The organism is Streptomyces nitrosporeus (assembly GCF_008704555.1).
GTDB classification, from domain to species: Bacteria; Actinomycetota; Actinomycetes; order Streptomycetales; family Streptomycetaceae; genus Streptomyces; species Streptomyces nitrosporeus.
The window spans coordinates 398,782-454,811 of sequence record NZ_CP023702.1; the positions used below are offsets into that span (position 1 = coordinate 398,782).

Annotated in this window: 49 protein-coding genes, 1 tRNA gene and 1 pseudogene (2 of these 51 only partly in view); 30 read left to right on the forward strand and 21 right to left on the reverse strand. The window is 72.8% G+C overall.

The genetic code is table 11. The features are described 5' to 3' along the window. Positions 1-537 carry the 3' portion of a response regulator transcription factor gene (locus tag CP967_RS01795; RefSeq protein ID WP_150486218.1) on the forward strand. The gene continues 153 nt to the left of window position 1, outside the view, so the window shows 537 of its 690 coding nt (coding positions 154-690); the start codon falls outside the window, past its left edge; its stop codon occupies positions 535-537. Between the two features lie 187 nt (positions 538-724). Here the strand turns inward: CP967_RS01795 and CP967_RS01800 are convergent, their stop codons facing one another. Continuing rightward, positions 725-1,483, reverse strand: coding sequence for a maleate cis-trans isomerase family protein (locus CP967_RS01800; RefSeq protein WP_150486219.1), 759 nt, complete (start codon positions 1,481-1,483; stop codon positions 725-727). A gap of 243 nt (positions 1,484-1,726) precedes the next feature. Between CP967_RS01800 and CP967_RS01805 the strand changes: the two genes are divergently transcribed. The 12 genes from CP967_RS01805 (at position 1,727) to CP967_RS01860 (ending at position 14,670) form a co-directional block, all read left to right on the forward strand. Next, entirely contained in the window at positions 1,727-2,881 is a 1,155-nt protein-coding gene (locus tag CP967_RS01805; protein ID WP_150486220.1) for a LeuA family protein, read from the forward strand. A 28-nt stretch (positions 2,882-2,909) separates the two neighbouring features. Beyond that, on the forward strand, positions 2,910-3,095 hold the full coding sequence (locus CP967_RS01810) for a lysine biosynthesis protein LysW (protein ID WP_150486221.1): 186 nt from the start codon (positions 2,910-2,912) through the stop codon (positions 3,093-3,095). 1 nt (position 3,096) lies between these two features. Further along, positions 3,097-3,951, forward strand: coding sequence for an ATP-grasp domain-containing protein (locus CP967_RS01815; RefSeq protein ID WP_150486222.1), 855 nt, complete (start codon positions 3,097-3,099; stop codon positions 3,949-3,951). Beyond that, positions 3,948-5,003: an N-acetyl-gamma-glutamyl-phosphate reductase gene (argC, locus tag CP967_RS01820; protein WP_150486223.1), complete on the forward strand. Its 1,056-nt coding sequence runs from the start codon at positions 3,948-3,950 to the stop codon at positions 5,001-5,003. Before CP967_RS01815 ends, argC begins: the two co-directional genes overlap by 4 nt. Further along, complete coding sequence (locus CP967_RS01825) at positions 5,000-5,830, forward strand: amino acid kinase family protein (protein WP_150486224.1); 831 nt, start codon at positions 5,000-5,002, stop codon at positions 5,828-5,830. The genes argC and CP967_RS01825 overlap by 4 nt, the downstream gene beginning before the upstream one ends. Beyond that, entirely contained in the window at positions 5,827-6,390 is a 564-nt protein-coding gene (locus CP967_RS01830) for a type 1 glutamine amidotransferase (RefSeq protein ID WP_150486225.1), read from the forward strand. Before CP967_RS01825 ends, CP967_RS01830 begins: the two co-directional genes overlap by 4 nt. 43 nt (positions 6,391-6,433) lie before the next feature. After that, on the forward strand, positions 6,434-7,567 hold the full coding sequence (locus CP967_RS01835) for a Glu/Leu/Phe/Val dehydrogenase dimerization domain-containing protein (RefSeq protein ID WP_150486226.1): 1,134 nt from the start codon (positions 6,434-6,436) through the stop codon (positions 7,565-7,567). Beyond that, the gene (locus CP967_RS01840) at positions 7,567-9,279 is read left to right on the forward strand and encodes an AMP-binding protein (RefSeq protein ID WP_150486227.1); all 1,713 of its coding nucleotides are present in this window, start codon (positions 7,567-7,569) and stop codon (positions 9,277-9,279) included. Before CP967_RS01835 ends, CP967_RS01840 begins: the two co-directional genes overlap by 1 nt. Before the next feature lie 39 nt (positions 9,280-9,318). Continuing rightward, positions 9,319-10,641, forward strand: coding sequence for a pyridoxal phosphate-dependent aminotransferase (locus CP967_RS01845; RefSeq protein ID WP_150486228.1), 1,323 nt, complete (start codon positions 9,319-9,321; stop codon positions 10,639-10,641). Positions 10,642-10,677: 36 nt separating this feature from the next. Further along, on the forward strand, positions 10,678-11,628 hold the full coding sequence (locus tag CP967_RS01850) for a fumarylacetoacetate (FAA) hydrolase (RefSeq protein WP_150486229.1): 951 nt from the start codon (positions 10,678-10,680) through the stop codon (positions 11,626-11,628). A gap of 170 nt (positions 11,629-11,798) precedes the next feature. After that, positions 11,799-13,211 (forward strand): NtaA/DmoA family FMN-dependent monooxygenase, encoded by a 1,413-nt coding sequence (locus CP967_RS01855; RefSeq protein WP_150486230.1) that lies wholly within the window; start codon positions 11,799-11,801, stop codon positions 13,209-13,211. A 91-nt stretch (positions 13,212-13,302) separates the two neighbouring features. After that, on the forward strand, positions 13,303-14,670 hold the full coding sequence (locus tag CP967_RS01860) for an LLM class flavin-dependent oxidoreductase (RefSeq protein WP_150486231.1): 1,368 nt from the start codon (positions 13,303-13,305) through the stop codon (positions 14,668-14,670). 204 nt (positions 14,671-14,874) lie between these two features. Here the strand turns inward: CP967_RS01860 and CP967_RS01865 are convergent, their stop codons facing one another. Further along, a complete protein-coding gene (locus CP967_RS01865) occupies positions 14,875-16,074 on the reverse strand; it encodes an acyl-CoA dehydrogenase family protein (protein WP_150486232.1) in 1,200 nt (399 codons plus the stop codon). A gap of 399 nt (positions 16,075-16,473) precedes the next feature. Then, complete coding sequence (locus tag CP967_RS01870) at positions 16,474-16,845, reverse strand: winged helix-turn-helix transcriptional regulator (RefSeq protein WP_150486233.1); 372 nt, start codon at positions 16,843-16,845, stop codon at positions 16,474-16,476. A gap of 84 nt (positions 16,846-16,929) precedes the next feature. Between CP967_RS01870 and CP967_RS01875 the strand changes: the two genes are divergently transcribed. After that, complete coding sequence (locus CP967_RS01875) at positions 16,930-17,838, forward strand: NAD(P)-dependent oxidoreductase (protein WP_150486234.1); 909 nt, start codon at positions 16,930-16,932, stop codon at positions 17,836-17,838. 206 nt (positions 17,839-18,044) lie between these two features. Here CP967_RS01875 and CP967_RS01880 read toward each other — a convergent pair whose 3' ends face one another. Further along, positions 18,045-18,503, reverse strand: coding sequence for an RrF2 family transcriptional regulator (locus tag CP967_RS01880; RefSeq protein WP_150486235.1), 459 nt, complete (start codon positions 18,501-18,503; stop codon positions 18,045-18,047). Positions 18,504-18,960: 457 nt separating this feature from the next. Between CP967_RS01880 and CP967_RS01885 the strand changes: the two genes are divergently transcribed. From CP967_RS01885 to CP967_RS01895, 3 genes and pseudogenes are all read left to right on the forward strand, one after another. Next, the gene (locus tag CP967_RS01885; RefSeq protein WP_150486236.1) at positions 18,961-19,320 is read left to right on the forward strand and encodes a hypothetical protein; all 360 of its coding nucleotides are present in this window, start codon (positions 18,961-18,963) and stop codon (positions 19,318-19,320) included. Positions 19,321-19,515: 195 nt separating this feature from the next. Next, a pseudogene (locus tag CP967_RS35050) lies at positions 19,516-19,746 on the forward strand (mycothiol transferase); the annotation flags it as partial. 44 nt (positions 19,747-19,790) lie between these two features. Then, the gene (locus CP967_RS01895) at positions 19,791-22,556 is read left to right on the forward strand and encodes a helix-turn-helix transcriptional regulator (protein ID WP_150486238.1); all 2,766 of its coding nucleotides are present in this window, start codon (positions 19,791-19,793) and stop codon (positions 22,554-22,556) included. A gap of 195 nt (positions 22,557-22,751) precedes the next feature. Here CP967_RS01895 and CP967_RS01900 read toward each other — a convergent pair whose 3' ends face one another. Continuing rightward, positions 22,752-26,522, reverse strand: a complete 3,771-nt coding sequence (locus tag CP967_RS01900; RefSeq protein WP_150486239.1) for an RICIN domain-containing protein — start codon at positions 26,520-26,522, stop codon at positions 22,752-22,754. Positions 26,523-26,745: 223 nt separating this feature from the next. Continuing rightward, positions 26,746-27,195: a peptidase inhibitor family I36 protein gene (locus CP967_RS01905; protein WP_150486240.1), complete on the reverse strand. Its 450-nt coding sequence runs from the start codon at positions 27,193-27,195 to the stop codon at positions 26,746-26,748. Between the two features lie 246 nt (positions 27,196-27,441). Here CP967_RS01905 and CP967_RS01910 point away from each other — a divergent pair, with 246 nt between their 5' ends. Next, on the forward strand, positions 27,442-27,765 hold the full coding sequence (locus tag CP967_RS01910) for a chalcone isomerase family protein (protein WP_229888587.1): 324 nt from the start codon (positions 27,442-27,444) through the stop codon (positions 27,763-27,765). Positions 27,766-27,895: 130 nt separating this feature from the next. Here the strand turns inward: CP967_RS01910 and CP967_RS35345 are convergent, their stop codons facing one another. The 4 genes from CP967_RS35345 to CP967_RS01925 all read right to left on the reverse strand — a co-directional run bounded on the left by CP967_RS35345 (position 27,896) and on the right by CP967_RS01925 (position 33,333). Further along, positions 27,896-28,438, reverse strand: coding sequence for a DUF7507 domain-containing protein (locus CP967_RS35345; protein WP_425281761.1), 543 nt, complete (start codon positions 28,436-28,438; stop codon positions 27,896-27,898). Further along, positions 28,333-29,916 (reverse strand): DUF7507 domain-containing protein, encoded by a 1,584-nt coding sequence (locus CP967_RS01915; protein ID WP_150486241.1) that lies wholly within the window; start codon positions 29,914-29,916, stop codon positions 28,333-28,335. Before CP967_RS01915 ends, CP967_RS35345 begins: the two co-directional genes overlap by 106 nt. 641 nt (positions 29,917-30,557) lie before the next feature. Beyond that, positions 30,558-30,631 (reverse strand) — tRNA-Pro (locus tag CP967_RS01920). Positions 30,632-30,678: 47 nt separating this feature from the next. Next, positions 30,679-33,333, reverse strand: coding sequence for an ATP-binding protein (locus CP967_RS01925; protein WP_150486242.1), 2,655 nt, complete (start codon positions 33,331-33,333; stop codon positions 30,679-30,681). A gap of 107 nt (positions 33,334-33,440) precedes the next feature. On the opposite strand from CP967_RS01925, the gene CP967_RS01930 reads away from it, so the two are divergent. The 3 genes from CP967_RS01930 to CP967_RS01940 all read left to right on the forward strand — a co-directional run bounded on the left by CP967_RS01930 (position 33,441) and on the right by CP967_RS01940 (position 35,071). Next, positions 33,441-34,010, forward strand: a complete 570-nt coding sequence (locus tag CP967_RS01930) for a DUF309 domain-containing protein (protein WP_150486243.1) — start codon at positions 33,441-33,443, stop codon at positions 34,008-34,010. Between the two features lie 117 nt (positions 34,011-34,127). After that, positions 34,128-34,550 (forward strand): DUF350 domain-containing protein, encoded by a 423-nt coding sequence (locus CP967_RS01935; protein ID WP_150486244.1) that lies wholly within the window; start codon positions 34,128-34,130, stop codon positions 34,548-34,550. An 89-nt stretch (positions 34,551-34,639) separates the two neighbouring features. Then, complete coding sequence (locus CP967_RS01940; RefSeq protein WP_150486245.1) at positions 34,640-35,071, forward strand: cytochrome d ubiquinol oxidase subunit II; 432 nt, start codon at positions 34,640-34,642, stop codon at positions 35,069-35,071. A gap of 33 nt (positions 35,072-35,104) precedes the next feature. On the opposite strand, the gene CP967_RS01945 is transcribed toward CP967_RS01940, so the two are convergent. The 4 genes from CP967_RS01945 to CP967_RS01960 all read right to left on the reverse strand — a co-directional run bounded on the left by CP967_RS01945 (position 35,105) and on the right by CP967_RS01960 (position 39,022). Further along, complete coding sequence (locus tag CP967_RS01945) at positions 35,105-35,926, reverse strand: sulfite exporter TauE/SafE family protein (protein ID WP_150486246.1); 822 nt, start codon at positions 35,924-35,926, stop codon at positions 35,105-35,107. A 149-nt stretch (positions 35,927-36,075) separates the two neighbouring features. Continuing rightward, positions 36,076-36,711 carry a LutC/YkgG family protein gene (locus CP967_RS01950; protein WP_150486247.1) on the reverse strand — a complete coding sequence of 212 codons (636 nt, stop codon included), beginning with the start codon at positions 36,709-36,711 and terminating at the stop codon, positions 36,076-36,078. Further along, entirely contained in the window at positions 36,708-38,258 is a 1,551-nt protein-coding gene (locus tag CP967_RS01955) for a lactate utilization protein B (protein ID WP_150486248.1), read from the reverse strand. The genes CP967_RS01950 and CP967_RS01955 overlap by 4 nt, the downstream gene beginning before the upstream one ends. After that, positions 38,255-39,022, reverse strand: coding sequence for a (Fe-S)-binding protein (locus CP967_RS01960; RefSeq protein WP_150486249.1), 768 nt, complete (start codon positions 39,020-39,022; stop codon positions 38,255-38,257). The genes CP967_RS01955 and CP967_RS01960 overlap by 4 nt, the downstream gene beginning before the upstream one ends. A gap of 329 nt (positions 39,023-39,351) precedes the next feature. On the opposite strand from CP967_RS01960, the gene CP967_RS01965 reads away from it, so the two are divergent. Then, the gene (locus CP967_RS01965; RefSeq protein WP_150486250.1) at positions 39,352-41,028 is read left to right on the forward strand and encodes an L-lactate permease; all 1,677 of its coding nucleotides are present in this window, start codon (positions 39,352-39,354) and stop codon (positions 41,026-41,028) included. Positions 41,029-41,113: 85 nt separating this feature from the next. On the opposite strand, the gene CP967_RS01970 is transcribed toward CP967_RS01965, so the two are convergent. After that, positions 41,114-41,887, reverse strand: a complete 774-nt coding sequence (locus CP967_RS01970; protein WP_150486251.1) for a FadR/GntR family transcriptional regulator — start codon at positions 41,885-41,887, stop codon at positions 41,114-41,116. A gap of 105 nt (positions 41,888-41,992) precedes the next feature. Next, complete coding sequence (locus tag CP967_RS01975) at positions 41,993-42,400, reverse strand: pyridoxamine 5'-phosphate oxidase family protein (protein WP_150486252.1); 408 nt, start codon at positions 42,398-42,400, stop codon at positions 41,993-41,995. Between the two features lie 130 nt (positions 42,401-42,530). On the opposite strand from CP967_RS01975, the gene CP967_RS01980 reads away from it, so the two are divergent. Next, positions 42,531-42,989 (forward strand): hypothetical protein, encoded by a 459-nt coding sequence (locus CP967_RS01980; protein WP_150486253.1) that lies wholly within the window; start codon positions 42,531-42,533, stop codon positions 42,987-42,989. Between the two features lie 317 nt (positions 42,990-43,306). Here the strand turns inward: CP967_RS01980 and CP967_RS01990 are convergent, their stop codons facing one another. Together CP967_RS01990 and CP967_RS34475 are read right to left on the reverse strand one after the other, a co-directional pair. Continuing rightward, entirely contained in the window at positions 43,307-43,927 is a 621-nt protein-coding gene (locus tag CP967_RS01990) for a hypothetical protein (protein ID WP_150491648.1), read from the reverse strand. Positions 43,928-44,161: 234 nt separating this feature from the next. Further along, the gene (locus CP967_RS34475) at positions 44,162-44,458 is read right to left on the reverse strand and encodes a hypothetical protein (RefSeq protein WP_229888581.1); all 297 of its coding nucleotides are present in this window, start codon (positions 44,456-44,458) and stop codon (positions 44,162-44,164) included. Positions 44,459-44,685: 227 nt separating this feature from the next. Here CP967_RS34475 and CP967_RS02000 point away from each other — a divergent pair, with 227 nt between their 5' ends. From CP967_RS02000 to CP967_RS02015, 4 genes are all read left to right on the forward strand, one after another. Then, positions 44,686-45,639 carry a HAMP domain-containing sensor histidine kinase gene (locus CP967_RS02000; RefSeq protein WP_150486255.1) on the forward strand — a complete coding sequence of 318 codons (954 nt, stop codon included), beginning with the start codon at positions 44,686-44,688 and terminating at the stop codon, positions 45,637-45,639. Next, a complete protein-coding gene (locus tag CP967_RS02005) occupies positions 45,639-46,313 on the forward strand; it encodes a response regulator (protein ID WP_150486256.1) in 675 nt (224 codons plus the stop codon). The genes CP967_RS02000 and CP967_RS02005 overlap by 1 nt, the downstream gene beginning before the upstream one ends. A gap of 115 nt (positions 46,314-46,428) precedes the next feature. Continuing rightward, entirely contained in the window at positions 46,429-47,322 is an 894-nt protein-coding gene (locus tag CP967_RS02010) for a DUF2510 domain-containing protein (RefSeq protein ID WP_150491649.1), read from the forward strand. Between the two features lie 143 nt (positions 47,323-47,465). After that, positions 47,466-48,191 (forward strand): class I SAM-dependent methyltransferase, encoded by a 726-nt coding sequence (locus CP967_RS02015; RefSeq protein WP_150486257.1) that lies wholly within the window; start codon positions 47,466-47,468, stop codon positions 48,189-48,191. A gap of 13 nt (positions 48,192-48,204) precedes the next feature. Here the strand turns inward: CP967_RS02015 and CP967_RS02020 are convergent, their stop codons facing one another. Together CP967_RS02020 and CP967_RS02025 are read right to left on the reverse strand one after the other, a co-directional pair. After that, positions 48,205-49,650, reverse strand: a complete 1,446-nt coding sequence (locus CP967_RS02020; RefSeq protein WP_150486258.1) for a glyceraldehyde-3-phosphate dehydrogenase — start codon at positions 49,648-49,650, stop codon at positions 48,205-48,207. Between the two features lie 192 nt (positions 49,651-49,842). Further along, entirely contained in the window at positions 49,843-50,751 is a 909-nt protein-coding gene (locus tag CP967_RS02025; protein ID WP_150486259.1) for an alpha/beta fold hydrolase, read from the reverse strand. Between the two features lie 186 nt (positions 50,752-50,937). Between CP967_RS02025 and CP967_RS02030 the strand changes: the two genes are divergently transcribed. The 3 genes from CP967_RS02030 to CP967_RS02040 are packed head-to-tail and all read left to right on the forward strand — an operon-like array spanning position 50,938 to position 55,090. Further along, the gene (locus tag CP967_RS02030) at positions 50,938-52,968 is read left to right on the forward strand and encodes an AfsR/SARP family transcriptional regulator (protein WP_190175358.1); all 2,031 of its coding nucleotides are present in this window, start codon (positions 50,938-50,940) and stop codon (positions 52,966-52,968) included. A gap of 50 nt (positions 52,969-53,018) precedes the next feature. Beyond that, on the forward strand, positions 53,019-53,879 hold the full coding sequence (locus tag CP967_RS02035) for a MerR family transcriptional regulator (protein WP_150486260.1): 861 nt from the start codon (positions 53,019-53,021) through the stop codon (positions 53,877-53,879). Next, complete coding sequence (locus tag CP967_RS02040; RefSeq protein WP_150486261.1) at positions 53,876-55,090, forward strand: glycosyltransferase; 1,215 nt, start codon at positions 53,876-53,878, stop codon at positions 55,088-55,090. The genes CP967_RS02035 and CP967_RS02040 overlap by 4 nt, the downstream gene beginning before the upstream one ends. A 109-nt stretch (positions 55,091-55,199) precedes the next feature. On the opposite strand, the gene CP967_RS02045 is transcribed toward CP967_RS02040, so the two are convergent. Next, positions 55,200-56,030 carry the 3' portion of an MFS transporter gene (locus CP967_RS02045; RefSeq protein WP_150486262.1) on the reverse strand. It continues 498 nt past the right edge of the window, so only the last 831 of its 1,329 coding nucleotides appear in the window; the start codon falls outside the window, past its right edge — the gene reads right to left on this strand; it ends in the stop codon at positions 55,200-55,202.

Here is a 56,030-nt window from a genome sequence, read left to right on the forward strand (position 1 = left end):
GAACTGCCCGATATCGACGGACTGGAATTATGCCGTTCCCTGCGCAGCGGCGGGGACACGGCCCTGATAGCGGTCACCGACGCCGACGTCGAACTGGAACGCGTCCTCGTACTGCACGCGGGTGCGGACGACTGTGTGGTGAAAAGCTGGGGATTCCGGGAGATCGGAGCCCGTATAGAAGCGGTACTGCGCCGGTCCCGACCCCGGCAGCGACTTCCGGGCACTATTTCCCTGCGTCATCTGCATATCGATCCGCGCAGGCAGGAAGTCCGGCTCGGGGAACGGCTCGTCGGCGTCACTTCGAAGGAATTCGAGCTGCTCTACACGCTGGCCGCGACCCCGGACACGGTCGTGACGCGGAAGGAGCTGATGGCCCGGGTCTGGGGCAGCGACTGGGGGCACACCAGCCGCACGATCGACACGCATGTGAGCAGCATCCGGGCGAAGCTCGGCTCCAGTGGCTGGATCATCACGGTCCGGGGCGTCGGCTACCGGATGGGGTACGTCTGGCAGCTGCCGGGGACACCCGCGGGCTGAGCGGGCCGCGGCACACGGCCCCGGGACACATGCGCTCCCGGGGCCCTCGCCGCCCCCGGGGCATGCACGCTCCCGGGCTCTCGCCGCCCCTGGGACACGCACGCTCCCGGGGTCCTCGCCGTCCTGGGGCACGCACGCTCCCCGGGACCCTCGCTGCCCCGGGGCACGCACGCCCCGGGGTCCGCCGTCACACCGCCGCCCCCTCCAGCCGCCGCAGCAGCGGGTGGTGCGCCTCTCCCTTCTCCCCCACCGCTCGCCGCGCCCACCAGGCCGAGGCCAGGTTCGAGGTCAGCAGGGTGCGGTGCGGCTCGCGGCGGGCCAGCTCGGTCAGGGCGGCGAGCGTGCCCATGCCCGTGCCCGTGAAGAGCAGGGCCGTGCCGGCGGGCAGCTCCCGCTCCCGTATCCGCCGCAGGAGGGCCCCGGTCGTCACCGCGTACGGATCGAAGCGCGCCTCCCCGCCCGGGCGCGCCGCTTCCTCCGCCGGGACGGGCACCACCCCGTCGACCGTGAGGCCGGCCCGTTCCCAGAAGGCGCGGGAAGTGTCGGTGAGCCAGGGCTCGTACGGGGAGACGAGGGTCAGGCGGGTCACCCCGAGCGTCTCGCAGGCCGCGAGGACCGCCTGCGTGGAGGACTGCACGGGCGAGCCGGCGCGCTCGGACAGCTCGTCGCAGAAGGCCCGGTCGCCCGCCGGCTCCAGCAGGTAGTGCGAGGCGCTGCACGCCACCACCGTGGCGTCCAGGCGCAGCGCGCCGAAGCTGCCGAGCAGGGCGGGGAGCACCTCGTTGTACGTCTCCAGCATCGTCCGGAGCCCGGCCCCGGGAGTCACCGGGAACCGGGAGGTGTACACGTTCATTCCGACACCGAGCAGATGCTTGAACTCGGGTTCCGCCGTGGGGTTCTCCGGCGGCACGACGACCCCCAGCCGGGGCAGCGAGAAAAGATCCATGCCCAGCACCGTAGGGCGCACATCACATCAACGGGTGTTCTTCGCCCGCTGTTTGGCATACCTGGACACCCCTCTTGCACTCCTTTTCCTTTCCGACATTCCCTGACACTCCGCAACACAGCCCTCACACGGCAGACATTGCTCTTCCCGGTCAGGCGCCGAAGGATGTGACTCGGCGAAAGCAGTCCTTCGGCCGGCCCTTTCGGGAAAGAGCCGGTCTTTTCGGTGAAGAGGAGAAAAGAAATGGCAGCAGAAGGCCCCGGGGAACTGGAGAGACCGCCCCGTATATCGGACGCGACACTGCGGGACTCCGCACACATGGCGGGGGTGGAGTTCGGCCCCGAGGACGCCGCCGCCATCGCTGACCTGCTGGTGCGCACGGGCGTCGAACTCGTCGAGGTGGGCATGGTCTCCGGACCGGACTCCAAGGACGCCGGCCTCGTCCTCGCCGCCCACGAGGCGGTCACCGCCGAGCGCAGCATGACGCTCGTCGTCGTACGCGACCGCCGCCAGGTCGCCCGCGCGCTGGACGAGGCCGAGCGCCTGGGCGTGCGCCACATCATGTACTCGATCCCCACCTCCGAGCAGCACGCACAGCTGAAACTCGGCTCGGCCAGCCCCAAGTTCCTCCATACGTTGGCACGTTCGGCGATCCAGCAGGCGAAGGAGCGCGGCTTCCACGTCACGTTCAGCGGTGAGGACGGCGCCCGGACGCCCCGGGAGCGGCTCGTCCCCTATGTGGAGGCGGGGTTCGCGGCGGGGGCCGACAGGTTCCGGCTCGCGGAGACCGTCGCATACCTCTCGCCCTGGCGGATGGAGGAGGTCGTCGCGGACCTCACCGCGATCGACGGCTCCGAGATCGAGATCCACTCGCACAACATGCTGGGCATGGCCGTCGCCAACTCCCTGGCGGCCGTGCGGGCGGGCGCCCGGTGGATCTCCGCGACCGTCGGCGGGATCGGGGAGCGCGGCGGCAACGCCCCGCTGGCCGAACTGCTCACCTCGCTGCGCGTCATCCACGGCGACACCCGCTTCGACCTCACCCACCTCACCGAGCTGTCCCGGATCGCCCTGCGGGGCGCCGGCCTCGGCGATGCCTTCCAGTCCGGGCCGACCACCCCGCACGCCTTCGCGTACGAGCTGCCGGGCCAGCTGGACCATCCGCAGGCGTACGAGACGCTGCCCGCCGAACTCGTCGGCAACATACGTGAGTTGCGTGTTCGCAGCCGCCTCACCACCGCCCTCGTCCGCTGGGCCCTGGCCGGTTCGGGCCTGGAGGTCGACGTCGACGCCTTCACCTCGTGGCTGGCCGAGCGGCAGGAGCGGGACGGCCGCCCGCTGCTGGACCGGGACACGATCCGCGAGGCCGCCGTCGACTTCCGCCCCGTACCCGCGTAATCCGCCTTCTCTGTATACGGAGTTCACGATGCCCACCGCCACCCTGACCGGCGTATGCCCCGAATGCGAGACCGACCTGACCGTCCCCCCGGTCGCTCCGGGCGAGACGCTCTCCTGCCCCGAGTGCATCCTGACCCTCCGCGTCGAGGCCGTCGAGGACGGCCGGCTGACGCTGGAGATGGTCGAGGTGCAACTGCGCGACTGGGGTCAGTGACATGGGCGCCGTCCGTCCCGTCGCGGTCGTCGCGGACCGGATCGCCTGGGAGGAACGCCGGCTCATCGAGGCGGCCCCGGCGTTCGGCCTCCGTCTCGACTGGGTGAACGACGAGTCCCTCTCCCTGGGCCACCCGGACGCCCCGTCGGTCAAGGGGTACGACACCCTCCTCGTCCGCAGCCGCAGCTACACGCGCGGCGGTCTGATCGCCACCCTGGCCGAGGCGGCCGGCGTCCCGACGCTGAACACCGCCCGGGCCATCCACGCCTGTGAGAACAAGGCCGCCCTGCGCGCCCTCCTCCAGGCCGTCGGGATACCCGTCCCCGACCACCGGCTCGTGCTCTCCCGCAAGGACTTCGACAAGGCGCTGGCCGAGCTGCCGCTGCCTCTCGTCCTCAAGCCCGTCTTCGGCGGGATGGGCAAGCGGGTCACGCTGATCCGGGACTCCGACACCGCCCACTCCGTGTACGACTACATCGAGGACCTGGCCCACGCCTTCGAGCAGGCCAGTGTGGTGGAGCCGTACCTCGGCGGCAGCTCGGTGCGGTGCCTGGTCGTCGGGCGGGAGCTGATCGGGGCGGCCGAGTTCGAGGCCGGCGGCAGCGACTGGCGCAACAACGCGGCCCTCGGCAACAGGACCCGCGCCGTCGCCCACGACCCCGACGTGCTGAAGACCGTCGACGGTGTGGTGGACGTGCTCGGACCCGGCATCTACGGCATCGACCTCTTCGCCACCCCGGACGGCTTCGTCGTCAACGAGGTCAACCACGCCCCCGGCTTCCGGGCCGTGGCCTCCGCCACCGGAGCGGACGTCCCCTCGGCCATCGGCCGTTACGTGCAGGAGCTGCTCTCATGATCCGTGCAGGAGTCGTCGGCGCCTCCGGGTTCGCCGGCGGCGAACTCATCCGCCTCATCACCCAGCACCCCGGCCTGGAGCTCACCTTCCTGGGCGGCTCCTCCAGCGCCGGCCGCCGCCCCTCCGAGCTCCACCCCGGCCTCCGCGACAACCGGGGCCTGACCGTCCAGCCGGTCACCGAGGACGTCGCGGACAGGGTCGACGTCCTCTTCCTGGCCACCCCGGCACCGGTCTCGGCCGAGCTCTCCTCGCTGTTCGCCGACCGCGTCCCGGCGATCGTCGACCTCAGCGGCGCGTTCCGCATCCGTACGCCGGAGCTGCACGACCGCTGGTACCCGAAGGTCGAGCGCCGCTCCGACCTGGCGGACCGCTTCGTCTACGGCGTACCGGAGCTGATCGGCGACCGGCTGAAGGACGCCGCGCTCATCTCGCTGCCCGGCTGCTACGCCACCGCGATCACCCTGGGCCTCGCACCGCTCACCCTCGGCCTCGGACTCCGCCTGAAGACGGTGGTGGTGGACGGCAAGAGCGGGTCCAGCGGTGGCGGCGTCCAGCTGCGCACCTCCGACCTGCACCCGTTCCGGGCCGGGGCCATCGCCCCCTACTCCCCCGCCGGGCACCGGCACGCCGCCGAGGTCGGCGACTTCCTGGAGCGGAGCAGGCCCGGCACCATCGGGAGCCTGTCCATGTCGGCGTACGGCGTCCCCAACGTGCGTGGGCTGCTGACCAGTTCGTACGTGTTCACCGACGAGGAGGTGGACCGGCGCGAGCTGAACCGGGCCTATCTGCGCTTCTACAAGGGGCACCCGTTCGTCCGGGTGCGGCGGCACGACGAGACGCTGATCCCGGTGCCCGACCCCCAGGCCGTCCTCGGCTCCAACTACGCGGACGTCACGGTGCTGCTGGACGAGGAGGGCGGCCGGATCGTCGTGCTCGCCGCACTCGACAACCTGGTCAAGGGCGCCGCGGGCCAGGCCGTGCAGGTGACGAACCTGCGCTTCGGCCTGCCGGAGGAGACGGGGCTGACGCAGCAGCCGGTGATGCCGGCGTGAGCACGGACCGTTTCATCCCGACCGTGGTGAAGCTGGGCGGCAGCTGCCTGGACGATCTCGACGGCACCTGGTGGGACGACCTCGCCCGGCACGGGCGGGAGCGTCCGCTGGTCCTGGTGCACGGCTGGTCCAAACCGCTCAGGAACCTCGACGCCCGTCACCGGGAGCCTTCGGCGGTCCTGCGCGACCGGTACGGCAACCAGAGCCGGTGGACCACACCCGAGGTCATCGAGGACATCAAGACGGTCAGCGCCGTCCTGGCCGAGGACGTCCTCGCGCGGCTGGAGAGCCGTGGCATCACCGCCGAGCGGCTGCTCGGCAGCGACGGGCTGGTCGGCGCGGGAGCGGGCGAGCGGTGGTGGTGGCGTGAGAAGCAGCTCGTGGAGCTGGAGAACCTCGTCGGCCCGATCACCTCGGTGGACCCGGGCGCGCTGAAGAACCTCGCACCCGGCCACGCCTGCCTGGTCACCCCGCTCGCCCGCAACGCGGCGGGCCAGGAGGTGAACACCGACGCCGACCGGGCCGCCGCCGCGATCGCCGGGGCCACCGGTGCGCCGGACCTGGCCCTGGTCACCGACGTCGGCCATCTGCTGATCGACGGCAGGCCGGTACGCCGGATCAGCGCGAAGGAGGCGGCCGTCTTCCGGGACAAGGGCGCCACCGGCGGGATGCGCAAGAAGCTGCGGGCGGCGGGCGAGGCCCTGGACCGCGGTGTGGAGCGGGTCGTCCTCGGCAGCGCCCCCGTCACGGACCTGCTGGACGGCTCCACCGGCACGCTGATCACGAAGGCTCCCGACGGGGCCGGTACGTCAGGAGCCGACGCATGAGCCGGCCCCGCGTGCTGGTCGTCGACAACGGAACGCTCTCGCTCAGGCAACTCCGTTCCCGGCTGGAGGAACTGGGCTCGGAGACGGAGACGGTCGGCGCATCCTCCGTGCCCGCCCGGGTGGACGGCCGCTACCAGGCCGTCGTGTTGAGCGGCACCAAGGTGCGCGCGTACGACAGCGAGTTCTACAAGCCCCTGATCGACCTGGTGACGACAGCGGACGTGCCGGTCCTCGGCATCTGCGGCGGGATGCAGATCCTCGCCGTCGCGGCCGGCGGGCGCCTCGCGGAGGGGCCGCAGCGGGTCGGCGGCCACGAGGTGCGGGTGGACACGGAGGAGCCGCTCTTCACCTACGTGAAGCCCACGGTCACCGTCTTCCACCGGCACACCCTCTACCTCCAGGAGGCCCCGGCCGGCTACCGGTCCATCGGCCGCTCCGAGCACGCGCCCGTGGAGTTCCTGCGCTCGGACGACGGCCGGATCCACGGCGCCCAGGCCCACCTGGAGTTCCGCAAGGACGGTCTGGAGATCCTGCGCGGCTTCACACAGCTCTACCAGTGACCGGGCCTCTGCCGGCCCCTTCCTACAGGACAAGGATTTCGCCATGAGCACAGCAGTGGGAGAACCGCAGGACCCCGCCCTCACCGTTCATCTGAACGGCAGCGGCGGTCACATCAAGGGCTGGGTGGTCGTCGACACGCTCGTCGACGGCCTGGCGATGGGCGGCACCCGGATGACCACCGGGGTCACCGAGGAGGAAGTCGCGGGCCTCGCCCGGGACATGACCGAGAAGTTCACCCTGGCGGGGCTGCGCATCGGCGGCGCCAAGGCCGGGATCGTCGCCGACGCCACGAATTCCGGGGGCGCGGGCCGCGACGAGGTCTTCCGCACCTTCGGCCGTACGGTGAAACCGCTGCTGCACGGCGGCATCCACCTCGGCATCGACATGGGCGTCACCCCCGCCGACCGGGCCGTCTTCTTCGAGGAGGCGAAGTACGACCCCCGCTACCGGCTGGGCGCCCCGGACATGCCGATCGACTGGCGGACGTACTACGAGCCGCTGATCGACGCCACCGGCCACGGTGTCGGGGTGGCGGCGGTCACCGCCCTGGAGGCGAGCGGCCGTACCGGACCCGCCCGGGTCGTGGTGCAGGGGTTCGGCGCGGTGGGCCGGGCGGTGGCGCGGTTCCTGGAGGAACGCGGGCACACCGTCGTGGGCGTCGCCGACGTCCGGGGCACAATCAGCGCGGACCGGCTGCCGGTGGCCGGACTCGTCGCCGCCACCGACCGGTTCGGGGCCGTCGACCGCAGCCGGCTGCCGCAGGACGTGAAGCTGTCCGGCGAACCGGACGCCTGGCTCGACGTGGACGCGGACATCCTGATCCTGGCCGCGCAGAAGTACGCGATCAACGCCGAGAACGCCCACCGGCTGCGGGCCGGCCTGGTGGTCGAGGGTGCCAACCTCGCGTCCAGCGCGGCGGCCAAGGAGAAGGTGGCCGCGTCGGGGGCCGCGCTGGTCCCGGGCGTGATCGCCAACATCGGCGGCGCGGCCTCGGCCGCCCTGGCCGTCACCCGGGTGGTCCCCTTCGGCCTGGAGGCCGCGGCGCGCAAGGCATGGGTCTTCGACTGGGTCGGCGACCGGGTGCGGCAGAACACCCGCGACCTGCTGGAGATCGCGGCCTCCCGGGCCGGCGACCCGCTGCCCGAGCTGCTCGCGGCCCGCCGGAAGGAGCGCTGATGGGCACGGCGGCGAAGGAGCGGCCGGCCGGTGCCGCGGAGGCCGCTCCCGGCGGACGTGCCGCCGAGTACCGCCGCCGCGGCTGGTGGCGGGACGAGACCTTCCTCGACGACCTGCACCGCCGGGCCCGTGAGCACCCGCACCGGCTGGCCGTCGCGGGCCGGCGTGTGGCGGAGTCCCGTACCGACACCCTCGACTACGCCGAACTGGACCGGCTCACCGACCGGTTCGCGCTGGCCCTACTGGAACTGGGCGTGCGCCGGGGCGACTTCGTCGCCGTACAGCTCCCCAACCGGTGGGAGATGGTGCCGCTGATCTTCGCCTCCATCCGGGTCGGCGCGGCCGTCGTCCCGATCTCGCCCCTCTGCACGAAGGAGGAGCTGCGCCACCGGCTCGGCCTCACCGGGGCCCGGGTCCACATCACCCTCGCGAAGTGGTCGGGCGCCCCGCTGGCGGAGACCGCCACCCGTCTCAGCCGCGAACTCCCCTCCCTGGCCCATGTGCTGGTGGTGGACGGACCGCTGCCCGAGGGCGCGCTCCCCTTCCACGAGCACTTCGTCGCGAACGAGCGGGAGGGGCGGGAAGGTGCCGCCGCCCGGCTGGACGGTCTGGCGCTCGGTGCGGACGACCCGTTCGTGGTCCTGTTCACCTCCGGCACCACCGGCCTGTCCAAGGGGGTCCTGCACAGCCAGAACACGGTGTACTCGGCCGTACGCGGGTACGCCGACGCGTTCGGAGCGGGAGAGGGCGGGGACGGTGCCGGCTGGGTGGCGGCGGTCTCCACACCGCTGGTCCACTACTCGGGGTTCGCGCAGGGTGTCCTGGCCGCGGTCATGCTGGGCGGCACCGTCGCCTTCCAGGACGTACGGCGCAACGAGGCGCTCCTGGACCTGGTGGAGCGGTACGGGGCGACCCTGCTGTACGGGCCGCCCGCCACCCTGGCCGATGTGGCCGCCTCCCAGCGCGCCGAGCGGCGGGACACCAGCACGCTGCGCCACGTGGTGATCGGTTCGGCGCCGGTCCTGCGGGAGCTGGCCGACGAGGTCCACGAGACGCTCGGCGCCCGTGCCCACTCCCTGTGGGGCATGTCGGAGAACGGTCCCGTGACCACCACCCGGCCCGAGGACCCCGACGGCTGGTCGGCGCGGAGCAACGGCCGTGCGATCGACGCCATGGAGACCCGGATCGAGACGTCCGGGGCGTACGGGGCCCCGGACGCCGCGGGCTCCGTCGGGAGGCTCAAGGTGCGGGGCGCGTCGCTCGCTCTCGGATACCACCGGCGCCCCGAGGCGTTCGCCGCCGAGCTGGACGAGGAGGGCTGGTTCGACACCGGCGACCTCGCCCGGGACGACGGCCGGGGCGGCATCCGCATCGTCGGCCGGGCCCGGGACGCCGTCCTGCGGGACGGGCGGGTGGTGCCGATGGCGGAACTGGAGGCGGTGATCGGCAGCCACCCGGAGGCGGCCGAGGCCGCGCTGGTGGGGCTGGAGGCCGCGGACGGGGCGGGCGCTGTGCTCGTCGCGGTCGTGGTCCCGCGCGGTGGCCGGGGCCCGACGCTGGAGGAGGTCCGGGCCCGGGTCGCGGAAGCGGGCCACGACGCCCGCTTCCTGCCCGACCGGGTGGAACACGTCCCCGCCCTCCCCAAGACCCTGACCGGCAAGGTCCGCAAGGCCGAGCTGCGGAAGCGGTACGCCGCGGACGCCCCCGCCTGACTCCGTACACGTACGCCCCCGAGCACTGGAGCTGCTGCGATGCCCGAACCCACACCGGTCCCCATGTCGGCGACCCTCGCCGCCGACGAGGCCCTGGCCCGGCGGCGCCGGGCCGGGGAGCGGGTCCTGTCGATGGCGAGCGGGGAGATCGGCCTGCCCGTCCTCCCCGCCCTCGAGGACCGGCTCGCGGCGGCGGCCGGCGAGAACGCGTACGGCCCCGTCGCCGGAAGCCCCGCCCTGCGCTCCGCCGCCGCCGGGTACTGGGAGCGGCGCGGCCTGGCCGTCGACCCGGGGCTCGTCGTGGCGGGCCCCGGCAGCAAGCCGCTGCTGTTCGCCCTGCTCCTGGCCATCGGCGGGGACGTGATCGTGCCGGTGCCGGGCTGGGTGAGCTACGCGGCCCAGGCCCGGCTGGCCGGGGCGCGCTCCGTCCACGTACCGGTCCTGCCGGGGCAGGGCGGGGTGCCCGACCCTGACCGGCTGCGCGAGGCGGTCGCCGGCGCGCGGAGGGCCGGGCAGTCCCCCCGGGCGGTGGTCGTGACCGTGCCGGACAACCCGACCGGGACGATCGCCCCGGCCACCACCGTACGGCGGCTGGCGCGGGCGGCCCGCGAACTGGACCTTGTCGTCGTCTCCGACGAGATCTACCGCGACCTGGTCCACGACGGTTCCGGGCCGGCCGTCTCCCCGGCCCTGTACGCGCCCGAGCGGACCGTCGTCACCACCGGGCTCACCAAGAGCCTGGCGCTCGGCGGCTGGCGCACGGGGGTGGCCCGGTTGCCCGACAGCGGGCTGGGACGTGCCCTGCACACCCGGCTCACCGCGGTCGCCAGCCAGATCTGGTCCAGCCCGCCCGCCCCGGTGCAGACGGCGGCCGCGTACGCGTTCGGGGAGCCGCCGGAGGTCACCGAACGTATCGCGGCGAGCCGGCGGCTGCACCGGACGGTGGTGCGCGCGGTCGCCGCCCGCTTCACCGCCGTGGGCGCGACACTCGCCCCCGCCGCCGCGGCCTGCTACCTCTACCCGGACTTCGAGCCCCTGCGGGAGCACCTGGCCGAGGCCCACGGCGTGCACGGAGGCGACGGCCTGGCCGCGCTGCTCTCCGAGCGGTACGGGGTCGGCGTCCTGCCCGCCACCGCCTTCGGGGAGCCCGGCCGCCCCCTGCGCGTCCGCGCGGCGACCAGCCGCTTCTACGGCGAGACCGCCGAGCAGCGGACGGCGGCGCTGGAGGCGGTGGCGCCGGGGACAGCGGGACCGGCGGATCCGCTCGCCCTGCCCTGGATAAGGGAGTCCGTCGACCGGATCGGCGAGGTCCTGGCCGACCTGGCGGGGCCGCCGGTCCCCGCTCCCGCCCCGCGTATCTGAAGTCACCCGCCCATCCACGTACCGAAGGAGTCACCGATGTCCCACTCCCACCTCCCCGTCCTCTTCGAGGCCCGGTACGACGGCGCACGCCATGTCGGCTTCGGCCGCCCCGGGGAGAGCACGCGGCAGACCCTGTACCGGGTGGAGGACGGCCAGGTCGCCGCCGCCTTCATCGCCACCGACGGCTCGGAGGAGGCCCTGCGGGCCGTTCTCACCGAGGGTGCGGCGACCGTCGTCGTCACGGCCGGGGACCCTGGACTGCGCCTGCTGCCTCCCCTGCTCCCGCAGGCCACCGGCAACGCCCTGCTGAGCGGTTTCATGGGCACGCACAAGAAGAAGTGGGGCGGCGAAACCGCTCCGGAGGACGGGGAGTTCACCCCGCCCAAGTGGTTCTTCAAAGGGTTCGGCGACTGGGTGAGGCTGCCCGGCGAGGATCTGAACGTGCCCGCCCGGCCGGTCGCCCTCATCGAGGAGCCCGAGGTCGCCCTCGTCTACGTCAACGACGCCGACGGCACCCCGCACTACGCCGGCTACACCTTCGGCAACGACCTGTGCGACATCGGTCTGCACCGCCAGGACCCGGGCTACAACCCGTACTGCAAGCTGTGCGACACCGCCCTCTCCCCGTTGCTCTTCCTCGGCCCGCCGCCGCGTACGGTGACCGGCCGGGTCACCATCGTCCGGGACGGTGCGACGGCCTGGGAGGGCCCGTTCGACTGCGGTGACGACGCCCTCTACTACCGGGTGCACGAGATGGCGGACCACCTGCTCACGTTCCCGGCGGTGCGGCGGCCCGGGCTGGTCAACTACGTGCTCCTGGGCGCCGACGAGGCGAGCTTCCACGACGGGTTCCGGATCGCCGACGGCGACCGCATCGCCATCGACGTGAAGAGCCACGGGGTCGCCTTCGAGAACCAGGTGCGGTATGTCTCCACGCCCCCGGCCGCCACCCCGGCCGCCGCTCCCGCGCCTGTCACCACGGCATGAAAACCGCGTGAAGCAGGGCCGGTTGATCTGTGCAGACGGAGGCCGGCCCAGGCACGCTCTGAGGACCACCACCCCGGCCGCCCCGCTGCGACGCCGGACTTCACGGGGCCTCACGGGGCCTCACAGGGCTTCGCAGGACTTCGCAGAACTTCGCAGGAGGAGAGCGCACCGTGTCCGCCACCGCCAAGAAACAGGTGCATCTCGCAGCGCAGCTGCCCGGCATCCACAACGTGACCGTCTGGTCGGACCCGCGCTCCGGGAGCCAGATAGCCATCGACTCCTTCATACGTCTCGCGCAGACCGTCGAACGCGGCAGGTTCGACTTCTTCTTCCTTGCCGAAGGACTGCGGCTGCGCGAGCACAAGGGGGAGGTCTACGACCTGGACATCGCGGGACGGCCGGAGAACCTGACCGTGCTGAGCGCCCTGGCCGCCGTCACCACGCACCTGGGCCTGGTCGCCACGGTCAACGCCACCTTCAACGAGCCGTACGAGGTGGCGCGCCGGTTCGCCACCCTGGACCGGCTCAGCGGCGGCCGGGCCGGCTGGAACGTGGTCACCAGCTACGACGCCTTCACCGGCGAGAACTTCCGCCGGGGCGGCTTCCTCCCCGAGGCCGACCGCTACACCAGGGCCGCCGAATTCCTCACAGTGGCAAGGAAGTTGTGGGACAGCTGGTCGGAAAGCGATCTGAAGGCCGACGCGGTGGCGGGCGAGTTCGCCACCTCCGGAGCCGGCCGCTTCGCCCACCGGGGGCAGCACTTCGACATCTCGGGCCGGTTCACCACCCCGCCGGGACCGCAGGGCCACCCCGTGATCGTCCAGTCCGGCGAGTCGGACGCGGGCCGCGAGTTCGCCGCGTCCGACGCCGAGGTCATCTTCAGCAAGCACAACCGGATCGACGTGGCGCGGGAGTTCTACCGGGATGTGAAGCGGCGCCTGGCCACTTACGGCAGGCGCCCCGAGGACCTGCTGATCCTCCCCACCGCCAACGCGATCGTCGCCGACACCGACGAGGAGGCCGCCGCGTACGCGCAGGAGGTCAGCCGCGAGCTGGTCAGCCCGCAGACGGCGATCGCCCACCTGGAGGCGGTCTGGGGCCGCGACCTGTCCGCGTACGACCCGGACGGGCCGCTGCCCGGCATCGAGCCCGAGGACGACGCCCACTTCCTGAAGGGGCACTCGGTGTTCCGCAAGGGCCGGGCGGAGACGGCGCGGCAGTGGCGCAGGCTCGCGGAGGAACGGAACCTCTCCATCCGGGAGCTCGTCATCGAGGTCGGCGGGCGGCAGACGTTCGTCGGCAGCCCGCGGACGGTCGCCGACGCCATCGACGACTACGTCCAGACCGGGGGCGCCGACGGTTTCGTCCTCGTGCCCCACCTGACCCCCGGCGGCCTGGACGACTTCGTGGACCGGGTGGTGCCGATCCTTCAGGAGAAGGGGGTCCACCGCGACGACTACACCGGTACCACCCTCCGGGACCACCTCGGGCTGTCCGCCGCGCCCCGCCCGGCCGGGTGGGGCGGCCCCGGGCGGCCCCCGCTCGGCGCGGCGTCCGCGCGGCCGGAAGGAGAAACCCGGTGACCGGGCGGCCGTTCTCCCTGAGCCTCGACGGCACCCCGGCACCAGCCACACCCGGTCCTCCCGGACCGCCGACCTTCTTGAGGACCTCAGTATGACCGGCACCCCCGACCCGACCGGCACCCCCGACCCGACCGCCGTCACCAACCCGACCGGCGCCACCGACCCGACCGGCGCCACCGACCCGACCGGCGCCACCGGCACCCGCGGCGCCACCGGCCCGGAGGACGCCCCGGCCGCCGCCCCGGGCACAACCGCCGCCCCCCTGCACCTGGCCGTCGCCCTCGACGGCGCGGGCTGGCACCCGGCGGCCTGGCGGGAGGAGGGCGCCCGGCCGGGTGAGCTCCTCGACGCCGTGTACTGGGCCGGCCTGGTGGCCGAGGCCGAGCGGGGCCTGATCGACTTCGTCACCTTCGAGGACGCGCTCGGCCTCCAGTCCGCCGCCTTCCACCTGCCCGACGACCGCACCGACCAGGTCAGGGGCAGCATCGACGCGGTACTGCTCGCCGCCCATCTCGCCCCGCTCACCACGCACATCGGCCTGGTCCCGACCACCAACGTCACCCACACCGAACCGTTCCACCTCGCCATCGGCATCGCCACCCTCGACCACGCGAGCAGGGGCCGGGCCGGCTGGCGTCCGCAGATATCGTCCCGCGCGGCCGACGCCGCGCACTTCGGCCGCCGGACCACGCCCCAGCTCACCGAGGACGACGTGACCGACCCCGAGTCGGTCTCCCAGCCGCTGCGCGCGCTCTTCTCGGAGGGCGCCGAGGCGGTGGAGGCAGCCCGGCGGCTCTGGGACAGCTGGGAGGACGGAGCGGAGATACGGGACGCGGCGACGGGCCGCTTCCTCGACCGCGACAAGGTCCACCACATCGACTTCCGGGGCTCGGGCTTCAGCGTGAAGGGCCCGTCGATCACCCCGCGTTCCCCCCAGGGCCAGCCTCTGGTGGTGAGCCTCGCGCACGCCACCGTCCCGTACGAGTTCGCCGCCCTCAGCTCCGACGTCGTCGCCGTCACCCCGCACGACCGGCCGGGCGCGGCGGCGATCCTCGCCCAGGTCGCCGAGGCGGTGGAGCGCACCGGCCGTGACGTGACGGAACGCCCGCTGCGGACCTTCGCGGACCTCGTCGTCTTCCTGGACGACGAACCGGGCGTCGCCGCACGGCGCAAGGCCCGCCTGGACGAGACGGCCGGAGCGGAATTCGTCTCGGACGCCGAGATCTTCACCGGCACACCGACCGGACTGGCCGACCTCCTCCTGGACTGGCACTCCACCGGCCTGGACGGCTTCCGTCTCCGCCCGGGCACCCTCCCGCACGACCTCACGGCGATCACCAGGAGCCTGGTCCCGGAGTTGCAGCGGCGCGGGGCCTTCCGTACGGAGTACGCGTCCACCACGCTACGCGGACACCTGGGGCTGGCCCGCCCCGTCAGCCGCTACGGCAGAGCCGGCTGACACCCGGGGAAGGCCCCGGCGGGAGCGGCGCGCCTGGCCGGGCCACCTTCACCGTACGCATGGCTCCATCGGCCCCCTCCCCGCCCGAGGGCCTCATCCGTCCGGGAGCCTCATCCGGGCGCGCGCCGCCCGGCTCGCGCTCACGGCGGAGCCGCGCCGCCGGGGCTCCGCCGGCCCGCCGCCCGCCCCGGGGACGACGGGACCTCACGTCCATCGCGCCGACGTGGCGGCGTCGCAGTGCAGGAAGTGGTCGCCGATCGCACGCAGGGCGGGGCCGGCGGGCCCTCGGTCCGCCAGGACCCGGATGTTGCGCCAGAACCGGTCGAGCCCCTCGGCACCGGTGATGTCCAGGACGCGCTCTCCGATGGACAGGGCCGCCTTGACGGTGACGGCTTCGGCCGCAGCCACGAGTGCGGCGGTGTCCGCCAGCTGCTCCGCGTCCGGTGCCCGGCCCGCCCGGAGGGTTTCCGCCAGGGCGGAAGTGGCGTGCCCGGTGACCGCCGACGCGCTGTGGACGGCGAGGACCAGTTCCCCGACTGTCAGCAGCAGGTCGGCGTCCGCTCCGGGAGGCGGAGCGAGAAGGCCCTCCCCGCCGCCTCCCGGCCGGGCGTGGGACGCCACCCGGCTGAGATCCCGTGCCTCCGCGAGCGCCCCCTGGGCCACGCCCAGGACCACATGGGTGAGCATGAGCCGCAGTGCGAGCGGCGCGACGGCTGCGAAGGGCGCGACCGCGTACTCGTCGTGCGCGGCGGTCCCCAGCACGTCGTCCACGCCGATCGGGACGTCGTCGAAGCGGACCGTGCCCGCACCGGCGAGCCGCTGGCCCAGCCGGTCGGACAGCGGAACGCGTCCGACGCCCGGATGGTGCGGGTCGACCAGGACGACACGGGACTCGCCGGTACCCGTACAGAACGCGTCGAGGACCAGCCGGTCGGCGACATCCACAGCCGTGGGCAGGGTCCGGACTCCGTTGAGGCGTAAGCCCCCGGCGGTGCGGGTGAGGAGGAGACAGGCACCGTCGTCGCGAGGGCGGGAGGCCCCGTCCGCGCCGGTCGCGCCCGTGTCGCCGGCCCACAGCCACCGCTCGCGCACGGCGCGGGCCTCCAGTTCGCCCACGCGGTCAGGGGCGGCGAAGAACCGTGCGCTCCAGGACAACACGTGGTGCCGGCCGAGGAGTTCGCCCATCGAGCCGTCCGCGGCCGCGATCCGGCGCACGATGGCGCAGGCATCCTCCCAGTCCATCCCGGCCTCCGTCCCGCCGGCCGCCGTGCCGGGCGGCACGAGGGCGGCCTGCAGACCGGAATCCCGCAGCCGTGCCACCTCGTCGTAGGGCGGCTTGCCCGCCCGGTCGCGGTCCAGCGCGTCCGTTGCCAGGTCGTCCCCGAGATCGCGGGCGACACGCATCCAGAACTCCGGCGTTCCCACCGACCCCACCCGCCATTCCCTATCATCCCTATTGGATTAGTAGGGATTAGCTTCGCGGGTACGGCTCCGTCCGGGCAAGTGGGTGCCCGCCAGTCGGACACGCCCGTCCCGCCGGAGGAGCCGGTGTCCGTCCGCACCGGGGTCCGCCGTCCCGGCGGGGGCGTCGCTCCATGAGCCGCGGCGCGCCTGGCGGTCATCGGTCCGATGCCGCGCTTCCGCGGCGGATGGCGGGAGGCCCGCCGCGGCCCGGCCGGGACGCTGATGACGGGCGCGCCGCGGACCGCCCGGCGGACGAACGGCCTTGCGACGCAGGGGACGTAAGAGCCGTCACGGTCCTCCGAGCCGAGCCGGAGGACGGAAGCATGTATCCGGGGATGCTCACCCGTGCGGGGTCTCGGCCACGTCGACCGTTTCGGATTCTTCGCGCCGTATCCGCTCGATCCCCCAGACGCCGAGCGGCCCGAGCGCTCGGTTGAGTGTGCGCCCGTGCTCGGTCAGGGAGTACTCCACCCGCGGCGGCACCTCGGCGTAGACCTTCCGGTGCACGAGACCGTCCTCCTCCATCTCACGCAGGTGCTGCGTCAGCATCTTCTCGCTCACCCCCGGCAGACCACGGCGGAGTTCAGCGAAGCGGCGTACCCGGTGGGCGTCGAGTTCCCAGAGGATCAGCCCCTTCCACTTACCGCTCACCACGTCGAGCGCAGCATCGATGCCACAGATGTAAGGCCCGCGTCTCGGCGCCCTGGCCATCATTGACCCCCCTTACGAAAAGGTAAGTACCGCAGAAAATAGTGGGTACTTCCAAGACTAGTAACGCTCTTCGAGCATGGAGGGGTGAACGAACGACAGAACCACACCACCGGACGAAACAGCGCTGTCACCGTGATCGGGCTCGGCCCGATGGGCCAGGCGATGACCCGCACCCTCCTCACCGCCGGCCACCCGGTCACCGTCTGGAACCGCACCGCCGGCCGGGCGGACGGCGTCGTCGCCGACGGGGCGACACGCGCCGCGACGCCCCGTGAAGCGGTCGAAGCGAGTGACCTCGTGATCCTCAGCCTCACCGACTACCGGGCGATGTACGACATCCTCGACAACGCCACCGCATCGCTCGCCGGCCGAACGCTGGTCAACCTGAGCTCCGACACCCCCGACCGCTCACGCGAGGCGGCGGCCTGGGCGGCGGGCCACGGCGCCGCCTTCCTCACCGGAGGTGTCATGGTCCCCGCGCCGATGGTCGGCGCGGAGGCGGCCCATGTCTACTACAGCGGCCGCGGCCAAGTGCTGGAGAGCCACCTGGCTGCGTTGACGCCGCTGGGAACACCCAAGTACCTGGGCGAGGACCCGGGCCTCGCCCAGATGATGTACCAAGCCCAACTCGCGGTGTTCCTCACCACCTTGTCCGGGCTGATGCACGCCACCGCGATGCTCGGCACCGCAGGAGTGAAGGCCGCGGAAGCGCTGCCGGAGCTGCTCTCCTCCGCCGACTCGATCGGCGACATCCTGAGGGCCGGTGAAGAGAACCCCGGCACCGCGCTCGACGCCGGAGAGCACCCCGGCGACCTCAGCACGGTCACCATGATGGGCGCGACGTCCGACCACATCGTCGAGACCAGCACGTCACTCGGCCTCGACCTCGCGCTCCCCCTGGCCGTGCAGGCCCACTACCGGCGCGCGATCGGGAACGGACACGGCAGCGACAACTGGACCCGCATCATCGACAGCATCCGAGAGCCGCGCTGACCCCACGCAGGACCGATGAGCACGTGCTCAGCCGCGACTTCGCCCGGCCCGCCGTCCGGCGAATCGTTCAGGAAGGAGCCGGGCCGCGGGCCCCGCGCCCGCCGGCCCCGGCCGGCCGGGTGTCCGGGAACGCCCGTCACCGTCCTGGAGCCGGCAGCAGAGGCCGCGCCCAGAAGAAGCGCCCGGCTCCTCTTCTGTTCGCAGCCCTACGGATTCGTCCAGGCGGCCGGGGCCTCGGCGAGCGCCACGACGTCGGCCGGCAGCCTGCCCGAAACGACATCGGCGAGGGACACTCCGTCCAGGATCTGGCGGACGTTGGCCCGCAGCGCGATCCACAGGGGGAGCAGCGACGCGGCGGGGCCCTTGTACGAGAGCTCGGGCGGGCGCACCCCCTGCACCGAGACCAGCGGACCGTCGACGGCACGGATGACGTCCGCGATGCTGATGGACTCCGCGGGTGCGGCCAGGCGGTAGCCGCCGTTGACGCCACGCTGGCTCAGCACGACTCCGCCCCGGCGCATGTCGTTGAGGATGCTCTCGAGGAACTTGTGGGGGATCTCCTGCGCGTCCGCGATGGCCTCCGCCTTGAGCGGTCCGGCGTCGGACGCCGCCGCGAGTTGCAGTGCGGCGCGCACCGCGTAGTCCGCCCTGGCTGAGATCCGCATGGGGACAGTATCCCGCACGGCAGGACGCGGCCGCGTTCCGTCCCGCGCGGCGTCCTCCGCCCCTTGACCCCCGGAAGCGGAGATCACCCCTCTTGTCTGTGCATACGTCCAGAAACCAGGGGGCACAGCACAGCACAGGGTGCCGCGCGTGCCGTTCAGGTGGGCGGTCACCGCCTGGTCCCCCTGGGGCGTGTCCGTGACACGTACGCCCAAGGGGCGCCGCCGGGTCAGGAGGCCGGCTCGCCAGGGCATGCCACGGTATGAGACCTGGCGGCCTTGCTCCGAGCTCGCAGATGCGGCCACGCACGTGCCGCTGTGGCCGGTTTACACTCTCGCCAGACATGGTTGAACGCGCAAGAATCCTGCCGGTCACCTTCAACCGGATGCCGGGGCGCCCGGGCAGTTGGCTTCGGTGCCTCCCCGGTGCCGTCACACGCAGAGAGAGTGGGTGGGTCGTATGTTCACCGCCAGGACCGGCCTCCGTATCGCGACCGGCGTCACGACCATGACGGTGGCCTTCGTCGGCCTCGGGGCCGGGGCTGCGAGCGCCGCCGGCTGGCCCCCGCTCCAGGAGGGCGCGTACCTCTACGCAGGTCCCACCGGGGAAGGGGCGGTGACGGAGGCCGACCTGGGTGACCTCGGCACATGCCACACGCTGGCCGTGCCGGCCCGCTCGGTCCAGATCGCCGCCGGTTCCGTGTCGCTGGAGCTCTACTCCGGGACGGACTGCGCCGCCGCCACACCGTGGCGTACCGGCTCGCTGGCCCGGACGGACCTGCCGTGGGCGATGCTGAGTTACCGGGTGGTACCGGCGTGACCGGGGTCCCCGCCGACCGTGACGGTTCCGGCACGCTCTCGGAACCCGGCCGGCGACAGGTGGTTCCCGTTCGACACCGGACGAGCACCATCTTGCCGGGATGAACTTCCAGGCCCCGTGACCTTGGGCGGTTTTCCCCGGACCACCTCCCGGGCGGGGAAGTCCGCGGCATCGGCCTCCTGGCATGATCACGCGATGAGTGACGATCAGCGCGTGCACCCGTCCGCGGTAGCCGGCGACCGGGCGTCACCGACCGCGTTTCTCGACTGCCCACGGGCGGCCCTTGTCATGAAATGCCGGAGGCTGACCGGCGAACAGCTGGCGCAGAAGGCGGTTCCGACCTCGGATCTGTCCCTCCCCGGGCTTGTACGGCACGCGGCCGAGGCCGAACGGAGCCGGTTCCGGGTGGTGTTGTCAGGCGAGTGGTGCAAGTCCCTGTGGCCGAGGATCGATAGGGAGCAGAGCGCACGATGGAGTCGATGGCCGGGGCCGTGGTCGGCCGGGAGCGGGAGCAGGAGGTGCTGGCCGGCTTCGTGCGGGATCCGGCGGGCAGGGCTCTGCTCCTGCGGGGTGACGCGGGTGTGGGCAAGAGCGCCTTGCTGGAGCACACCGTCCGCCTGGCAAGCGGGGGCGGGTACCGGGTGATCCGTGCGGCCGGTGTCGAGACCGAGTCGGAACTCCCCTTCGCCGGTCTGCACCAGTTCCTGTATCCGCTGCTGCCCTGCGTCGAGGAGCTGGATGAGGCCCGTCGGCGCGCTGTCGAGGTCGTCTTCGGCAGGAGCGGGAGCGCTCCCCCCTCGGTCATGGGTCTCGGGACAGCCGTACTCGACCTGCTCGCGCTCGCGGCGTCGCGGAATCCCCTCCTGCTCCTGCTCGACGACGGCCAGTGGCTGGACGCCTCCAGCACGCAGGTGTGCGGGTTCGTGGGGCGGCGGCTCGCCGGCATCCCGGTGAAGCTGGTCGTGGGGCTGCGCTCCGGTGTGCCCTCCGGTTTCGACACGGCGGCGCTGTCCGAGCTGCCGGTGGGCCCGCTCTCCGAGGCCGCCTCGGGGCAGCTCCTGGACACCCACCATGCCGGGCTCGGTCCCCGGATCCGCCGGCTGGTGCTGGAGGAGGCCCAGGGCAACCCGCTGGCCCTGCTGGAGCTGCCGTCCTACGTGCGCGGTACCGAGAGGCGACGCGACCTCGACTCCGTGTTCGGGTACACCGGCGTCCCGCTGTCCCAGCGCCTCCAACACGTCTACGGCGCGCGCATCGTGTCCTGCGGTGCCGCCGTGCGCGCGGAGCTGTTGCGCGGCGCCCTGGACGGTGCCGGAGCGGGCATGGCCGCTGACCGCACGCGAGGCACGCGCTACCGCATGGTGGACGTCGGGGAGGCCGCGGCCTGCGGTCTGCTCGATGTCGATCCGCTGCGCGGCGACTACGTCTTCCGTCACCCCCTGGTGCGTTCGACCGTCGTCCAGACGGCGACCCCCGACGAGCGCCGTGCGGCCCACGGGGCCCTCGCCCACCTGCACCGGGACGACCTGGAGCGGCGGGCCGCCCATCTGGCGGCCGCGACCGTGGACCCGGACGAGGAGGTCGCCTGCGCCCTGGAGGCGGCTGCGGAGTCCGCGACCCGGCGGGGTGGCGCGGTGGCGGCCGTGGCCTGGCTGTCCCGGGCCGCGGAACTGAGCGGGAGTCCCAAGGAACGGTCCAGGCGGCTGGGCGACGCCGCGTACATAGCCGGGCACTCGGGTCTGCTGGGCCAGGCCCAGCAGCTGATCCACTCGGAGACGGGGTCCGGTGACCACGATTCCCCGGCCTCGGTGGTCGCGTCCGGTTATGCCGCGCTCTTCGAGGACGGAGACGTACGGTCCTCGCGGCGTCAGGTGGTCGCGGCGATCGAGGGCATACGCGACGCCGGGGTGCGGGGGCCGGACGACGTGCTCACACGACTGGTGGACCTGCTCCTGGTCATCGACCAGTACGCCGGGGACGCAGTCACCTGGGAGCGGGCCCACGAGCTTCTCGCCTCCCTGGGCGACTCGGTGTCCTCGCGTTCGCGTATCTACCAGGACGCCTGGGGCGACGTGGTGCGGCGGGGCGCCGGCCTGCACGAGCGGGTGGAGCGCGCCTTCACCGGCCTCCGCCGGCCCGAACCATGGGACATCACCCGGCTGGGGGTCGCCGCCTACCACGTGGACACGCTCAGCCAGTACCGGCAGAGGATCCAGCGTGCCGTGGACCGCGAGGTGGAGACGGGGGCCGTGGCCGACGCCATGACCATGCTGCACCTGATCATGCTCGACCAGATCGCGGTCGGTGAGTGGGACGAGGCCGAGCGGACCGGACGGTACTGCCTGGAGGTGACGACCACGCACCGGCACGCGCTGTTCGTCCACCACACCCGTGCCTATCTGGGGCTGCTGGCGGCCCTGCGTGGCGATACCGGCCGCGCGCGGGAGTCGCAGGCCACGGTCGACGCCTGGGCCCGGCCCCGCGGCGTCGGCTTCCTCACCCAGATCGCCGCCGCCACCGGTACGGCCGCGGCGCTCGCCGAGGGGGACTACGAAGCCGCCTACCTCCATGCCTCCGGCATCACGCCTCCCGGTGTCTTCACGCCGTACGCCCATCAGGCATCCCGCACCCTTCTCGACCTCGTCGAGTCAGCCGTCCGCACCGGCCGCCTGGAGGAGGCCCGCCGGCATGCGGCCGCCGCACAGGACGCCGGCCTGCCCCGCATCTCCCCCCGTCTCGCCCTCATCACCTACGGGGCCCTCGCCATGACCGCCCCCGACACCGCCGAAGCACACCGGATGTACCACCGCGCCGAGACCCACCCCGCCGCCTTCCACTTCCCTTTCGAGCTGGCGCGCATCCGACTCGCCCATGGCACCCGCGTCCGGCACAGCCAGGGACGCGGGGCGGCCAGGCGGGCCCTGCTCCTGGCCGTCGAGGCCTTCGAGCGGCTCGGCGCGTCCACCTGGGCCGATCGGGCGCGAGCCGAACTCCATGCCGCCGGAGGGCCGCAGCGCACTGCGTCGGCGGACCTGGCGGTTCTGACCTGGCAGGAGCGCCGGATCGCCGACCTGGCCGCCGGCGGCCTGACCAACAAGGAGATCGGCGAACGGCTGCACCTGTCGCCCCGCACGGTCAGTTCCCACCTGTACCGGGCCTTCCCCAAACTCGGCATCACTTCGCGCGCCGCACTGCGCGACGCGCTGGGCAGGCTGCCCGGCGGCCGGGAGGGGTGAACGCGCTCCGGTTCGGCGGCCCGGCCCCGCGCGGGCATCCGTGCGCTCCTGGCGCCGGCCGCCGTACCCTGTGGCGGCCTTTGGGCACGACGGCGGCGTGGGTTGCGGAGGCTGTAGGTACGGCGGCGGGCCGCGGATACCTACAGCCGCCGTACCGTCACGCGTGCGGGCCGCGGGCCCGCCGCGTCCTGCCGGTCACACGCCGATCCCCTCCCAGTTCCAGCTGTCCGTGGGGATGCCGGGTACACGCGCGTTGACGGTCAGCTGCCGGCCCGGCCCGTGGTCCGTGAGGTAGAGGCGCTGGTCGGGTGCCGCAGTCGAGTGGTTGCTCAGGAAGCGTCCACCGGTCGTCGTGCACCACAGATAGCCGTCGTCGTTCGAGCGGAAGGAGTTCAGTGTGACCGCATCGCCGCTCCGCGGTTCCCGTGGACGGGCCGCCGTCGAGTTGACGTACTTCCCTCCCTGGATCAGGTAGTAGCAGAGGTCGTCGCCGGTCCGGCCCGCGTGGACCGCGGTGAACCGCCCACTGGACGCGTCGGTGTCCTGCCGCAGGTTCACCGGTGTGTTCTCCGCAGTGGAACCATCGGCGACGTCGATCAGCAGCGGGGTCGGCGCGGGTTCGTCCAGGGCGATCTCGTTCACGCTCGTCGCGTCGGCGGGCTCCTGGAGGAACCAGCGCTGGGAGGCCGAGCCGTCGGCGTCACGGCCGGCCAATGCCGCGCCGTCCCCGACGGTGGTGAGCATCTGCCCGGTGTGCCGGTTCTCCAGGGTCCAGGTGCCGTCTCCCTGGTAGGCCGGACGCCAGAGCTGGTCCTCCGGGTGGCCCCACCACAGCACCGTCCGGGCGTCCCGGGCTCCGCCTTCCTGCCCGAGGTAACGGCCGCTCACCCGGTGGAACAGCCGGTAGTACCCGGGGGACTCGGGGTCGGGCGACAGACTGAACGTCTGTGACGGCAGGTCGGCACGGTCGACCGGCCCGTCGGCGACGACGTGGGCGTCCCCACGGGAGGGCCCGGCCACACCGGTGGTGGCCGCGTTGCGGAGCACGGCCGCCTGAGGCGTGGCCGGCACCGCGTCGGCCGGGGGCTCCGGGGGGTCAGGCAGGTTCCCCAGCTCGTACAGGACGGGGAAGTGGTCCGACAGCGTCATGCCGCTGACCCGGCTCACTCCCTCGACGGTGGGTGCCGTGTCGTCGGCCTCCGTGACCGCGTAGTCGAGGATGCGCGGGGTGCTGTCCTGGATCGGAATGGTCGGGTGCGTCGGCTGCCGTGGTGCCCGGACGGTGTACACGCCGGGGAGGGCCTGCTCGAGAGCAGGGGCCAGAGGTCTCTCCGGTCGGGTACTCGCCGGGGACGGGACATGCGGGGGGCGGTTGTAGTCTCCCAGGGCGACCCAGGGCAGGGCCGTGCCGCCGGGGCCCGCGGTGGCCATCCGGGTCCGGATGTTCTCCAGCAGCCCGATGTCGTCGTTGCCCGTCCCGGACAGCCCGTGCACCGTGAAGTAGACGACACCGTCGACGGCGATCCCGAGCGCGGGGCGTCCGGTGAATCCGCTGTCCCGGCCGGCCGCGATGACGTACACGTCCTCCGGCCGGACCCGCGTACGGGACATGACGGCGAGGTTGACCCGGTTGACCGACGAGGTGCTGGAGTCCGTGTGCAGCCAGTACAGGTAGCCGAGGGGCCGTGCCGCCGTGCCTCCGTAACGGTATTCGCGGACGGGGACGTCCCCGCCGGCCCAGTCGAAGAACACGGGCGGGCGCTGCGGGATCTCCTGGAGGAAGGCGGCGCTTCCGGGCGGGGAACCGGCCTCCTGGAGGAGGATGACGCTCGCGCCGTTCTGCTGGAGCAGCGGCTGTATGCCCTGGCTGTACTTGCTCGTGTACGATCCGTCGCCGGTGCCCCCACCCTGCATGTTCCAGGTGACCACCTTGCGGCTGTTCGCGTCGCGGGGGTCCAGGCCGTCGCCGGTGTCCCGCAGGAACAGCGAGGGCCGGCCGCCCATGTCGCGGGCCGCCACTCCCTGCCCCGTGAAGTCCTGGGTCTCCCGGCCGGTCCAGTCGCCGATGGCCTGACCGTCCTGGCTCAGGGGACGGAAGCGGTTCGGATCGGTGTCGTCCGAGCCGAACTGATAGGCGGTGCCGGACTGCGTGCCGTAGGGCGCGTACGGGGTGAACGGCCCGCCCGGGACCGCCTGCTTGGTCAGCGTGTTGTCGTAGAAGACGTTCTGCGGCCCCGAGGATCCGGACCACTTGACGGCCTTGGGGCCGGCAGCCCACCAGATCGGGTACCAGGTTCCCTCGTCCGACTCGCCGCCCTCCCCTCCGCAGTTGGCCTCGCAGTTGCCCGAGCGGTGCTCGTAGGGGACCCGCAGGGTGTTCTGCTCGAAGAGGTTGTGGTTCTCCCAGCCCCCGTGCAGGTTCAGGTCCGAGTCCAGGTCGTTGCGGAAGGCGACGTTGCCGGCGGCCGACCACTGGAAGGTGAAGTGGCGCAGGTTGCGGCTGAGGTTGAAGGCGTAGAGGGAATCCCACACGCGGCTGCCGCGCAGGTAGCCGTTGCCGCCCTTCCCCTTGTTCCAGGCGCCGTCGAAGCTGTTCCGCTCGATCTGGAGGTTGCGCGCCGACTCGGTGACGATCGGATGGGAGCCGGTCATCCTGGCGTCCAGGCCGCGCGCCCAGCTGTTGGCGGCCCACTTGAAGACGATGCCGTGCATCGCGTACTCGGGCGCCAGGTTGCCGTAGTTGTGCTCGGCCTGGTCCGCGGTGAGCTGGTACGTACCGCCGCCCGGTTTCGGCAGGCCCGACATGTCCTGGGTGAAGGCGAAGTTCTCGAAACCGACCCCTTCGACCGCCTTCAGCGGGGTGACCTTGCTGGGGTAGGGCTTGTCACTCAGCGGGGCGGAGCCGTCCGACTCGGAGTCGACGGGGACGTCCCACTCCAGGGCGCGGTCCAGAGTGACTGTCCTGGCCGTGTCGTCGGTGCCGGTGACACGGAACATCTGCTGGCGCATGTGGAGGTTCTCCATCGCGCCGCGGTCGGTGACACCCTGCTGTTCGTAGAACGCGACGCTGTTGGCCGCGCCCACCCAGACGTAACCGCCCTGTGTGAACTTGCCCATGTCGGCCTTCGCGTCCAGGTGCACGACGTTCTGCCCCTGGCGGGCCGCGTATCCGGGGTCCTCGGGGGCCGCGGCCACCTTGATGCCGGAAGCCCAGTGCTGGTTGACGCTGCCCTCGAAGAGATCCTTGCGGTTGGCCGGGGCCGCCTCCCAGTCGTCCTGGTACCGGGTCGCCACCTCCCGGGTCTGCACCCGGAACAGCCCCCGTCCCGGCCATATCCAGCCGCCGGTGCCGGCATCGCTGCCGCTGCCCGCCTTCATGCTGTTCTGGTCCCAACGGCCGTTGACGACCGTGTCGTAACGGGTGTCGGTGTCCGGCCGGAACACCAGTCGTGTGCCGCCGTCGCCGGAGCCCTGTCCACGCACGATCAGGAAGTCCGCGTCCACATACATCTGCCGGGACACATCCACGCGCCCCGCAGGCAACGAGATCAGCGAGAGCCGGTCGTAACCGGCCTGCGGCGAACACCGGTTCCGGATGTCGTCGATCGCCCTCTGCAGCCCGGTGGTGTCGTCGGCCCCGTCGTCCGCCACCACCTGGTAGGTGGAGGCGAGTTCGTCCGGCGTGATGCGGCAGGACGCGTCGCCGGTCACGGCCTCGTCCCCCGGCAGGGACAGACCACCTCGGTATCCGGCGCGCGACCAGTCGGGCAGTCCCGCGGCCGGGGTCGCGCGGTTGGCGTGACCGAGATCCGGTCCGTCCGCCCCTGGACCGGCCGTCGTCGAGGCGGGGGCGGACGAGGCGGGGGCCGGTGCGGCCAGGGCGGCCGCCGTCGGGGCGAGCACCGGGACCGGGAAGGCAAGCAGCAGGCCGGACAGGAGTGCGGCCGCTGGTCGGAAACGTCTCACGTGACCTCTTTCTGCGTCATCGTGTCGCCCCCTGGTGTGAAGGGGGCCGGGTGGGAGCCCGGGAGCCCGCCCCGCCGACGGCATCGGGCGGACGTGACGGCCGGGCGTGGCTGTGGGGCGGAGTCACACGCATCCCGCCCCCGGCTCGCGGACATGAGCCGGGGGCGGGATGCGGTGGCCGGGAGGGCCCCGACGGGTCGTGCCCTCGGGGCGAACCGGGCTGTCACGGGCAGTAGAAGCGGAAGGACGAGATCCTGTCGTTGTAGATCGCTCCGGGGGTGCCGAAGGTGTAGTCGCCCTTCAGACCCCAGTTCCACGATGGTGCGAAGTCCACGTCGGAGGGGTGGAACTCACCCTTGGGGTCGTCCCAGAACTCCACCTGGCACTGCGAGTTGTTCAGCCAGGACGACACCTGGTTGTCGGCCGGTGAGCCGTTCAGGAAGGAGGCGTCGGTGAGTCGCACGATCTTCGTGTTCCCGCCGGCCGCAGGCGGGGTGACAATCAGCTTCGAGCCCGTTCCACCACCGTTCTGGTAGAGGCAGAGAGCCCAGTCCGGACAGCCGTCGTAGGGAGGGTTGGCCGCGGACGCCGGCGCCGCCGACAGCAGCAGCGCCGCTCCGGTGAGCAGGCCCGCGCATACGGTCGCGGCCGACGAGAACGGTTTCGCTGTCATGTGATTCCACTTTCCGGGTCGTGCCGGAGCTGAGTACCCGTGGGCGGTGGGCCGGCAGGTCACGTCCGCCGTGACGGTCCGGTCGTGCGACAGCCACCACAGGCATGCTTCCGGGTTCCTGGTGAGGCCGTCCTGCCCGGCTTCACGGAGGAGATGCTGTCAGCGGCGACCTTGTCGGGCTTCAGTCAAATGACTGCTGCCGGAACACGGCGTCGGCGCTCCGGGCGGAAGCAAAAGGCAGCGCCGGTGGCTGACGAACGACTTGGTGCCGAGTGGCTTCGCGGCTGGTGTGAGCAGGCGGAAGCGGCGCTCGCGAAGCTGATGGAGTCGTTTCAGGCACGGCATGGCTTCGAGCCGGGCAGCAATGTGATCGTGCACGTTCCGGACGCGAGCCGTCGGGCCACCGACGCGCTTGTGGAGCTGACGCCGGTTCCCTCGGACCTGGCCACGATGCACTGGGTGGTCGCTGAGGTCTCCTTGCCCGATGTGGAGAACGGCTGCTTGTCCACCCGGCCGCGCTTGTCGCGGAGCGCTTCTGCGAGTACGGCGCCGTCCAGATCGATCAGGTGACGCCCCTTCTCCCGATCGGTCAGGAAACCTCGCGAAGGACGCCGTCCCGGGCCGGAAGCCCGGGACGGCGTCTCCCTTTTCGACGGCCCCGCGTCTGCCGCAGTGGTGCGGCTGACGTTGCCGGGACGTGTCAGGCGCTCTTGTGGTGCTTGCAGCCGCCCTTGTGGCCCGGTTTGCCGCATTCCGGCTTCGGCGGGCATGTGGCCTTGACCATGACGGTGGCCGTGGCGGGCTCGCTGGTGACCTCTGTGCCCTGCGAATCGGTGGCACCGGCCTGGGCGACGTTCGTGATCCGGCACTTGACCGTGCCCTTGTCGCCTCCACCGCCACGCGTGGTGGCCGTCCGGCAGAGTTCGATGTCGGCCGGGGTGATCCGGTAGGTGCCGTGGCAGGTGGTGCTCGCCCCGGGCGCCAGCGTGGTCGCGTCACAGACCACCGCGGCGACCCGGTTGTCCGCCACGTGCACGTCGTGCAGCAGGGTGCTGCCGGTGTTGGTGACCGTGTACGCGTAGCGGACCTCGGAGCCGACCCGGAACGGGCCGTCGGAGACGACCTTCTTGTGGAGCGTCAGACGGGGCTGCCCGACGGGGAGGGTCTGGTACGTCTCCGGCGAGGTGACGGTCTGCCCGACCGCGTACGGGCCGGGGGTCTCGACCCGCTTCTCGACCGAGATGCCCGGCGCCCGCTCGATGGGCACGGTCTCCGACGAGGGCGGGGAGGTGACCGGATCGCCACCTGACGTTCCGGTCGCCGTGGCCGTGTTGTCGATCGAGCCGTGGTGACATCGGCGGGCGTCACCGTGTACGTCGCCGTGCAGGTGACCGTCTCCCCGGGCACGAGGCTTGTCACCGGGCAGGAGACCGGGCCGGTCTTCGGATCGTCGACGGCGAGGTCGTCGATGGTCGTGCCGCCCGAGTTGGTGACCACGAACTCGTAGGGCACCTGGCTGCCGGCCGTGAGGTCGCCGGGCAGCGGCTGCACGGCCTGCTTCACGGGATTCAGCCGGGGCAGCGGCCGTTCGGTGCGCACGGTCACGTTGCGGATGAGGTGGGTGTCCGTGAACAGGCCGGTGGAGGCGGCGAATCCGAACTTGTAGGTCGCCGGTACGGGGTCCGGCGCGTCGGTCTGGAGGACCTGCTGGGAGCCGTTGCCGTCGTTGAAGTCGATGGACACGGTGACCTGCGGGTCCGGTGCCGGGGTGATCACCACGTGGACGCGGCGGCGCGAGGGCTCCAGGTCCTGCTCGGCCTGGACCGGGTCGCCCGACACCTCGGTGGTCGGTCCGTGCAGTTGGCCGGGCAGGGTCGAAGGCCAGGGGCCGGTGGTGGAGAAGTTGCTGGTGGTGGCGGTGAGGAAGCAGTACCCCTCGATGCCGTCGCCGGGGCCGCGCAGCGTGACCATGTTCGGCCCGGGTGCGGGCACATGGAACGCCGTGCCCGCGGGCGAGCGCCGGTCGGGCGGGCAGCCGTTGCCCCGGTGCTCCCAGTCGCCGAAGTAGTTGCCGAGGACGTCGAGCCCGACTCCCAGATAGCCGCGGTCCACGCCGGGCAGGAACTCGGCGTTCGGGTCGTCGTCGGGCAGCTTCTGCGCGTAGCCGAGGCTGCCGCCGAAGGCGCCGGGGTGGTCCAGCTCCGCCTCGCCGTCGACCAGGAAGAACGAGATGCCGTCGGCCGGGGCGATGGCACCCGTGGTGGTGCCGTACTGCCACTGGTCGAAGGTGACGTCCAGACCGTCCTCGGCGGGCAGCGCGTGGTTGTAGAGGACCGCGCCGGACTGGTCGTTGGAGGATTCCGTCAGCCGCAGGTAGCCGCGCGGGGCGGCGTCGTTCGGCGGCTGGGGTCCGATGCCCGCCGTGGAGCCGCCCAGCGGGTGGTTGCCGGGCCCCGGCAGGACGTCAACCCCAGGCGCTCCGGTGAGACAGGCCGAGCCGACCCCGGTGAACTCCGGGGCCGTGGCCTGGGTGAAGGTCTCATCGAGCAGGGTGGAGCCGCTTTGGCGCGGCTGCGCGTGGGCGAATCCGCCGGTGCCCAGGGTCAGGGGGCCGGCCACGCCGGGGGCGAGAGTCAGCGCCGCCGTGGTCAGTCGCGGCGCCCGCCTGCATCCGGCGACCAGCGACGAGCGTTGTTTTCGGGTTCGGGTTATGCGCAGCATCCATAGCAGTCACGCTATGTCACCGGTTGTTGCCAGGTGCCGTGTCCCGAATGAGCACTCGTCCAGCCGCACCACACGCCCCGATTCCCACCCGCTACGACAAGACTGCCCGGTCCTCCGTGGCAGCTGTCGCTCTCGCCTCCCTTGAACTGCTCGACGAACCGGCCGTCACCCTCCTTGGCGGGCGCGTTCGCCACGATGGTGTTCCCGGCCTGCCCTCACACGCTCCCGGACCAGCCGGCGCTGGTGTACCCACCGTCAGCGGGCATCCTCTGCGGGCACCGCGCAAGGGGCACCTCGCCGTCCCCGCCGGGCTGACCGACTGCGGAGCATGCTCCTGGGAAACACAGGCGGGACGGGCGCGAACCGTCCCCGGCACAGGCTCTGGAAAGCGGGGAACTCACAGCGACGCCGAAATGGCCGAGGCGCGTACGGGCACACGGCAGTAGCTGCCGTGGCTGCGCTCTCGGCCCGCTTCAGCGCGCTGCGCGCACCGCCGAGCCCCATCGTCATGACCCGCTGACCGACCGACCCGGTCAAGAACACCGGACCACCATCTGGTCCCCAACTGGTCCCCAAAAATGATCAAGGGCCGGTTTCGGATTGCTCCGAAACCGGCCCTGATCTGCGACTCTCACGAGTCGGGACGACAGGATTTGAACCTGCGACCCCTTGACCCCCAGTCAAGTGCGCTACCAAGCTGCGCCACGTCCCGCTGCGTTCTCCCGGCGTTCCGGGTGACCGCGCAGGACAAACATTACCTCACTCCGGGGACCGGATCGACGCGCGTGCCTGCTGGGCGCGGTTCGCGAGTGTCTCGGCGCCGCACGCCGTGGCGAGTTTGTGGGCTCGGGCCAGCTCCTTGGCGGAACGGGTCGCCGCGCCGTACTCGAAGCGGGCCAGGGCGTGCTCGTAGGCGGAGGAGGACCTTTCCAGGTGGCGGAGGGAGTCGGCGAGCAGGCGGACGGCTTCCTCGGGCGGGGCGAACAGGGCGAGGCAGCGCAGGGCTTCGCCGATGGCGGTGTCCGTTCCGAAGCGCTCGGCGTGGGCACGGGCCCGGGTGGCGATGCCCTTGGCCCGGTCCGGGTCGGTGTCGGCGAGCGCACGGGCGAGATCGCCCGCCCAGGGAGCCCAGACACCGTTGAACCTGCCGCGTGGTTCCAGCGCGGCGCCCGCCGCCTCCAGTTCGGCCACGGCCTCCTCGATGCGGCCTTCGGCCAGCAGCAGTCTCCCGTGGACGCACGGGGCGTCGGGCAGCACCATGGCGCCGGCCGGATAGGGCGGGCCGAAGTCGTACCGGTCGGCGATCAGCCGGGCGTCGGCGGTACGCCCGCGGGCCAGCAGCGTGTCGATGAGCAGGCAGGTCGCGTCCCAGTGGACGGGCAGTCCGCTGCCTGCCCGGTCGGCGAGGCGCAGTCCCTCGCGCAGGAAGCCCTCGGCCTCGGCGAGCCGCCCGCGACGGCGGTGCACCAGACCGAGCAGGGTGTGGGCGAACGCCAGGTGGGCGCCGCTCCAGCCGGAGATCTCGAAGGCGCGTACGGCTTCGCCGAAGAGTTCCTCGGCCCGGTCGAGGCGGTCGGTGAAGGCATAGGTGATACCGACCATGGCGGGCAGTTCGAAGCCCCACTCGGTGTCGGTCCAGCCGAGCCCGCGTGCGGGCCGCCCGTCCACCAGAGCCCGTTCCAGGAAGTCGACGACCATCTCCGCGTTCTCGCCGCGCAGCATGGCGTCGAAGGCCCGCAGGGTGAGCAGGGCTCGTTCGGCGTTGTCCCGGCCCTTGAGGTGGTCGGCGATCCGGGCGAGCCTCGCCGAGCGGGCGGGCCCGTCGTCCTCGGTCGCCTGCATGCCTTCCCAGAGGAAGTGGGCGGCCTGCAGGCACATCAGTCCGGGGCCGGGTTCCGTGCGGGCGGCCTCGGCGGCGAGTGAGAGGGCGGCTTCCTTCAGCTGGTTGTTGTGGGACAGGGCGGCGGCCAGCCGGAAGGTGGCGTCGATGCGCAGCGTCCCGTCGAGGCCCGGTGTGTCGAGTGCGGCCCGCAGGTGCTGAACCGTGGTGGACGGTGAGCTGAGCAGGGTGGCGCAGCCCAGTTCGTACTGGAGGACCGCCCGTTCGTGCGGCCGGGGCGGTTCGGCGAGGGCGCATTCCAGGCAGCGCCGGGCGGCTTCCGGCGCGCCGACGGCGAGGTGCTGGCCGGCTGCCTCCCGGAGCTGCGCCACCACCTCCTGGTCGTCGTCCGGGTGGACCTCCAGAAGGTGCCGGGAGGCCGCGGCGGCGCCCATGCCCGCCTCGGTGACCGCCCATGCGGCCCGTCCGTGCATGGCCGTACGGGTGGCGGGCGGGATGGAGCGGTAGACGGCGCTGGCAATGAGCGGGTGGACGAACTCCAGGGGGTCGAACCCGCTGACGATACGGGCGTCGCGCAGACGGGCCGTGCAGTCCGCGGCCTCCGCGGAGCTCATCCCGGCGAGCCTGGCGGCGAGTTCCTGGGAGATGTCGGTGCCCAGCACGGCCGCCGCCCAGGCGAAGCGGTTGGCGTTGGTGCCCAGCCGTTCGAGGCGGGTGACGAGCCCGCTGCCCCGGGCGGAGGCGCCGAGTTCGCGCAGCAGTCCGGCGGACTCCTCCACCGGTGGCATCTCGTCGTCCTGGGCCTTGGCGACGAGTTCGACGGCCTCGTACGGGTTGCCGCCGGTGACGGCCCAGACCTCGCGGCAGAACGGGTCGTCCGCGTGCTCACCCAGTGTCGCCCGGACCAGGGCGGCCGTGGCGTCGGGGGTGAGCGGGCGCAGGGCCACCCGGGTCAGCGCGGGGCGGCCGGAGCCGTTGCGCGGATCGCGCTCGTGCGTCCAGTCGGCGTTGCGGTCGGCGAGCTCCTGCGGGCGGTGGGCCTGGACGACCAGGACCGGCAGTTCGGACAGGCGCAGGGTGAACCCGGCGAGCCAGGCGAGGGATTCGCCGTCCGCCCAGTGCGCGTCGTCCACCATCAGCAGTAAAGGCCGGTGACTGCTGCGGGAGGCGAGGCGGGAGACGAAGAAGTCCAGCCCGTCCCTGACCCCTTGGGGGTCGGGCTGCGGGCCGCTCGGCTCGGCGAGGCCCAGGGCGGGCGCGGTGATCTCGAACCAGTCACCGAACAGGGCGCGGACCTCGTCCGGCGGGAAGAGGTCCAGCGCGGGCTGGAGCAGTTGGCGTACGACGTGGAACGGGACGGACGTCACGGTCTCACCGCCCCGGGCGGACCAGACGGTGCAGCGGTCGGCGGCCATGGCGCGGATCTCGTCGAGCAGCGCGGTCTTGCCGATGCCCGCCTCGCCGGTGAAGACCAGGAGCCCGCCGGCTGCCTGCCCGCCGCAGAGGGCGTCCACCGCTTCTGCGGCAGCGGCGAGTTCGGGTTCGCGCTCGTACAACGGCCGGGACGGCTTCATGCCTCCCCTTCCCAAGGTGGTTGCGGAGGGCTACGAGCCTAGTCGTGTGCGCCCGCCCGCGACCAGGCTTCGCATGTTTCGCCGCAGGTGCGGGGCACAATCGAGGGGTGGACGAAGCACGCAGGGACCGTGACGGGGAAGGCAGGGCGCGTAATGCGCGCCCCCGCGACGGGCTGGGGCGCCCCCTGCCCTACGGCAGTGAGGGGGTGGCGCGGCAGCCCGAGGGGGTGGTGCGCTCCCCCGACGAGACGGTGCGGGAGGCGCAGCGGCTGCTGGACGCGGGTATGCCGTTCCACGCGCACGAGGTGTTCGAGGACGCCTGGAAGTCGGGTCCGGAGGCGGAGCGGGAGCTGTGGCGGGGCCTCGCGCAGCTGGCGGTGGGCCTGACGCACGCGGCCCGGGGCAACACGAGGGGCGGGGCACGGCTGTTGCGGCGGGGGGCGTCCTCGGTCGAGCGGTTCGCCGGGGCGGATCCGTACGGTATCCGGGCGGGCCTGCTGGCGGAGTGGGCGCGCGGGCTGGCCGCCCGGGTGGAGGGCGCGGGGGCGGCCGACGGGACGGAGGAGGCCGGGGGCCGGGGAGCGGGGAGCCCGGGTGCCGGGGCGGTGGACGCCGCGGCGGAGGCGCCCCGGCTGAGGGGGGACGGTCCCTCCGGCCGCCGGCCGCGGGTGCGATAGGTTTTGCTCTTTCTTGACGGCACGCCGGCGGTTCGCCCGCTGTGCGCACCGCCCGGCACACCTCGACCACCTGTTTCAGCATCCTTCGACCACCTGCTCAGGAGACGGACGCCCTCGATGACCGACATCGTCAACGGCCTTGGCCGCGCCACTGCTTACGGGGCCCTCGGCGTCGTACTGCTCGTTCTCGGCATCTTCCTCGTGGATGCCCTCACGCCCGGCAGACTGGGCCGGCAGATATGGGAGGAGCGCAACCGCAACGCGGCGCTGGTGCTCAGCTCGGCCCTGCTCGGGATCGGTGGCATCGTGTTCACGTCGATCTGGACGACCTACGACGACTTCGGCAAGGGACTGGTGTCGACCGCCGCCTTCGGTGTGCTCGGTCTGGTCCTGATGGCCTTCGCGTTCCTCGTCGTGGACCTGCTCACGCCGGGGAAGCTGGGAGCGACCCTGGTGGAGAGGGAGCCTCACCCCGCGGTGTGGGTGACGGCGTCGTGCAACCTCGCGGTGGCGGCCGTCGTCTCGGCGTCGATCGCCTGACCCGGCGTACCCGGTGGTCTCCCGGAGGGTGCGGACGATCTTCCGGTAGGTGCGAACAGTGCGGTGTGCAACCGTTACGATCCCGCACCATGAGCAACTCTGAGGCCGATGCCCCGAACCAGGCCGAGGGCCGTGACCCGGACCGCCGGGATCCCGGACCGGGCTCACGGCAGGACCGGGACCAGGAGCGGGAGCACCGGGAGGACGCGCCCGGGGCGGCGGCGATACCCGCGCCCGCCGAGGAGGAACAGGGCGGTCCGCCCCGCAGACTGACGCCACGTCAGGCCAGGCGGCTGCGGGTCGTCCTCTCCTCGGTGGGCATGGCCGCGATGGCCGTGGTCCTGGCGCTGCGGATCGCCAGCCGTTCCTCCGTGCTGGTCGTCGGGGTGTACGGCCTCGCCCTGATCCTCTGCGGCGTGGTGATCGAGCTCAGCCGGAACGGCCGTACCCGCCTGGGCAGTTGGCTGCTGGGCATCGGGCTGGTGGCCGCGGTCGGCGCGGACCGGCTGCTGATCCCCTGAATCCGGCGGGGCACCGATCCGGTTCTCCCGCCGTCAGTTCAGCAGGAGTTGGAGGCCGCCCACGACGGTCGCGCCGATCACGATCCGCTCGAAGAGCTTCTGGTCGATGCGCCCGACGCAGACGCGGCCCAGCCACGCGCCCGGGATCACGAAGAGCACGAGGGCGGCGTCCAGCAGGAGCGACCGGGTGTCGATCAGGCCGAGGCCCACGCTGAACGGCACTTTTGCGGTGTTGACGATCAGGAAGAACCAGGCCGAGGTGCCCAGGAACCCCAGTTTGCAAAAGCCCGCGGAGAGCAGGTAGAGCGACATCACGGGTCCGCCGGCGTTGGCGACCATGGTGGTGAACCCGCCGAGCGTGCCGTACGAGCGGGCCCTGAACCGTTTTGCGCCCGAGCGGACCGGCCCGGCGGGCGTGGCACCGGCGGGAGGCTCCGCCCCGGCGCCGGGTACGGCGGTCCGGGCGTCCTGGGAGCCGTCGGCGCGGGCCTCGGTCCGCCGCCGCCAGAGGGTGACACCGGTCATGAGGAGCAGGATGGCGCCGATCGAGGTGCTCATGACGCTGTCGTCGGCCCACATCATGAAGACGGTGCCCGCCACGACACCGGCGGCGACCGTGGGGAAGAGCCTGAGCAGGGTCGGCCAGTGGGCGTGGCGCCGGTAGACCAGTACGGCGAGGATGTCGCCGGCGATGAGGACCGGGAGCAGTACCCCGGTGGACTCGCGGGCCGGGAGCACGGCCGCGAAGACCGCGAGGCTGATCGTGTTGGACCCGCTGACGGCCGTCTTGGAGAAGCCGACGAGCAGGGACGCCGCCGCGAGCGCGGCCAGTTGCCAGAGTGTGATGGTGTCCATTGCGGATCAGATGGTAGACACACCCGTCCCCCGGGCGGACCCGGCAAACCCGGCGGACCCCGCGGACCGGCCCGGGGTCCCGCCCGGGGTCCCGCCCGGGGCCCCGGGCCGGGAGTCGCGGACGGGGTGTCACGGGTGCGCGGCGGCGCTCAGGCGTCGGTACGGATCACCACCGCGAGGGTGCGGGGGCCGTGGACGCCCTCGACCCGCTCCAGTTCGATGTCGGAGGTGGCCGACGGCCCGCTGATCAGCGTCGTCGGCCGCTCCGGTACCAGCCGGGCGACCGCCTCCGGCACGCCCACCTCGACCGAGGAGAGATCCACGACGCAGACGTGCAGGTCGGGGACGAGGGAGAGGGCGCGGCGGCCCTGGTCCGGGGAACCGTCCAGGAAGATGGTGCCGGTCTCGGCGCAGGTGACGGCGGAGGCGGTCACCACTCCGTCGAGATCGCCGAGGGCGGGGGCGGGGATGTCCGCGGAGTCCTGCTGCACCTGGCCGTCGTACGCGGTGAGCCACTGGCCGTCCAGGCCCGCGGGCACCCCGACGCGCCGGGCGCCGTGCTCGGCGAGTACGGCCGCGACGGCCTCGGCCGTCCGGTCCCTGGTGCAGGGGTGGACCTGTGCCTTGTAGTCGACGAGCCGGTCGGTCAGCAGCGCCAGGCGCTCGTCGTCGGGAAGGGTCCGGCCGGTGCGGTATCCGCGGGGGACGGGCGTCCCCGGGGCGGGGGCCAGGGCCAGGGCGTCCCTGATCCGGCCGAGTACCGTGTCGCGGGCGGTCGTCGTCACTGTTCCTCCTGGTGGTCCCCGGCGCGGCGGGCGGCGCCCTCCTCGGCGGCCTCCCGCATGGCCGCCGTGCCCTCGGCCGAGGCCAGCCAGGCGCGGAAGGACTGCCGGGGCGGTGCGGCGGTGTCACGGCTGGCGCTCCAGCCGTCGAGCGGGGCGGGCAGGTGCGAGAGGGTGCGGTCGCGTCCGCCGATGCCGACGGAGCGGCTGAGGGAAGCGGCCTTCTGGGCGGTGGTGTAGAGCCTGGGTGACTTCATCACCGCGGCGGCGGCCTTCATCGCCAGTTTCTCCGCGGTGGCGCCGGCCTGTTCGGTGTTCTGGTGGCGCAGTTCGACCAGCAGCGACGGGATGTCGATCTTGACGGGGCAGGCGTCGAAGCAGGCCCCGCAGAGGCTGGAGGCGTACGGCAGCGAGCTGTTGGGGTCGTCCTTCGCCGCGTGCATCCCGGCGAGCTGCGGGGTGAGGACCGCGCCGATGGGGCCGGGGTAGGTCGAACCGTAGGCGTGGCCGCCGGCCCGCTCGTACACCGGGCACACGTTGAGGCAGGCGGAGCAGCGGATGCAGTTGAGCGCTTCCCGGCCGATCCTGTCGGCGAGCGCGGCGGTGCGGCCGTTGTCGAGGAGGACGAGGTGGAAGTCCTGCGGACCGTCACCCGGGGTCACCCCGGTCCACATCGAGGTGTAGGGGTTCATCCGCTCGCCGGTGGAGGAACGCGGCAGCAGCTGGAGGAAGACCTCCAGGTCCTGATAGCGCGGCAGGACCTTCTCGATGCCCATCACGGTGATCAGGGTGTCGGGCAGGGTCAGGCACATCCGGCCGTTGCCCTCGGACTCGACGACGGAGAGGGTCCCGGTCTCGGCGATGCCGAAGTTGGCGCCGGAGACGGCGACCTTGGTCGTCATGAACTTCTCGCGCAGGTAGGCGCGGGCGGCGGCGGCCAGGTGCGCGGGCACGTTGTCGAGGTCCGGGTCGACCCCGGGGATCTCGTCGAGGAAGATCTGCCGGATCTCGTCGCGGTTGCGGTGGATCGCCGGGACCAGGATGTGCGAGGGCTTGTCGTGGGCGAGCTGCACGATCAGCTCGGCGAGGTCGGTCTCGTAGGGGGTGATGCCCTCGGCCTCGAGGTGTTCGTTGAGGCCGATCTCCTGGGTGGCCATCGACTTGACCTTGATGACGTCACTGCTGCCGGTCGCCCTGACCAGCCGGGTGACGATCTCGTTGGCCTCGACGCCGTCACGCGCCCAGTGCACGGTGCCGCCGCGCTCGGTGACCTTCGCCTCCAGCTGCTCCAGCAGTTCGGGCAGGCGGTTCATGGTGTCGGTCTTGATGGCGGATCCGGCGTCACGCAGCTGTTCCCAGTCCGGGAGTTCACCGGTGACGTGGAGGCGTTTGGCGCGGATGGTGTGGGTGGCCCGGCCGAGGTTGCGGCGCAGCTGTTCGTTGCGCAGCTCGTCGTGGGCGGCCGCGGGGAACTTGCGGTCGCCCCGCAGGTTCCCGGTTCCGTACGGGGAGCGGGGCGGGGTGGCGGGCATGCCGAGGAACGTGCTCATCGGGCGGCCTCCGTCAGGGCGTACGGCGCGGTGCGGGTGGAGCCCAGGATCTGGGCGAGGTGCAGCGTGCGTGTGCCGGCCTTGATCCGGGAGAGGCCTCCGCCGATGTGCATCAGACAGGAGGAGTCCCCGGCGGTGCAGACCGCCGCACGGGTGGACACGACGTTGCGCATCTTGTCCTGGAGCATCGCGGAGGAGGTGTCGGCGTTCTTCACCGCGAAGGTGCCGCCGAAGCCGCAGCAGGAGTCGGCCTCGGGCAGTTCCACCAGGTCGATCGCCTCGACGGCGCGCAGCAGCCGCAGCGGCTTGTCCCCGACGCGCAGCATCCGCAGGGAGTGGCAGGTGGGGTGGTAGGTGACCCGGTGCGGGAAGTAGGCCCCGACATCGGTCACACCGAGCACGTCGACGAGGAGTTCGGACAGTTCGTACGTCTTGGCCTTCACGGTGGCGACCCCGGCGCGCAGCGGGGCGTCGCCGTACCGCTCGGCGATGGTCTCGTGCTGGTGCCGCACCGAGCCCGCGCACGAGCCGGACGGCATGACGACGGCGTCGATGGAGGCGTCCCCGAACTGCTCGGCGAAGTTGCGCACCAGCGGGACGGGCTCGCGCTGGTAGCCGGTGTTCACGTGCATCTGGCCGCAGCAGGTCTGCCCCGGCGGGAACACCACCTCGTGGCCCAGGCGGGCGAGCAGCACCGCCGTGGATTTCACCGCCTCGGGGAAGAGCGTGTCTCCCAGACAGGTGGCGAAGAGTCCGATACGCATGGGGCCTCCCCGATCGCAAGGTGTGGTCTGACCATACTAGCCTCTGTCCATTTGAGAAAGACGTATGTGCCATCGGACATGCCGTACGGGAGTCGAGAGTAAGCGCTTTCATCCCCCCTCCCGGCCCGCCCCTGCCGGAAGAGCGCCGCTCCTCAAGTTGGTCCGACCTTATTGACATATGACATATGCAGTGTCCTACTGATCCCCTGAACCAGCTGCCTGCTCCTCGCTCACGCACCCGCACCCGCACCCGCACGAGGCAAGATAAGGCGGTCCACGGCTTACGCCCGGTTCGCCCCGCCCCGTACCACTCGACGAGGAGTAACTTCGTGGCTTCCGCACCACCCGTCACCCTGCTCGCTTCGTACACACCGGATGTACGTGCGATCGGTGACAGCCTCCTGACGACCGCGCTGGTGAGCCTGATCCCCCTCGCCGTGTTCTTCCTGCTGCTGATGGCGGCGAAGCGCTCGGCGCTGGTCTCCGCGCTGGGTTCGGTGCTCACCGCCCTGCTGGTGGCGGTGATCGGATTCGGGATGCCGGTCGAGCTGGGTCTGCTCTCGGCCTCCCAGGGCCTGGTCTTCGGCCTGTTCCCGGTGATGCTGATCGTCGTCGCGGCCATCTGGTTCTACGAACTCACGGTCGTCAGCGGCAGGTTCGAGGACCTCCGCCGCTCCTTCAGCGCCGTGGGCCGCGGGGACCTGCGGGTCCAGGCGATGCTCATCGCGTTCTGTTTCGGCGGCCTGCTGGAGGCGCTCGCCGGCTTCGGCGCGCCCGTCGCCATCACCGCCGTGATGCTGATGGCACTCGGCCTGCCGCCGGTCAAGGCGGCCGTGACCGTCCTCCTCGCCAACACCGCACCGGTCGCCTTCGGCGCCATGGCCATCCCGGTCACCACGGCGGGCAACCTGACCGGCATCCCGGCCGAGGACATCGCCGCGGTCATCGGCCGCCAGTCGCCGCTCCTCGCGCTCTTCGTGCCCCTGCTGCTGCTCTTCGTCGTGGACGGCACCCGCGGCGTCCGCCAGCTGTGGCCGATCGCGCTGGTCACCGGGGCCGTCTTCGCCGTGGCCCAGTACTGGTGCTCCAGCCACTTCGCGTACGAGCTCACCGACGTGGTCGCCTCCCTCGCGGGCTTCGGCGCCGCCGTGCTGATGCTGCGCTTCTGGAAGCCCCGCACCCCCGAGGACCAGCACTCGCAGGTGGAGAAGGAGGCCCTGACACCGCACCGGGTCACCTATGCCGTGCTCCCGTACATCCTGGTGATCGCCGTCTTCGCCCTCGCCAAGCTGAACATCGGGGCGGTGGACGTCCCCGAGCTCCTCGGGCACCTGAACATCACGCTCGAGTGGCCGGGGCTGTACGGCGAGCTCCTCACCTCCAGCGGCGAGCCCTCGTCCAGCGCGGTCTACAAGCTGGAGGTCCTGGGCAACCCGGGGACCCTGCTGATCCTCTCCGGGATCCTGGTCACGCTGATCTACCGGTTCGCCAAGGACCGCGAGGCCTACCCGATGACCGGGGCGGCGGCTCTCTCCGCCGCGGGCCGCACCCTGAAGAACATGCGGGTCGCCATCGCGACGGTCGCCACCGTGCTCGCGCTGAGCTACGTGATGAACCAGTCGGGCCAGACGGTCGCCATCGGCACCTGGCTGGCGACGGCGGGCGGGCTCTTCGCCCTGCTCTCCCCGATCCTCGGCTGGCTGGGCACCGCGGTGACCGGGTCGGACACCTCCGCCAACGCGCTCTTCGCCAACCTCCAGCAGACCGCCGGCCGGACCGCCGGGATCGACCCGACCCTGCTGGTCGCCGCGAACACCTCCGGCGGCGTGGTCGCCAAGCTGGTGAGCCCGCAGAACCTGACCATCGCCGCCACGGCGGTGGGGCTGCCGGGGTCGGAACGCGTCCTGCTCCGCAAGGTGGCGGGGTACAGCGTGGGCATGCTGGCCATCCTGTGCGTGCTGGTCTATCTCCAGTCCACGTCGGCGCTCTCCTGGATGCTGCCGTAACGGCACCGCGGCCGCCCGACGGCGGGGGCCGGTGCGCGGGCCCGGAAAACGACCGGGCCCGCGCACCGGCCCCCGCCGCTCCGCGCTACGCGGGACCTGCGCCCTCGCAACCGGTGTCCTCGCCGCCGGCGTCCTCCCGGTCCCCGTCGACGAGGGTGCCGTGGAAACCGCGGATGTGGGCCTCCGCCAGATCGGCCGCCGCGTCGCCGTCACCGGCACGCACCAGCCGCAGCAGCTCGGTGTGCTGGGCGTTGAGCCGGGCCCGGGTGGCCGGCCAGTCGTCCACCTCTTCGAGGGCCCGCAGGATCAGGGGCCGTACGGACTCGCGCACGGCCGAAGTCAGGGTCGAGGTCAGGGCGTTGCCCGAACTGCTGGCCACCTTAACGTGGAACCGGGTGTCGAGTTCGTTGAACTCCTCCGGCAGGATGCCCGGCTGCGCCATCCGCCCGACCGCCTCGGCCGCCTCGTCCAGGTCCCCCTCGGCCGCGTGCTTCGCCGCGGCGGCGAAGCTGGAGCGCTCCAGGGCGACCCGGGCCTCCAGTACGTCGTGCAGCCCGTAGCTGCCCAGGGCGAAGTGCAGACGCAGCAGCCGCCCGAGGGCGTCGTCCGGATTGCGTACGATGCGGGCCCCCGAGTCCGGTCCGCGCCCGGGCTGCGCGACCAGTACGCCGATGGTCTCCAGCACCCGGAGCGCCTCCCGCAGCGCGGAGCGGCTCACTCCGAAGACCGGCGCGAGTTCGCGTTCGGGGGGCAGCCGGTCCCCCGCCCTGAGCCTTCCGGCGAACACCTGCTCCTCGATGCTCTGCAGCACGAGTTCATGCGTCCGGGACTGCCGCACAGGCTGCCACTCGACAGACATCCGCTACTCCCCGTTCCGGCTGGTGCACATGACCCGACTATGTCACACATACCATGTGGTCGGACCAGAAAGAGGGAGGGGCCGCCCGGCCGTCCGTCCTCGCCGTCACTGGGCCGTACCGGCGAGCAGCCACCGCCGCACCCGCACTTCCAGCAGCTCCCGCCCGGCCCCCGGGCGGGCGGGGGCGGACACGTCCCACCCGTATTTCCGCTGGAACGCGGCCACGATCTCCCGGGGGAAACCGCCGCGGACGAGCGAGGCGTCCCCTTCGGCGACGACCGGGGACCCGCCGTCCTCCAGGGCGAGGGAGACCCTCGGGTCCTCCCGGACGTTCCTGGCCTTGACGGAGGCGCGGTCGACGCCGATCCACCAGGTGGAGTCCCGGTAGACGAACCAGACGGGCGTGACATGAGGGGTCCCGTCCGGGCGCACCGTGCACAGCCAGACGTTCTTCTCCTCGGCCAGGCGCAGGCGGACGGCCTGCCCCGGCTCTTCTTCGGCCGGATCACTCATTCCGCCATCCGACCAGCGCCGGCCCGGGGACGCATCGGGCTCCGTGCCGGACCATCGGCCTAGGCCCTGCCGCCACAGTGTGATCGCGGTTTTCGGTCGCCTTCCAGCAGAACACGATCATCATGGGCTGATGAGCAGATACACAGAGGTCATCGTTCTGGCGCGAAGGGCGGAAGCGCTCATGGAGCCTCTCACCCGCTCCGACGAGGGCCGGGACTGGCATCAGTGCTTCACACGCGTGGACGACGGCATGTTCGGCGGGTCGCGTACGCCGTCCGAGGAGTGCTACGCATGGGTTGTCCAGTTCATCCGCCACAACTGGCGTGGATTGCTGAGCCACTTGGAGTCTCTGGCATGGCCGGATCCGCACTCCGTCCAAGTCCTCGTCCGCGACGAGGACGACGACTGTTTCGGCGTTTGGATGATCTACGACGGCAGACTGGTCGAGGTGTCGCTGCCGCGCACCGAACGAGAACCTTTCCCGGCGTCCGTCACAGGAGTCCTCTCCCGGACCGACCGTCATGCCGGAGAGCCCCTCGAAGGGGTGTCCTCGGCCGTCACGCCCGCGTCAGGAGCGACACGGGCGTGACGGCCGCCGCGGACTCGGCGGCCCCGTCGTACCGGATAGAGGTTCCGCGCCGTCGCTTCAAGCGGTTGAAGCACCGTTCCCCGTCGTTGTGTCGCCTGCGGGGCTGCTTGCCGAAGGAGGGCGGGCTGCCGCGCCGCAGTCGGCCGCCTGTCCGGTCCGCACGTTCCGGGGTGGTGCGTCCGGCCACGGATCACGGGACGGCTCTCAGGCCGCCCGGAAGCCGTACGGCGCGAAGGGGGTGACGCGGGTCCGCAGCGCGCCGTGCCGACGGCGGAGGCCCGCGCCGTGCACGCGTGCTCGGCGGGTCGGGAAGCCGGTCATCGTGCGGGCCCCGCGCCCAGGGCGCGGGCCAGGGCGTCGGTGACGGCGGCGGCATGTGCCGGCAGGTTCCGTCCGGCCCAGGTTCCGGCGAAGCCGAGGAAGTCCCGCACGTCCTGCTGGGCACCGGCGACGAGTGCGCGTACCTGTTCCACCGGCAGCTCGGTCTCCGGGCTGCCGTCCTCCGCGTAGACGTCGAGAGTCAGCCGGACGGTGTCGCCGACGCGTTCGGCCGCCGAGGACGGGTCGTGGCCGAAGGAGGAGCAGCCGGTGCCGTCGAGCACCTCCAGCCAGTCCCGCCAGCTGTCCAGGCCGTTGCAGCAGCCCGGCTCGACGAAGGCGGTGCCGGTGGCGTCGTCGGTCACCCGGAACCCGCCGGCGGCGAACAGGTCGGGCATGGTGAGCAGCCCGTGCAGGAACATGCCGAGCGGGTCGGTCGGGCACGGCCCGTGCTCCTCCTCCGGCTCGAAGCCGTTGCAGTCGGCGATGCGCATGACCGCCGTGCCGACCTCCGCCAGAGTCAGCTTCCCGTGCAGAACGAGGTAACCGTACGACTCGTGCTCGCCGGCCTGCCAGAGCGCGAAGTCGTCGGCAGCGAGGATCTCCGGAACGGGCTGCATCACGATCACACGGGGATGATGCCGGGCCCGCTGCCACAGCGCCACGGGCTTTGCCGGAGGCCCCGGCAAGAGGGGGGTACGGTCGGCTCGCGGTGCCCGGTGCGTGCGGTCACAAGGCGCCGGAGCGCCCACGCGGCAAAGTCACGTGGGCGCTCCGGCAACGCCGCGCGGGCGCGGCAGGCAGTGCCACCGGGGCAGGAGCGGTGCCACCGGATCAGGAGCGGTGGCGCCGGGTCAGAGGGCTGTGCGGCGCCGGCCTCCGGGGCGGCGGTCCGGGTCGAAGAGCTGGCCGCCCACCCCGGCCACCACCAGACCGGCGGCGATGAGCAGTCCGTGCCCGATGCCGATACCGGTCAGCAGCGCGGCCAGTCCCGCCACCAGCCACACCCAGGCGAGCGTGGTGCGCACGGGGCGGCCGGGCCGGGGTGTCCGTCCGGTCCGGCCGGCGGCGGGGCGGGGGCGGTCCGGGGCCGGGCGGGCACGGCCGGGCGGGGGCACGGTGTCGTGGATCCGTTCGTCCTGGTGAGTCATGGTGTCTCCCTCCCTCGGCGGTTCCTCCGCCGGTCCCGGGGATCGTGCCGGTGCACCGGACCGTCATCGTCCGCCGAAGGGGATGCCCCGGACCATCGGGGCCGACACCCATCCTGGGGGAGGGACACCATGCAGACGGGGTGCCGGCGGCGGCCCGGCGTGTGGGGCGCCGTCCGGACCGGCCATAGTGGAGGCGTCCCGAGCGTACGAAGGAGGCCCGGCCGGCTGTGTCCCTGTTCTGGCGCATCTTCCTGCTGAACGCCGCGGTGCTGGTGGCCGCGGGTGCTCTGCTGCTGCTCGGCCCGATCACGGTGTCGGCGCCGGTGGTACTGACCGAGGCCGTGATCCTGGCCTGCGGCATCACGCTGATGCTCGGGGCGAACGCCCTGTTGCTGCGGCTGGGGCTCGCACCGCTCCAGCGGGTCACCCGCGCCATGGCGACCATCGATCTGCTGCACCCGCGTCCGCGTCCCGAGGTCGGCGGCCACGGTGAGATCGCGGATCTGATCGAGACGTTCAACAGCATGCTGGACCGGCTGGAGGCGGAACGCGCCACCAGCAGTGCCCGTGCGCTCTCCGCGCAGGAGGGCGAGCGGCGCCGGGTAGCGCAGGAACTGCACGACGAGGTCGGCCAGACGCTCACCGCTGTCCTGCTGGAGCTCAAGCGGGTCACCGGCCACGCCCCGGAGCCGCTGCGCGGGGAGCTGGCCCATGTCCAGGAGATCACCCGGGGCAGCCTGGACGAGATCCGCCGGATCGCTCGCCGGCTGCGCCCCGGGGTGCTGGAGGAGCTGGGTCTGGTCAGCGCGCTGACCGCGCTGACCACCGAGACCCCGACGCCGGGCGGCCTCACGATCCGGCGGCGGTGGGAGAAGGACCTGCCCGAACTCGGCGAGGAGGCCGAACTCGTGGTCTACCGCATCGCCCAGGAGTGCCTCACCAACACGGTCCGGCACGCCCGCGCCTCACTGCTGGAACTCTCCCTGCGCCGCAGCCCGGACGGGGTGGAGCTGCGCATCCGCGACGACGGGCGCGGTATCGGGGACGCCCCCGAGGGTGCCGGGCTGCGGGGCATGCGCGAGCGCGCGCTGCTCATCGGCGCCCGGCTCACCCTCTCCTCCGGCACGGCGGGCGGTACGGACGTACGCCTCGACGTGCCCGTACGGAACGGACTCGACTGATGCCCCACTCCCCCGCCGTACCCTCCGGCACGACCCGCATCCTGCTCGCCGACGACCACGCCCTGGTGCGCCGGGGGGTGCGACTCATCCTCGACCAGGAGCCCGGTCTCCAGGTGGTCGCCGAGGCGGGTGACGGGGCCGAGGCCGTCGAGCTGGCCCGCGCCGAGAAGCCCGACCTGGCCGTGCTGGACATCGCCATGCCCCGCCTGACGGGCCTTCAGGCGGCGCGTGAGCTCTCCCGGGTGATGCCCGGGCTGCGCATCCTGATGCTCACCATGTACGACAACGAGCAGTACTTCTTCGAGGCGTTGAAGGCGGGCGCCTCGGGGTTCGTGCTGAAGTCGGTGGCCGACCGCGACCTGGTCGAGGCGTGCCGGGCCGCGATGCGCGACGAGCCGTTCCTCTACCCGGGCGCGGTGACGGCTCTCATCCGCAACTACCTGGACCGGGTGCGGGAGGGCGGTGACGTGCCCGCGCGGGCGATCACCGAGCGCGAGGAGGAGATCCTCAAGCTGGTGGCGGAGGGGCATTCCTCGAAGGAGATCGCCGGGATGCTGGTGATCAGCGTCAAGACGGTGGAGCGCCACCGGGCCAACCTGCTCCAGAAGCTGGGCCTCAGGGACCGTCTGGAGCTCACCCGGTACGCGATCCGGGCCGGTCTGATCGAGCCCTGAGCGTTCCGGGCCGGCCCGATCGGGCCGGCAGCGGTCACCGGGGCCGCGCCGACCGGCACCCTGTGCGTTTCATACGATTCTCACCGAGTGCGCTTACGGTTCTCCTGTGACCCAGATGACCCCTCCCGGCTGGCATCCAGACCCCGGGTACTCAGGAACCGGTCCCCGGCTCGAACGCTGGTGGGACGGCGGCCGGTGGACCGATCAGCTCCGCGTTCCGCCCGCGGCCGTCCGGCGCCGCCGGATACGCGTCGGCGCGGGCATAGCCGCCGGTCTCGTCGTACTGGCCGCGGTCGGCGGCGGCGCCTATCTGCTGGGCGCCGGCAACTCCGAGGGCCGTCCCGGCACGTCGGCCGTCAAACCGGGCTCCTCGGACGCCCCGCGCGGTCCCGGCGGCCAGGACGACGACGGCCGGGACGGCGGGAGCGGCGGCCAGGGACAGGGTCCCGGCGGGCAGATGCCGCAGACCGAGGACGGGTACGCCACCGACTTCGCCAGCGGTATCAGCATCCCGGTCCCCGAGGGCTGGTCCGGCGAGTCCTCGCCGGTCGGTGCCGGGGTGACCACCGGCCAGTACGCCTGCCCCGGCGACAAGAGCCAGAGCTGTGTCCGCGGCGGGGTGTTCTCCGCGCCGGCCCAGGCGCTGGAGGTCACCGAGACCACGTCGAAGGCCGCGGCTCTGGCCGACATCGAGGCCAACGCCGAGCAGTCGTACGGCGAGAAGATCTACGGCGGGATCACCTCGCACGACGAACTGAAGTCCGAGGCGGTCACCGTGGCCGGCCAGAAGGGCTACCGGGTGCGCTGGAAGGTCGTGACGAAGAACGGCGACGACGGGTACGTCGAGTCGCTCGCCTTCCCGTCCCCGAACAACAAGGACATGCTCGTCCTCGTCCGCTCCGGGTTCGACGTCAACGACAAGGCGCCGAAGCTCTCCGTGCTGGACGACATCACCGAGGGCATCAAGAAGACGGCGGGCTCGGGGCCGGGTTCCGGCCAGGGCGCGTGACGCCTCCGGATACGCCCCGGCTGCGGCGTACATGAGGGTACGGGCGGGTCCGGGCCTCCTTCGCGGGGTCCCCGGGTCCGCCCGCGTCCGTATCCGTACCCATGCCCGTATCCGTGCCCGTGCCGGCCGCTACGATGCGGCGCATGCCCGACGATTCCGTGTCCCCGCCGCCCGTGCCCGGTGGCCGGGCCGATGTGGTGCGGTCCTGGGACGCCCGTGCCGACCGGTATCTGGAACTGTTCCGGCACGAGTGGGACACGAAGCCGTTCGACCGGGCGGTACTGGACTCGTTCGCGGCGGGGATCGGCGAGGGCGGCCGGGTCCTCGACGCCGGCTGCGGGCCCACGGGCCACGTCACGGAGGTGTTCACCGCGCGGGGGCTCGACGCGACGGGCATCGACCTGTCGCCACGCTGCGTCGCCCTCGCCCGGCGCGAGAAGCCGTCGTGCCGGTTCGAGGTGGGCGACCAGCGGGACATCGGGGCGGTGTGGGCCGGACGGCTGGACGGGCTGTGTTCGTACTACTCGCTCCACGACCAGCCCCGGTCGCTGCTGCCGGGCACCCTGGCGGCGTGGGCCGGGGCGCTGCGCCCCGGAGGGCGCCTGCTCGTCGTGGCCAAGGAGGGCACGGCGGACGGGGTCAGGCCCGATCCGCTGGGCAGCGGAATCCCGGTCTACTGGGCGGAGTTCACCGCCGGGGAACTGCGCCGTGCGGTCACGGCGGCCGGCTTCGGCACCGTGGAGGCCACGGTCCGCGAGGCGTACGCCGACGAGATCCCCACCCGCCGGGTCTTCCTCACCGCCACCCGCGGACCGCACCCGGCGGACACGGCGACGGCCGCCCGCGGTGCGGGCGGCCGGGCCGGCTGAACGGGCGGCGGGGTCAGGCCACCGGGACGGGGAAGGTCGGGTACTCGACCCCGGAGACGTGCTGGACGACCCGGACGACCTGGCACGAGTAGCCGAACTCGTTGTCGTACCAGAGGTAGAGGATGGCGTCGTCGCCCTCGACCTTGGTGGCGCCGGCGTCGATGATCGAGGCGTGGCGTGAGCCTATGAAGTCGCTGGAGACCGCGTCGGGCGCGTTGGTGAAGTCGATCTGCCGCTTGAGCGGCGAGGTCAGCGACACGTTGCGGAGGTGGTCGAGCACCTCTTCGCGCGTGGTCTCACGGGCGAGCCGCAGGCTGAGGATCGCGATCGAGACGTCCGGGACCGGGACGCGGATCGAGCTGCCGGTGATACGGGCGTCCAGCTCGGGCAGCGCCTTGGCGACGGCGGAGGCCGCACCGGTCTCGGTGATGACCATGTTGAGCGGCGCGGAGCGGCCCCGGCGGTCGGACTTGTGGAAGTTGTCCAGCAGGTTCTGGTCGTTGGTGAAGGAGTGGACGGTCTCCACGTGCCCGCGCAGGACACCGTACTCGTCCGCCATCGCCTTGAGCGGCGGGACGATCGCGTTGGTGGTGCAGGAGGCGCAGGAGATGATCTGCTCGTCCGGCTTGATCGTCTCGTGGTTGACGCCGTGGACCACGTTGAGGACGTCGCCCTTGCCCGGGGCGGTCAGCACGACCTTCGCGACGCCCGGGCGCAGGTGCTGCGAGAGGCCCGCGCGGTCGCGCCAGCGGCCGGTGTTGTCGATGAGGATGGCGTCCTTGATGCCGTACGCCGTGTAGTTCACCTCGGAGGGGTCGTCGGCGTAGATCATCTTGATCTCGTTGCCGTTGGCGACGATCGTGCTGTTCGCCTCGTCCACGGTGATGGTGCCCTGGAACTGGCCGTGGATCGAGTCCCGGCGCAGCAGCGAGGCGCGCTTGACGATGTCCTGGTCCCCGCCCCTGCGGACGACGATGGCGCGGAGCCGCAGGCCGTTTCCGGAGCCGGCCTTCTCGATGAGCAGACGGGCGAGGAGGCGTCCGATGCGGCCGAAGCCGTAGAGGACGACGTCACGCGACTCGCGGCGCTCGATCTTGTTCTCGCCGGTGGCGCCGGCGACGGCCTCGGCGGTGAACTGCTCGACCGACAGGCCGCGTCCGTCGGTGCGGTAGGTCTTGGCCAGCATCCCGATGTCGATCTGGGAGGGTCCGAGATCCAGTGCGGTGAGCGCCTCCAGGAACGGCAGCGTCTCGGTGACCGAGAGCTCCTCCCCCTCGATCTGCCGGGCGAACCGGTGGGTCTTGAGGATGCTCACCACCGACTTGTTCACCAGGGAGCGGCTGTGCAGCAGGATCGTCACATCCCGCTCCCGGTGAAGGCGCCCGATGAGCGGAATCATCGATTCCGCTATCCGTTCGCGGTTCTTCCAGTCAGTGAACGAGTCGTCGTTGACAGTCACAAGAATCTCTTTCGAGCTAGGAGGCGCTCATATGGTAACCCGTGTGTGTTTCCTCGTCCGGAGGGGTAGCCCGCGGCCGGTCCGGACGGCCCGGAGCCCCGGCCCGGCCAGGCCCCCGGCCGCCGTGAGGCGGTTCGGGGCGGGTGCCGCCGGGGCCGGCGCGTCCGGCGGCACCCCCGCGCCTCCGGTGCCTCAGCGTGTCCGGCGGGTCAGGAGCGCGCGGATCTCGGAGGCGACCATGGCCGGGTCCTCCTCCGCCATGAAGTGGCCCGTGGAGACGGTGCGGTGGCGCAGGTCGGGCGCCCAGGCCCGCCACAGCGCCTCGGCGTCGTAGCCGAGGGCGGCGCCCCAGTCCTGCTGGAGGACGGTGACCGGAGCGGTGACGGTCCGCCCGGCCTCCCGGTCGGCGGTGTCGTGTTCGATGTCCACGCCGGCCGTGGCCCGGTAGTCGGCCACGATCGACGGGACGGCTGCCGCGGATGCCGCGAGGTAGGCCGCCCGCACCTCGGCGGGGATCGCCGAGGGGTCGTTCGTCCAGGCGTCGAGGAAGGAGCCGAAGAACGCGTCGGCGCCGGCCGAGATCATGTGCTCGGGCAGGCCCGGCGGCTGCGCCATCAGGTAGAGGTGGAACCCGACGGCGGCGCGCACCCCGCGCAGGGACTCCCACATGTCGAGGGTCGGCAGGACGTCGAGCAGCGCGGCGTGGCTGACGACCCGCGGGTGGTCGAGTGCGGCGCGGAAGGCGACCAGGGCGCCGCGGTCGTGCCCGGCCAGGGCGAAGCGGCCGTGTCCGAGGGCCGCGGCCGCCCGGACGACGTCACGGGCCATGGTGCGCTTGGCGTAGACGTCGGGGCCGGTCTCCAGCGGCTTGTCACTGGCGCCGTAGCCCCGCAGGTCGGGGCAGATGACGGTGTGGTCGGCGGCCAGGTCGGCCGCGACGTGCCGCCACATGAGCCGGGTCTGCGGAAAGCCGTGCAGCAGCACGACGGGGGTGCCCGTGCCGCCGACGGCGACGTCCAGCTCCACCCCGTCGTCCACCGGCAGGCGGTGCCGGGTGAAGCCGGGAAGGAGGGGGCCGGTGGGATTCGCGGCGGATGTCATGGAAGATCCTTCTCTCGTGGCGTGCTCGCCGGTGGGTCCGGCGGGGCCCCCGGGTCCGGTAGGTCCGGTGGACCGGGCCGGGGACGTCCTCCACCTTCGGGGCGGTGGATCAGCAACCGATCAGTGAGCCCGGCGCCGTGCCGGACACGGGCTGCCGGCAGGGCACGGGGAAGAGCGGGAGGAACGATGCGGGTGGAGTTCGGCGTGCTGGGGCCGGTGACCGCCCGGGACGGCGCGGGCGGCGGGCTGCGGCTCGGCGGGCCGCGCCACCGGGAGGTACTGGCCCGGCTGCTGGCGGCGCGGCGCCGCACGGTGCCGGTGGCCCGGCTGGTCGATGACCTGTGGGAGGAGCCGCCGGCGACCGCGGTGGGCTCGGTACGGACGTTCGTCGCCGCGCTGCGCAAGGCCCTGGAGCCGGACCGTCCGCCGCGCACGGCGTCCCGGCTGCTGGTGACCCGGGGACCGGGATACGCGCTGCGGCCGGAGCCCGGGGCGGTGGACGCGTGGGTCTTCGAGGAGGCGGTGGACCGGGCGGGCGGGCTGCCGCCCGCCGAGGCGGTGCCCGTGCTGTCCGGGGCGCTGGCGTCCTGGCGCGGCCCGGCCTACGCGGACTTCGCCGGTGCCCGGTGGGCCCGCGGTGAACGCGCCCGGCTGTCGGCGCTGCGGCTGCACGCCGTCGAGCGGCGGGCGGAGGCGCTGATCGGTGCGGGGGCGGCCCGGGAGGCGGTACCCGATCTGGACGCGCACGTGACGGAGCACCCGTGGCGGGAGGACGGCTGGCAGTTGCTGGCGACCGCCCTGTACCGGTCGGGCCGGCAGGGCGACGCGCTGGCGGTGCTGCGCCGGGCCAGACAGGTGCTCGCCGATCAGCTGGGAACGGACCCGGGTCCGGCGCTGGCGCGCCTGGAGCAGGACGTGCTGCGCGGGGCGGACCGGTTGCGGGGGCCGGCCGAGGGAGTCGCCGACGGTGTGTGGTCGCGGGCCGCGGCGGCCTACGAGAGCGCCGTGCCCGCCCGCTCACCGGCCCGGCTGGAGGCGGCGGCGGGGCTGCTGCGGGGGCTGGCGGTGACGGGTGCGGGCGGTCTGGACGCGGCGCGGCTGCACCGGACGGCGGCCGTGGAGGCGGCGGAGCGGACCGGTGACGTGGAGCTGACGGCCCGGGTGATCGGGATGTACGACGTGCCGGCCGTCTGGACGCGGGTGGACGACGTGGAAGCCGCCCGCGCGGTGGTGCGGGCGGCGGAACGGACCCTCGCCCGGCTGCCCGGGGACGCTCCCGAGGCGGTCCGGGCCAGGCTTCTGGCCACCATTGCGGTGGAGTCCCGCGGGGACGCCCTGGCGGACGGGCCGGTGCCGTCCGTGTCCGCGGGGCGGGAGGAAGATCCCTGGCGGCTGCGGGCGGGCCGCGCGGCGCGGGAGGCGGAGGCCGCCGCCCGGCGGCTCGGCGACGCCTCCCTGCTGGCGTTCGCGCTCAACGGGGTGTGCCTCCAGTCCTTCGACCGCTGCGGGCTCGCGGCCCGGCGGGAGGCGATCGGGGCCGAACTCGTCGGGCTGTCCCGGGCTCACGGCCTGGCCGGTCCGGAGGTGCTGGGCCGGCTGGTGCGGCTCCAGGCGCTGTCCGGGCTGGGCGACTTCGCGGCGGCGGACGGCCAGGCCGCGGCCGTCGAGGAGCTGGCGGAGCGTCACGAGCGGCCTCTCGCCCTGGTGTTCACCGGCTGGTACCGGGCCCTGCGGGCCGCGGTCTCCGGCGACGCGGACGCGGAACGGGCCGCCTACGGCAGGGCCGTGGGGCTGCTGGAGGGCTGCGGGATGCCGGGGCTGGCGGCGGGGCTGCCCGCCCTGGCCCGGCTGGCCCCGGTGGTACGGGCGGGCCTGCTGCCCTCACCGGACGGGTTCGCGGACACCGACTGGGGACCGTACCGGCCATGGGTTCTTCCACTGCTGCTACTGGGCGGGCACCGCCGGGACGAGGCGCTCCTGGCCCTGCGGGCGGCACCCCGGCCGCCGCACGACCTGTTGCAGGAGGGCCTGTGGTGCCTGCTGGCGCGGGCGGCGGTGGAACTCGGGGACAGCGGGACGGCGGCCCGCGCCCACGCGGCACTCGCCGTGGCGCGCGGCGAGCTCGCCGGGGCGTCCAGCGGGCTGCTGACCTTCGGCCCGGTCTCCGGCTTCCTGGACCGTGCCGCCGGGGTGGCCGGGCGGTCCGGCGGCGCTTGACCCTCCCCCGGCGTCAGGCCCGAGGCTGGTGGCGCGAGAAAGGAAGGACCATGGAGTACTCCGTGGGTCAGGTCTCGGCTTTCGCCGGGGTGACCGTGCGTACGCTGCACCACTACGACAGGACCGGGCTGCTCTCCCCGAGCGGCCGCAGCAGGGCCGGCTACCGCCTCTACGGCGACGCCGATCTGGCCCGGCTCCAGCAGATCCTCTTCTACCGCGAGCTGGGCTTCCCGCTCGACGAGATCGAGGCGCTGCTGGAGGATCCGCGGGCGGACGCCTCGGAGCGTCTGCGCTCGCGGCAGTCACGGCTCCGGGAGGAGATCGCCCGGCTCCAGCGGCTCGTCGGACTGACCCAGCGGGCCATCGAGATCCAGCGGACCGGTGTGCCCATGACTCCCCGGGAGCGTACGGAGGTCTTCGGCGAGATCACCTTCGACCTGAGTTACGCCACCGAGGCCGGGCTGAAGTTCGAGGGCTCCGCGTCCCACGACGAGGCGATGGAACGCGCGGCCGGCCATACGAAGGAGGACTGGCGGACGCTCACGGGCGAGGCCGCAGTCTGGCGTGAAGAGCTCCTCGCGGCCTTCGACGCGGGCGAACCCGCCGACGGGACGTGCGCGATGGACATCGCGGAGGCACACCGCTCCCATCTCACCCGCTGGTTCACCCCGTGTCCGCCCGGCATGCACCGGCGGATCGCCGACGACTTCGCCGCCGACCCGCGCGCCTTCGCGCTGGTCGTTCCGGCTTCGGAGCAGCGGCCCGGACTCGCCGGCTACCTGTGCCGCGCGGTCCACGCCAACGCGGCCCGTGCGACGGCCACCGCCGGTGCCGGCGCGGAACCGGACCCCGGGGCCGGGGCCGCGGAACCGGGTGCGGGCACCGGCACGGACGCCGGGGGGAGGCGATGAGGGTCCTGCTGGCCACGGCCGGTTCACGTGGTGACGTCGCCCCGTACACCGGGCTCGGCGTGGAGCTGGCGCACGCGGGATTCGAGGTCGCGATGGCCGCCCCGGACGTCTTCGAGCCGATGGTGCGTGATGCCGGGCTCGGGTTCCGGCGCCTGCCCTCGGCCACCCGGGGCCGTACGGGGGTCCGTACCAACCGCGAGGTGATGCGCGCCGCCGCGTCGTTCACCACCGGTCTCGGCCAGGGGCTCGCCGACGCGGTGGAGGAGGGGACGGACCTCCTGCTGCTGTCCACCACCACCGCCCCGCTCGGCTGGCATCTGTGCGAGGCCACCGGGACACCGGGGCTCGGGGTGTACCTCCAGCCCACGGCACCGACCGGTGAGTTCCCTCCCGTCGTCATGGGCACACGCTCACTGGGCCGGGCCGGCAACCGTACGGCGGGACGCTTCGCCCTCCGGATGGCCGACCGGGTCTACGCCCGGGCCGTCTCCCGCCTGCGTGAACGCCTCCGGCTGGGTCCGTGCTCCCCCGGCGGGATGCGCGCCCGCCGGGAACGGGAGGGCTGGCCCGTCCTGCACGGTTTCAGCGCCGTGCTCCGGCCGCGTCCGGCCGACTGGCGTCCGGGGCTGGAGGTGGTGGGCTCCTGGTGGCCCCGTACCGGGCCCGGTGTCCGGCTCCCGGCGGAGGTGGAGGACTTCCTCGGGGCCGGGCCCAGGCCCGTACTGATCGGTTTCGGGAGCATGGCCGCGGGAGAGGGCGAGCGGCTCGGCGAGACGGCCGTCGCGGCGCTGCGGCAGGCAGGGCTGCGGGGCATCCTCCAGTCGGGCGCCGCGGGCCTGTCCGCGTCCGGGGACGACGTCCTCACCGTCGGGGACCTGCCGCACGCCCTGCTCTTCCCCCGGCTGGCCGCGGTGGCGCATCACGCCGGCGCGGGCACCTCGGCCGCGGCCCTTCGTGCCGGGGTGCCCTCGGTCCCCGTACCGGTCACCGCCGACCAGCCGTTCTGGGCGCGGCGTCTCGCTCTGGCCGGCGCCGCGACGGACCCGCTCCCCTTCCGGTCGCTGACGTCCGGCGCTCTGGCGGAGGCGCTCAGCCGGGCCGTGGCGGAACCGGAGTACGCGCGGGCCGCGGCCGAGGGGGCGCGGCGGATGGCGTCCGAGGACGGCGCGGGGCGGGTCGTGGAGGCCGTCCGCCGGCTGGCCGGGGGGTGAGGGCCGCTCCCGCCCGCGGCTCGGCGCCGGTGCGGCCCGGGGCGGGAGACGCGGCCCCGGGCGCGTGGTGCGGCCCGGGCGGGTGGTGCGGCCCGGGCGGGTGGTGCGGTCACGGCCCTGCGTCCTCGGCGGGCCGCCCCGTGCCGGGCAGGGCCCGGCCGGCCCGGTTCCCGTGCTCCGCGGGTTCGGGGCCGGAGCGTCCGGAGGGCAGGGCGAGCACGGCGAGTGCGGTGGCGAGCGAGGCGAGGCCTCCGGCGAGGAAGCAGGCCCTGGCCCCCCATTCCGCTCCGACCCGTCCCACCAGGAGGGCGCCCAGCGGTGTGGTCCCCTGGAGGATCAGGGTGTACAGGGCGAGGACCCGGCCGCGGAAGCGGGGGTCGCAGCCGAGCTGGACGCGGTGGTTGGCGGCCTGCGCGAAGTACACCGAGGCTCCCCCGGTGAGGAAGAGCAGCACCACGGCCGCCGGGTAGCCGGGGGCGCGTCCGACCGCTGCCTCCAGGACGGCGAAGACCAGGGCGGAGCAGGTGACCAGGCGCGCCGAGGGCCGTGAGGTGCGGGCGGTGGTGAGGAAGGCCGCGGCGAGCGAGCCGGCGGCGAAGACGGTGGTCAGCAGTCCGAAGGAGGCCGCGTCGGCCCGGTACACCGTCTTGGCGAGCAGCGGCAGGGTCAGCTGGAAGTTGAGCCCGAACAGTCCCACTCCGGCGACCAGGGCGAGCGGGACCGTGAGGCCGGGCCGGTCGCGGACGTGCCGCAGGCCGTCGGTGACCCGCGCGGGGCCGGTCCGGCGTTCGTCGCGGTGCAGTTCGCCGGGGCGGATGCACCGCAGGGTCAGCACGGTCGCGGCGTAGCTCACCGCGTTGACCAGGAGCACCCATCCGCTGCCCAGGGCGGCGATGACCAGTCCGGCGGCCGCCGGTCCCGCCACCCGGGCGACGTTGAA

Excerpts from the sequence above, each read along its gene's own strand:
- CP967_RS01800 (WP_150486219.1), bottom strand. The coding sequence starts at position 1,483 with ATGGATCTTTTCTCGCTGCCCCGGCTGGGGGTCGTCGTGCCGCCGGAG.
- CP967_RS01805 (WP_150486220.1), top strand. The coding sequence starts at position 1,727 with ATGGCAGCAGAAGGCCCCGGGGAACTGGAGAGACCGCCCCGTATATCG.
- CP967_RS01810 (WP_150486221.1), top strand. The coding sequence starts at position 2,910 with ATGCCCACCGCCACCCTGACCGGCGTATGCCCCGAATGCGAGACCGAC.
- CP967_RS01815 (WP_150486222.1), top strand. The coding sequence starts at position 3,097 with ATGGGCGCCGTCCGTCCCGTCGCGGTCGTCGCGGACCGGATCGCCTGG.
- argC (WP_150486223.1), top strand. The coding sequence starts at position 3,948 with ATGATCCGTGCAGGAGTCGTCGGCGCCTCCGGGTTCGCCGGCGGCGAA.
- CP967_RS01830 (WP_150486225.1), top strand. The coding sequence starts at position 5,827 with ATGAGCCGGCCCCGCGTGCTGGTCGTCGACAACGGAACGCTCTCGCTC.
- CP967_RS01835 (WP_150486226.1), top strand. The coding sequence starts at position 6,434 with ATGAGCACAGCAGTGGGAGAACCGCAGGACCCCGCCCTCACCGTTCAT.
- CP967_RS01840 (WP_150486227.1), top strand. The coding sequence starts at position 7,567 with ATGGGCACGGCGGCGAAGGAGCGGCCGGCCGGTGCCGCGGAGGCCGCT.
- CP967_RS01845 (WP_150486228.1), top strand. The coding sequence starts at position 9,319 with ATGCCCGAACCCACACCGGTCCCCATGTCGGCGACCCTCGCCGCCGAC.
- CP967_RS01850 (WP_150486229.1), top strand. The coding sequence starts at position 10,678 with ATGTCCCACTCCCACCTCCCCGTCCTCTTCGAGGCCCGGTACGACGGC.
- CP967_RS01860 (WP_150486231.1), top strand. The coding sequence starts at position 13,303 with ATGACCGGCACCCCCGACCCGACCGGCACCCCCGACCCGACCGCCGTC.
- CP967_RS01865 (WP_150486232.1), bottom strand. The coding sequence starts at position 16,074 with ATGCGTGTCGCCCGCGATCTCGGGGACGACCTGGCAACGGACGCGCTG.
- CP967_RS01870 (WP_150486233.1), bottom strand. The coding sequence starts at position 16,845 with ATGGCCAGGGCGCCGAGACGCGGGCCTTACATCTGTGGCATCGATGCT.
- CP967_RS01880 (WP_150486235.1), bottom strand. The coding sequence starts at position 18,503 with ATGCGGATCTCAGCCAGGGCGGACTACGCGGTGCGCGCCGCACTGCAA.
- CP967_RS01885 (WP_150486236.1), top strand. The coding sequence starts at position 18,961 with ATGTTCACCGCCAGGACCGGCCTCCGTATCGCGACCGGCGTCACGACC.
- CP967_RS01895 (WP_150486238.1), top strand. The coding sequence starts at position 19,791 with ATGGAGTCGATGGCCGGGGCCGTGGTCGGCCGGGAGCGGGAGCAGGAG.
- CP967_RS01905 (WP_150486240.1), bottom strand. The coding sequence starts at position 27,195 with ATGACAGCGAAACCGTTCTCGTCGGCCGCGACCGTATGCGCGGGCCTG.
- CP967_RS01915 (WP_150486241.1), bottom strand. The coding sequence starts at position 29,916 with ATGCTGCGCATAACCCGAACCCGAAAACAACGCTCGTCGCTGGTCGCC.
- CP967_RS01925 (WP_150486242.1), bottom strand. The coding sequence starts at position 33,333 with ATGAAGCCGTCCCGGCCGTTGTACGAGCGCGAACCCGAACTCGCCGCT.
- CP967_RS01935 (WP_150486244.1), top strand. The coding sequence starts at position 34,128 with ATGACCGACATCGTCAACGGCCTTGGCCGCGCCACTGCTTACGGGGCC.
- CP967_RS01940 (WP_150486245.1), top strand. The coding sequence starts at position 34,640 with ATGAGCAACTCTGAGGCCGATGCCCCGAACCAGGCCGAGGGCCGTGAC.
- CP967_RS01945 (WP_150486246.1), bottom strand. The coding sequence starts at position 35,926 with ATGGACACCATCACACTCTGGCAACTGGCCGCGCTCGCGGCGGCGTCC.
- CP967_RS01955 (WP_150486248.1), bottom strand. The coding sequence starts at position 38,258 with ATGAGCACGTTCCTCGGCATGCCCGCCACCCCGCCCCGCTCCCCGTAC.
- CP967_RS01960 (WP_150486249.1), bottom strand. The coding sequence starts at position 39,022 with ATGCGTATCGGACTCTTCGCCACCTGTCTGGGAGACACGCTCTTCCCC.
- CP967_RS01970 (WP_150486251.1), bottom strand. The coding sequence starts at position 41,887 with ATGTCTGTCGAGTGGCAGCCTGTGCGGCAGTCCCGGACGCATGAACTC.
- CP967_RS01975 (WP_150486252.1), bottom strand. The coding sequence starts at position 42,400 with ATGAGTGATCCGGCCGAAGAAGAGCCGGGGCAGGCCGTCCGCCTGCGC.
- CP967_RS01980 (WP_150486253.1), top strand. The coding sequence starts at position 42,531 with ATGAGCAGATACACAGAGGTCATCGTTCTGGCGCGAAGGGCGGAAGCG.
- CP967_RS01990 (WP_150491648.1), bottom strand. The coding sequence starts at position 43,927 with ATGCAGCCCGTTCCGGAGATCCTCGCTGCCGACGACTTCGCGCTCTGG.
- CP967_RS34475 (WP_229888581.1), bottom strand. The coding sequence starts at position 44,458 with ATGACTCACCAGGACGAACGGATCCACGACACCGTGCCCCCGCCCGGC.
- CP967_RS02005 (WP_150486256.1), top strand. The coding sequence starts at position 45,639 with ATGCCCCACTCCCCCGCCGTACCCTCCGGCACGACCCGCATCCTGCTC.
- CP967_RS02010 (WP_150491649.1), top strand. The coding sequence starts at position 46,429 with ATGACCCCTCCCGGCTGGCATCCAGACCCCGGGTACTCAGGAACCGGT.
- CP967_RS02015 (WP_150486257.1), top strand. The coding sequence starts at position 47,466 with ATGCCCGACGATTCCGTGTCCCCGCCGCCCGTGCCCGGTGGCCGGGCC.
- CP967_RS02025 (WP_150486259.1), bottom strand. The coding sequence starts at position 50,751 with ATGACATCCGCCGCGAATCCCACCGGCCCCCTCCTTCCCGGCTTCACC.
- CP967_RS02030 (WP_190175358.1), top strand. The coding sequence starts at position 50,938 with ATGCGGGTGGAGTTCGGCGTGCTGGGGCCGGTGACCGCCCGGGACGGC.
- CP967_RS02035 (WP_150486260.1), top strand. The coding sequence starts at position 53,019 with ATGGAGTACTCCGTGGGTCAGGTCTCGGCTTTCGCCGGGGTGACCGTG.
- CP967_RS02040 (WP_150486261.1), top strand. The coding sequence starts at position 53,876 with ATGAGGGTCCTGCTGGCCACGGCCGGTTCACGTGGTGACGTCGCCCCG.